Consider the following 44448-nt stretch of genomic DNA (forward strand, 5'->3'; position numbering starts at 1 on the left):
CACCCAAAACTACAAACAAACAGACCTCGTCGAACACAATTTCGCCCGCAGCATCCGATTCCGGGATGTCGACAACGGCGAGCAGCGCCCAGCCGTGATCACCCTCCGGATCCTCGAGCACCTGCCGCACCCGCCAGAACTCGCCTTCTTCAGTGACCTGGAAGAGCGCCGGCCCGCGCGCTGACGGCCCGGTTCCGATAGTTGCGTACTCCTCGAAGTACGGAAGTAGTTGCTCTTCCCACTCGGCGGCGTCGATACCGTCTTCGAGGTTTTCCAGCTCGTTCCACTGCCGACGCGACGCGAGGTCGATGCGTCGGAACATCGCATTGCGCACCATGACGCGAAATGCGCGTGGGTTCGCCGAGATGGGACGGGGAATGTCGGCGCCGAACGCAACCTCTTCCGTGTCTGCCTCGGCTCCGGGGTCGGTGAGTGACTCCCATTCGTCGAGCAGGCTCGAGTCGACCTGGCGGATCAGCTCGCCCAACCACTCGATGATGTCTTCGAGTTCCTCGGTGCGCGCTTCCGTCGGGACGGTCTGTCGCAGCGCGCGGTAAGCGTCGGCGAGGTAGCGCAGGACGAGACCCTCGGACCGGGTGAGTCCGTAATGGCTGATCAACTCGGCAAACGTCATGGCGCGTTCGATCATGTCGCGTACCACGGACTTGGGCGAGAGGGCGAACTCGGTGATCCACGGATGGCCACCGCGGTACATCTCGAAAGCCGGGAACAGCAAGTCCGACAACGGTTTCGGCCAGGTCACCTCTTCGAGGAGTTCCATGCGCTCCTCGTACTCGATGCCGTCGGCCTTCATCTGTGCCACCGCTTCACCGCGGGCGAAATGCTGCTGCGCCATCAGAACCTGACGCGGATCGTCGAGCGTCGATTCGATGATCGAGACGACATCGAGTGCGTAACTGTCGGATTCGACGTCGAGAAGCTCGAATGCCGCCAATGCGAATGGTGAGAGCGGCTGGTTGAGCGCGAAGTCGCGCTGCAAGTCCATCGTCAGCCGAGCCATCCGGCCGTACTGGTCCGGTTCGTCGAGGCGTTCCACGATACCGGCGCTGAGCAATCCGCGATACAGCGAGATCGCTTTGAGGATGTGCTTTCGTTGCGCCGGACGCGATTCGTGGTTGTCCTCCAACAGATGTCGCATCGCGTCGAAGCAGTTGCCCGGTCGGGCAATGACATTGAGCAGCATCGAGTTGCTGACCGAGAATCGCGACACCAACGGCTCGGGCGATGCAGCGACCAAACGGTCGAACGTCGCCTCGCTCCAGGACACAAACCCCTCGGGAGCCTTCTTGCGTTGAATCTTCTTGATCTTCTTCGGATCGTCGCCGGCTTTGGCGACGGCTCGCAGATTCTCCACCTCGTGTTCGGGTGCCTGGACGACGACGGTGCCCATGGTGTCGTAGCCCGCACGACCCGCACGGCCGGCGATCTGATGGAATTCGCGGGCTTTCAGATGGCGGGTGCGGACGCCGTCGTATTTGGCCAGACCGGTGAGCAGGACCGTGCGGATCGGGACGTTGATGCCGACGCCGAGGGTGTCGGTACCGCAGATGACCTTGAGAAGTCCGTCCTGCGCGAGGACTTCGATGAGCCGTCGATACTTGGGCAACATGCCGGCATGGTGAACGCCGATGCCGTGCCGGACCAGGCGGGAGAGTGTCTTTCCGAAACCGGTGGTGAAGCGGAAACCGCCCAGCGCCTCGGCGATCGCTTCCTTCTCTTCCTTTGAACAGAAGTTGACGCTCGTCAGTGCCTGGGCGCGTTCGAGCGCGGCGGCCTGCGTGAAATGCACGATGTAGACGGGGGACTGGTTGGTGGTGACCAGATCTTCGATGGTTTCGCCGACCGGTGTGGTCGCGTACGAGAACATCAGGGGCACGGGGCGTTCCGTACCGGAGACGACCGTGGTGGGCTTGCCGGTACGGCGCGTCAGATCCTCGGAGAAGAAGTCGACCTCGCCGAGAGTTGCCGACATTAACAGGAACTGCGCATGCGGCAACTCGATGAGCGGAACCTGCCACGCCCAACCGCGATCGGGTTCGGAGTAAAAGTGGAACTCGTCCATCACGACCTGGCCGATATCGGAGTTCGGGCCCTCGCGTAGAGCAAGATTCGCGACGATCTCGGCCGTCGCACAAATGATCGGCGCCGACGAGTTCACGGCGGCGTCGCCGGTCATCATGCCGACGTTCTCGGCACCGAAGACCTCACAGAGCGCAAAGAACTTCTCGCTCACCAGCGCCTTGATCGGCGCCGTGTAATACGTACGCTTGCCGAGCGACATCGCGTAGAAATGCGCGCCGATCGCCACCATCGACTTGCCGGACCCGGTCGGCGTCGCGAGGATCACGTTTGCACCCGAGACCAACTCCATGACGGCCTCTTCCTGGGCAGGATAGAGCGTCAAACCTCGTTCGAGGGTCCACGAGGAGAAAGCGTCGAAAACGGAATCAGGATCCGCGTTGTCGGGGAGAAGTTCCGTCAGCAGCACTCGTACAGGCTAGCCGCAACCGCGGATCAGGTTGCGCTTCGCTCGTCCGAGCCCATGGCGTCGAGCACTGCCATGCGGGTGGACGACGTTCCGGTGATGGTGTTCTCGCCGACGCCGGAGATCAGCATGTGACGCCAGCGCGCCTCGTCGAAGACGAGCGGCGCTGTGCTGGAAAGGAAATCTTCGACGATCTGCAGGAAACGCATCGGATCGTCGCGGAACGGGAAGTGTCCCGAGCCGCGGAAGATTTCGAGACGTGAGTTCGGCATCGCCGCGTGCGCGAGGTGAGCGTGGGAGACGGGAATGACGGAGTCGTCGTCGCCCCAGATCAGTTGAACCGGCAGATTCTCGGTCAGGTAACAGCGGTCGAGCATCGTGACGACCTGGCCGCGCCAGTCCACGACTGCCCGCAGAGTACGAAGATAGGCCTCGTAGGCAGTGGGGTCGGGGAGATCAGCGAGCACTCGAATCAGGTCCGGCGTGTCGTGCAGCATGGTGCCGGGGCGCAGATTCGAACCGTGGACGACTCCGGCAAGGTTTCCGGCCATCCGGACGAGCGGCATCGCGCCGGGAATCCGAAGCAGTTTGACGACCTCGTTGACCACCGGAACGGACATGAGCCGCAGCAGCGGGTGAACATCCTTGGTGACACCACCGGCCGAGACCAGCACGAGGCGATCGACCATGTGCGGAAACTGGTAGGAGAACTGCATCGCTACGCCGCCACCGAGCGAATGCCCGATGACGGTGACGTGCTCGATACCGAGCGTCGACAGAAGATCACGCATGCCGTTGGCGTACGCGGCTACCGAATAGTCGGCGCGCGGCTTGTCGGAGCGGCCGTGACCCAACAGGTCAGGCGCGATGACGGTGTACTTCTTGGCGAGGTGGGGAATGATCTCGGTCCACGTCGACGAGTTGTCGCCGATTCCGTGCAGGAGCAGTACTGCCGGGCCCTCTCCGGCTATCCGAAATGCGCGTCGGTAGCCGTGAATGGTCCGGAACATCATCCGCGGTTCCTCGTCGGGGACCGGTCGGAGCTGACGGTTCCGTGGTCTGCTCATGTCGCCTCCTGGCTCAGCGTGAGACCACGTTGACTGTCTGCTCCAGTTGTTGAGCCGTCAACGAAAATCTCACAGAGTTCGAGGCTATCCGACGGATGTGTCCTGAACAACAGCCCAGGTAACGGAGGGGTTGCGGAATGCGCACAATGTCGAATTATGCGCTCCACCCGTCACGTTTTGGTCAGTTGTCGCCCCGATCGGCGTCTCCAGCTGAGCCGAAATCGTCGTTTCCGGCCTGTTCGGCCAGGAACTTTTCGAACTCTGCGCCGATCTCGTCGCCGCTGGGCAGGTCGGCTTCGCCGGCCAGAAGTGACGACTGTTGTTCCTGAGCGGCGACAAAAGTGTCGTATTGCCGCTCCAAAGCGTGGACTACAGTCTGAACTTCTTCGTTCCCGGCTATGTGCTCGTTAACCTGTTCCCGAACGCGTGCTGCGGCCTCACCCAAAGCCGCCAGGGGAAGTTCCAGATCCGAAACCTCGGAAACGTTTTCGAGCAAAGTCTCTGCTGCGCCCGGGTAGTCGGTCTGCGCGAGGTAGTGGGGCACGTGAACCGAGAAGCCCATCGCCTCGTGGCCGTGCTGAGACATGCGAAGCTCGAGCAGGGACGACGCACTACCGGGAACCTGCAGTTCACCGGACCAGCGCTGATGGTCCTGGATGAGGTCCTTGTTGGTCGAATGTGCTGTCACGCCCAGCGGCCGGGTGTGGGGAATCGCCATCGGAATGGCATTGAGGCCGATGGTTCGACGTACGCCGAGCTGTTCGGACAGCAAGCGAACGGCCGTGGTGAAGCGCTCCCACTTGAGATCCGGTTCCATGCCGGCGAGCAGCAGAAACGGCGTGCCGGTCGTATCGCGCAATGCGTACAGATTGAGGGCCGGTGCGTCGTAGTCGGAGAAATGATCGGCCTTGAAAGTCATCGTCGGTCGACGCGAGCGGTAGTCGATCAGCTCGTCGACAGCAAACGACGCGACAAGTTCGGTTTCCAGGCTTTCCCGCAGATGAGTTGTTGCCAGTTTCACGGCATGGCCTGCGTCGGAGTAACCCTCGAGTCCGTGAATCAGGATCGGTCCCTGGCCGTCGGCAGCCGCCAGTTGGGGCGCCGGGAATTCCAGCTCGTACATCCTCGACTGTTCGTCCATCGCAGTCCCCTTCGCTCTTCGGTCTTGATCTCAAGTGTCCACTATCGGCGCACGCTCGACAGCATCGGAGTCAGGTGCCCGACAGCACTGGATCAGACGTTCATCGGTAAGAACACCGAGTCGGTGACCGATCATTCCCGATCGGGCGAGACGGGCGTTCGCCGAGAGCGAAGCTGAGCGGTATCTTTCGACACTTGGCCTGGGCCTTCGGCAGATGTCCGGCGCGCGGCTTCGGGCATGGCAGAGTGGAACACAAGGTCGGCGCGGCCGATTTGTCCGAAATGGACCGGTCGATTGTCCGGATCGGTCGAGGTCGAGTGCGGAGGCTTACATGCGAGTGTGTCCACGATCGTTCAGGCGAGTGGCAGCATGTTCGTTTGCGGCCGTGGCCGCCGCCGCACTGCTCGCGGGCTGCTCCGGATCGGTTCAAGGTGCACCCGTCCCGGACTCCGCGCCCGCAACAGCCGGTGCGACCGACAGCGGCTCCGAGGGGCCGAGTACGACGGCCGCGCCCAAGACATCGGCCCCCAAATCTTCTACTCCGAAAACAGCGGCATCGTTGTCGGAATTGCTTCTCACTCCGGCCGAATTTCCCACACCGTTCGATGCCGTCGTGCTGCCGCCGCAGGCTGTTCCGATGGCAGCGCCGGATCTTGTCGGCGTCCCGCGCGGTGCCACCGTCGATCCATCCGAATGTGAGCCACCGGAACAGGACTACGGCCCGAACGGGACCGTGATGGCGGTCGGGACCGACAACGCGACGAGGGCGACCATTTCGGTCGAACTCACGAAGGTCGACGCACCACTGGGCGAGTTGGAAGCGCAAACTCGGCAGTGCCCGTCCATGACGGTTACCGCGAACGGTGTCACCACAACTGTGACTACGGAAATTCTTCCGCCCTCGCCGATCGATGCCGACAAGACGATGTCACTTCGCCGCACAGTCGTTTCCCCCAAGGCCGCAGCCGGCGATCAGACGATGCTGACCTTGATCGCGCAGGTCGGCGACGTACGGGTAACGACAACACTGATGACGTTCGGTTCTGCGACACCGTCGACGGCACCGTTGGATCAAGCGTTCACGGCAGCGGTACAGAAGGTCAAAGCAGGTAAGTGATTTCGCAGCACACAGGTCCGACAAGGAGCGGAACTGCTCGGTGCGGCGCGGTACTTGGTCCCCAACAAATGCGGTAATCCACAGATAACTTCGACGCAGCTGTTTCCCCTGGTCGAGTAGACGGCCGGGTCGGGGTGATCAGCGACGGTCTGTGCATGACAACATCACCTCTTCCGGGAGAATTCGAATTCTCCGACGACGATCTTGCCGCCATTCTCGGATGCGTCGAACGCGTCTCCGATCCAGGGGAATTGATCGCGGCAATACCCGCACTCCTGGGATTTCATCCGTCCAACTCTGTTGTTGCGCTGTCGCTGACGGGCAGCTCCGCGTCGACGCTCGGCCCGGTGATGCGTCACGACTACTTTCCCAGCGCCGGGGGGAAGCCTGCGCGGCAGATGAGGGCGGCGCTGCGCCAGTTCGCCGCCGTGTGCGACGGGGAGGGAGCGCGTGCAGTCGTCCTCGTGGTGATCACCGATTGCTCGATCGGTGAAACTCTTCTCGACGAAACCATCGAGCTGGCCGAGGTATTCGAAGACATGCTCGCCGGAACCTGTGTCGAGCTGGCCGACGTATTATGCACGGCCGCAATAGAATCCGGTCGACCATGGGCGAGCGTCATGCGTTCGATTCACCGTGGCACCGTGCCTGACCCGGCATCCTCGCCGGTCGCGGCGGCACAGGTGTTGGGAGGGAGGGTCATTCGCAGTTCGCGTGAGGAACTGGTCCACTGGGTACACGGTGCCGGCCGCAATCACGAGACGATTGCGCGACTGATCACGAGCGGAAGAGAATCGAGTGCGTATGGCGGGGGATCAGGCGGTGATGCCGCAGTCCAGCGCCGGGTCGACCTGGTGTTGGAACATGTCCGCCGTGCGGAGGCAGGCTCTTACCCGGACCCGCAGGAATGCGCAGATCTGATGGTGGCTTTGACGGATGTTCACGTGCGTGACGTGGTGTTGGGTCTGGCGATCACGTCAGTTGCGGCAGCCGCCGAGCAATTGTGGCTCGTACTCACTCATGAAGTACCGTCTCCCGAACGAGCCTGGCCGGCAACACTTCTCGGGTTCTTCGCATACGTGCGCGGAGACGGTCCACTGGCAGGTGTTGCACTGTCGGCCGCACTGTCGGCCGATTCGGAACACACCTTGGCCGGATTGCTGGATTTATCCCTTCAATCCGGCGTGCGCCCCGACGGGATCCGAGACCTCGCGGCCGTCGGATTGTCCATCGGGGAATCGCTCGGAATCGGCGACTTACCGCCGGCACTGCCGAGTGGAGGCTAGCGAGCTGCGTGCGAGCGGTCGCCCAGATCCTGGAGGAACTGCCATGCATCGGCGACGATGACATCGAGATCGGTACGCGTGGGCGTCCAACCCAACTCGGCAATCGCCTTGTCGCTCGACGCGATCAGTACGGCCGGATCACCCAGGCGTCGTGACGCGTCTTCGACGTTGATCGGCAGGCCGGTGACCCGCGCACAGGCAGCGATCACCTCGCGCACGCTGAAGCCCGCACCACTTCCGAGGTTGTAGATGCGGTGCTCGCCGGGAATCGAGGATTCGAGAGCCAGGAGATGCGCTTCGGCGAGGTCCAGCACGTGGATGTAGTCGCGTACTGCGGTTCCGTCCGGCGTGGGCCAGTCGGTTCCGAAGACCGAGATCTTGTCTCGCTGCTCGAGCGCGACCTGCAGGACGAGCGGAATCAGGTGGGTTTCGATCACCCGGTTCTCGCCGGCGGACTTGTATGCGCCCGCGACGTTGAAGTAGCGCAAGCTGGTCGCGCCGAGGCCGTGAGCGATCGAGTACGAGGTGATCGCATGATCGATCGCGAGCTTTGTCGCGCCGTACGGATTGGTAGGGCGGGTCGGAGCGGTCTCCACGATCGGGGACTGCTCCGGTTCCCCGTACGTTGCGGCGGTGGAGGAGAACACGAGGCGGGGAGTACCGGAGATACGGATCGCCTCGAGCAACTCGATGGTCGTGACGACGTTTCCGCGCCAGTACTTTTCGGGGTGCAGCACCGATTCGCCGACCAGCGACTGCGCCGCGAAGTGAAGTACGCCGTCGAAAACCGGTGAACCCGCACTACCGAGGATCTCGGCAGCCAGAGCCCCCACGTCCCCTTCGATGAACTCGGCACCGGCAGGCACCGCGTCGGCATTTCCGGTGGAGAGGTCGTCGATGACGACGACTTCGTGCCCACGCTCGAGCAACACGGTGCTGCACACACTGCCGACGTAACCGGCGCCGCCGGTGACCAGGAGTTTCATCTACTACTTCCTCAGACCTGCTTGACCTGAACGGCGTGAGCCATTTCCTCGGACAGGTCGAATCCGCTGTGACCCGGCACGATGATGGTCACCGAGCCCGGACGGGTTTCGACCGTCACCCTGGCGTCGGGAACGACGCCGGCGTCACGCAGCTGCGCGATCACCTCGGGATCGGACTGCACGTGCTCGGCGAGTCGCCGAACGACCACAGCTGTCTGTGCGCCGTGCGGAATATCGGTCAGGCGCACCAATGTTTCGGTGGTGGCAACCGGGCCGTCGAGTCCCAACTGGTCCAACCCCGGAATCGGGTTGCCGTAGGGCGACGTCGTGGGGTTGTTCAGAACGACGACGAGCCGACGCTCGACCTCCTCGCTCATCACGTGCTCCCAACGGCATGCCTCGGCATGTACGTCTTCCCATTTGAGACCGATGACGTCCACCAGCAGGCGCTCTGCCAACCGGTGCTTACGCATGACAGAGATCGCGAGATCGCGACCCTTGTCGGTGAGTTCCAGATGTCGATCGCCGGCGACCATCAGCAAGCCGTCGCGCTCCATACGCGCAACTGTCTGGCTGACGGTGGGTCCGCTCTGTTCGAGCCGTTCGGCGATCCGCGCCCGGAGTGGGACTACGCCCTCTTCTTCCAAGTCGTAGATCGTCCGGAGATACATCTCCGTGGTGTCGACTAGATCCTTCACACTCAACCCCTTCGTCAGTTGATCATTCTACCGTTCAGTTCGTGGTTCCGGTGCCGCCTCCACTGCGGCGAGTCCAGCGCATGCCCGAAATGGATTCGTGTCACTCGATCTCGGTCTCCGTAGCGGGCCACGAGTGTGGTGTGCGGCACGAAACGAGAAGGAAGTAGCGTGATCCCATGACCGCGTCGATCAGATCTGACGGGGACCCCGCGGCGTCTCGAGCGAATCGAGTCGTGGTGTGGAGTCCGGAGTACCTGAGCTATCGGTGGAGCGCCGATCACCCGATGAATCCCACCCGTCTGGATCTCACGATGGCGCTCTCGCGAAGCCTCGGACTTCTCGAGGGCATCGAGTTTCTCGAACCGAGCGCCGCGTCCGATGCCGACCTCCTCCGAATCCACACACCGGCATATCTTGCAGCGGTCAAAGACGCGGGTAACTCTGCGAACAACGGTGTGAGCGGCCAGGATGTTCCCCACGGGTTGGGTACCGAGGACAACCCCGTGTTCCCGCACATGCACGAAGCAAGTGCGATCCTTGCCGGCGGCTCGTTGGCCGCAGCGCAGGAAATCGCTTCGGGACGTACCCGCCGCGCGGTCAGCATCGGCGGCGGCATGCACCATGCGATGGCGGATTGGGCTTCGGGATTCTGCGTCTACAACGATGCGGCTGTGGCGATTTCGTGGCTGCTCGACAACGGTTACGACCGCATCGCCTACATCGACGTCGACGCTCACCACGGCGACGGTGTGCAACATGCGTTCCTCGGGGACCCCCGAGTACTCACGGTCTCGCTGCACCAGCATCCGGCAACGTTGTGGCCCAACACCGGGTGGTCGAGCGAAGTCGGCGACGGCGCGGCCGAAGGTACAGCGGTGAACATCCCGATGCTGCCCGGGACCGTCGACGCGTTGTGGCTGCGCGCTTTTCACGCCGTCGTCCCGGGTGCCATTGCAGCCTTCCGCCCGCAGATCATCATCAGCCAGTGCGGGGTGGATTCGCATCGCGAGGACCCGCTCGCGGACCTCGCCCTCACCGTCGACGGTCAGCGTGCCGCGTTCCTGGCGATGCGCGACCTCGCCGACCGCTACTCCGAGGGACGGTGGCTGGCGGTCGGCGGCGGGGGATACGGACTGGTTCGCGTCGTGCCGAGAGCCTGGACCCACCTGATCGCGGCCGCGCTCGATCGCGAGATCGACGTCGACACAGCTGTCCCCGAAGACTGGAAGGACTCGACGAAACTTCGTGCGCCGAGCGTCGACCTCCCGCCGACCATGGGTGACGGCGGCAATGTCGCTTACACGCCGTGGGACGGCCCGGGTGGTACACCGGAGACAGGTGTCGCCTCGGTGGACCGTGCGCTCACCCGCATCGACTCGGCGATCATCGCGACGCGCCGCGCTTCGTTCCCGCTACTCGGACTCGACCCGGAGGATCCCCGTGACTGAACAGTCCGATACCGAAGAAGCCGGAGCCGGAACGAGCGGTGAGGCTCCCGCGACCGATCCCGCCCACACCTATCCGCATTCGTGGGTAGTCGACGTCCTCGCTTCCGACGGAGGTGCTGTGGCGCTGCGACCCATCGTTCCCGAGGACGCGGACAAGCTCGTCGAATTCCACGGCAAACTCTCCGAGCGCACGCGATACCTGCGGTACTTCGGCCCGTACCCCACGATGTCGGCGCGCGACGTCAAGAATTTCACGACCGTCGACCACCACAATCGCGTCGCGTTCGTGATGATGCTCGGCGACGAGATCATCGCGGTGGGACGATACGAGCGACTCCTCGACGTAGGGGACGGCAAGTCTGCCGAGGTCGCCTTTGTCGTCGCCGACGCACACCAGGGGCGCGGCCTCGGACCGATCCTGCTCGAATACCTGGCAGCAGCAGCGGCCGAGAACGGTCTGACGATGTTCGTCGCCGAAGTCCTCTCCGAGAACCGCAACATGGTGACGGTCTTCCGTGAGGCCGGGTACCAGGTGAGTCGCTCGTTCGACGGCGGCGTACTGCGACTCGAATTTGCGATCGACCCGACGGAAGCGCTTGTTTCGGTACGTAATTCGCGGGAGCGGGCAGCCGAAGCACGCAGCATGGGTAACGTACTCAGCCCACGATCGGTGGCCGTGATCGGCGCATCGGCGGACCCTGCCAAGGTGGGCAACGCGGTGTTGACCAACCTGCTGCGCGGCGGATTCACCGGACCTGTTTACCCCGTCAATGCCGAGCATCGGTCGGTGCACGGGGTGCGGGCGTACCCGACGGTTCGTGACATCCCCGACGACGTCGACCTGGCTGTCGTGGCGGTTCCTGCGGAATCGATCAATTCGGTACTCGACGACTGCCTCGACAAGGGCGTCAAAGCGCTGGTGGTCGTCTCGTCCGGCTTCAGTGAGAGTGGTCCGGACGGGCGCTCGTCCGAACGCAAACTGGTCCACGCGGCCCGCGCCCACGGAATGCGGCTCATCGGCCCGAATGCGCTGGGCGTCGCGAACAACGACCCGGCGATTTCGTTGAATGCTACGCTCGCGCCGGTTTTGCCGGTGGCAGGCAACGTGGGCTTCTTCTGTCAGTCCGGCGCGCTCGGCATCGCCATTCTCGACGAAGCCGCGCGCAGCCGAATCGGATTGTCCGCCTTCGTTTCCGCCGGTAACCGTGCGGATGTCTCGGGCAACGACCTTCTGCAGTACTGGGATTCCGACCAGTCCACCGAAGTGGTACTTCTCTACCTGGAGAGCTTCGGCAACCCCCGAAAGTTCTCCCGCATCGCCCGTCGAGTTGCGCGGAAGAAGCCGATCGTCGCGGTCAAGAGCGGTCGGCACGCGGTTCCGCCAGTGCTTGCGGCCACCGGAGTCGAGATCGACGATTCGATCGTCCGCGCCCTCTTCGAACAGGCCGGCGTCATCCAGGTCGGCTCCATCTCACAGTTGTTCGACTGTGCGCTGCTCTTCGGATATCAGCCGTTGCCGGCCGGTCCACGGCTTGCCGTCATCGGCAACTCGACCGCGCTCGGTGTCCTTGCTGCGGACGCCGCCCGCAGTGAAGGTTTGCAAGTCAGCGACCCCGTCGACCTCGGCGCACAGGCGAGCCCGGAACTGTTCGCCACGGCCGTGCGCGACGCGTTGGCGTCGTTCGACGTCGATGCCGTCATCGCCGTCTTCGTTCCCCCCGTTGCCATACCGGTCGAGCCGTTCGCGAAAGCGCTCAAAGACGCGGTGGCCGGGTCGGACAAGCCGATTCTCACGACGTTCCTCGCAGCGGAGGGTGTGCCGGACGTCCTGGCGGTCCGTGACGAAGTCGGTAACCCGACCCGCGGTTCGGTGCCTTCCTACCCGGGGCCGGAGCGTGCCGCACTGGCGTTGGCGAGGGCTTGGCGTTACGCGGAGTGGCGCAGCAAGCCTGCGTCGAAGGTTGTTCGCCCCGTGGGAATCGACTCCGAACGAGCCCAGAAGATGGTGGCCGATTGGCTCGAAAACTCGCCTGGGCGTTGGCTTTCGGACGTGGAAGCGGCGGCTCTCCTCGAGTGCTACGGCGTCGCCGTCGTCGAATTCCGTTCGGTCCTGAGCGAAGACGAAGCTGTAGAGGCAGCGGATGCGGTCGGCTATCCGGTCGCGGTCAAGGCAACCGGCGAAATGTGGCGTCACCGACCGGATCTGGGCGGCGTCAGGCTGGATCTGAGTGGACCGGAATCGGTGCGCCTCGCATACCGCGACCTTGCGGCCGCGTCCGGTGAACCGCTGCTGCACGTGCAGAAAATGGCGACCAAGGGCATCGGATGTGTGGTCGGTGTCCAGGACGACCCGTCCTTCGGCTCGCTGATCTCGTTCGGGCTCGCCGGTGTGATCTCGGACCTCCTCGGCGACCGTGCCTATCGCGTGCTGCCACTCACCGAGGACGCGGCAACCGAATTGATCGACGCACCCAAGGCGGCACCGCTTCTGTCCGGATATCGCAACGCCGTTCCGGTCAACAAGGGTGCGTTGGTGGATCTGGTTCAGCGCATCTCGGCGCTGGCCGACGACCTTCCCGAAGTCCGCGAACTGGCCTGCGAGCCGGTACTCGCTTCGGCCACGGGAGCAGAGATCACCGATTCACGCGTCCGAATCGGACCTGAACCGAGCGCAATCGACCTTGGGCCCAGGCGGTTGCGGTAGATACAGCGGTTGGGGTGGATACAGCGAACAACACCGGCCACCGCACATTTCCCGAGGGGGAGGGAAATAGCGGTGGCCGGTGCTCTGTGCGGTGCGTCAGCGCGAGTGGTGTGGCGCGCCGACGCACGTGCTGTGTTCGATCAGCTGGCGTATGACCGCAGTTTCTCGGCGCGATCACCGACACGGAGCTTGCCCATGACCTCACGCTCGATCTGACGAACCCGCTCGCGCGAGAGACCGAAGAGCTTGCCGATCTGATCGAGGGTGCGGGGCTGGCCGTCGTCGAGACCGTAGCGGAGCCGGATGACCTGCTGCTCACGCTCGTCGAGTGTCCCGAGCACGCTGCGCACGTCGCTGTGAAGCAGACCGGCGATGACGGCGTTCTCAGCCGAGGTCGCCTCGGAATCTTCGATGAAATCGCCCAAGGGCGCTTCTTCGTCGTTGCCGACCGGCATGTCCAGGCTTACCGGGTCGCGGCTGTGGTCGAGCAGATCGGCGATCTTGTGCGCCGGGATGCCCGACTCTTCGGCCAACTCGTCGTCCGTCGCTTCGCGCCCGAGCTGCTGGTGCAGTTCGCGCTTGATGCGGGCGAGCTTGTTGACCTGCTCCACGAGGTGCACTGGGAGCCGGATGGTGCGGCTCTGATCAGCCATTCCGCGGGTGATCGCCTGACGGATCCACCAGGTGGCGTACGTCGAGAACTTGAAGCCCTTGGCGTAGTCGAACTTCTCCATGGCACGGATGAGTCCGAGGTTGCCTTCTTGAATGAGATCGAGGAGCGGCATACCGCGACCGGTGTAGCGCTTGGCCAGCGAGACGACGAGTCGCAGGTTCGCTTCCAGGAGGTGGCTACGCGCCGACTGTCCCTCGCGAACGATCGTTGCGAGATCCCTCTTCTTGGCGACTGTCAGGCGCTTTCCCGTGGCAAGAACGTGGCTGGCGTACAGCCCCGCTTCGATTCGCTTCGCCAGTTCGACCTCGTCTGCGGCTGTCAGCAGTGCGGTACGACCGATCCCGTTCAGGTAGACACGGACCAGGTCTGCGGCCGGGCTCTGGGCGTCCAGATCTGCGGCGCTCGGACGAATGCGAGTAGTGGTGCTGGGGCTTGTCATGACTTGCCTCCCTATCGGCGGTCTCTCACACAGTTCAACGTGTGAGAGTTCCGGGAAAGTTCCCGCGCCGATTTCCGCTAAATCGCCGTGACCTGCAGTTATTTCCCAGTCGTCCTGAGAAGTTGCTGAGAACACAAAAATCTGCAACTCGCCGGGAACTCAATTCGTGACGGGAAGCACCAACCCGTGACGGACCAGCGAGACCAGCAGTGTGACGACGGCCTCACGTAGTTGGTCAGGGTCTTCGCCGTTCGCAGCGGCGAGAAGTTCCACCAGTTCGTCGACCACCAATCCGTCCGCTCTGAGCCCGGCGAGCAGCGCAGCACCGAGCTCGTCGATCTCGTGCTGCCAGTGCGGTCCGTTGCCACGGTGCACACGCGTGACCACTTGCTGCCATCCCTCGTCACCGGGGAGGTAGACGCGTTCGAGAGCCGTGTCCGGATCGAGGACGAAGCGTTCCTCGAGGACGTCGTGTTCACGCAACCAGGCAAGACGATCGAAGTACGCCGACGACTCGGCCCCGAGTGGGTCCGAGAAGCCGTGCATGAGATCCTCGGCCATCAGATCGGTGGGGAAGTCGGTGCGGCGGAGGAAGACGAACCCGAATCCGACGCCTTCGACGTCGGCTTCTTCGAGGTGGTCAAGCCAGGCGTTCGCCCTGGACGCCGTTTCCGGGTCCCGTGGATCCTGCCCGCCGTCCTTGAGCCACGTTCCGACGTACAGAGCCGGATCCGCCACGTCGCGCTGCACGACCCAGGCATCGACGCCGTGCGCCGGCAGCCACGACGCGATCCGCGAACGCCAGTCCTGCCCTTCGATGTGCACCCACGACGCCAACAGTGCTGCCGTGCCGCCGGGGTTCAGGTAGTCGATCGAGCGCGAGATCATCAATTCGCTCGCACCGTCGAGATCGAGGCCGGAATCGCGGTACGTGTGATGTACGCGTGCCTCGCCGACGACAAACGGGGGATTGGCGACCACCTGGTCGAAGGTTCGACCCTCGACCGGTTCGAACCAGGACCCTTGAAGCAGTTCGACGTCGAGTCCGTTGAGCGCCATGGTCGCGGCCGTCAGATCGACCGCGCGTTGATTGATGTCTGTTGCCGTCACCGAATCGGCATAGGTGTTCGCGTGCAGGGCTTGGATGCCGCAACCCGTGCCGAGGTCGAGCACGCTGCCGACCCTTGCGGTGGGCGTCGCCTGCAACAAGGACAGCGATGCATGGCCGACACCGAGCACGTGATCGGCCGTGGCCTTCTTCGGGCGGATTCCGCCGTCGAGATCCGAGATCACCCAACGATCGCCGTCGCCGACGTCGATGGGGCGAAGATCGACCGCGGCCCGCACCAGCGGGTTCTCACTGTCGAAGTTCTCACCTTCGAGCAGACCGGCATCGACGCACTGTGCCATTGTCAACGGAGCCAGCGCTGCAGCGACATCGGCCGCCGGGCAGTCATCGGCGAGAAGGAACAGTCTGATGAGAACGCCCAGATCCCCGTGGTCGAGGCTGGCGCGGCGGACAGGGACCGGCTCACTACGGCCGAGAGCGGCGTGAACTTCGGGCCCCAGTGCGTCGAGCATGGTTCCGGTGTCGAATCGATTGCGAAGCAGAGCCTCACGCAGCGCAGGGGTGATGGACAGGAGCGTTTCGCTTCTCACCCGGTCATTCTCGCAGGCGGAACTTGTCAGCCTTCGATGGTGTGGTGCGTCGCGGATTCGATCTCGCCTGCGGTCTTCTTTCGCCCGTCGTATCGACTCGGCTCGTCCTTGGTGCGCGGTGGTCGGTCGTTGGCGATCAGGACGGCGATCCAGGGAAGCGGAATGGATGCACCGATGATGAGCATCGAGATCCAGGCGTTGGCCCAGATGCCGTACGCGATCGCCGCGAGGATCAACGCCGGGAACCGGAAGGACATGATGATCATGTACTTGCGCACTCGGGCTTTGTGCTGTTCTTCGACGGACTTCTGCGCTTCGGTGATCAGTACGGGATTGTCGGGAGTCCCGGCCTCGTCGGACCTGCCGAACGCGCCATTTCGTGCCATGACTCCACTGTTCCACTCTCGGCCGACAATTGCACACGACCCGTAGGTCGCACCGCTGTGACGGAGACGGCATTATTGGAGGGGTGAGCACTCAAACCAAGGAACGTCCCGACGTCTCCACTGACGAAACGACCGACGACGACACCCCGAAGTTCTTCCACTACGTGAAGAAGAACAAGATCGCCGAGAGCGCCGTCATGGGCACCCATGTCGTCGCGCTGTGCGGCGAGGTGTTTCCCGTGACGAAGTCCGCCAAGCCCGGATCACCGGTGTGCCCGGACTGCAAGAAGATTTACGAAGGACTCCGTAAGGGCGACTGACCTCGGGTCACGCGAGCGGCGGTACTTCCAGAGCTCGGCGGATCGACAGCCTCGACGCAGTCGGACGCCGGGCTTTGCGCGTCTGTGTCCGGCTTACCGACAGGATCTTGGTCGTTGCAGGAGTTCCGGCGCGACTCCGTTTGGTTGCTCGCCGTTTGTCTGCTGCGCGGCCGTCCGTACGAGGGAACCGCGGCTGGATCCGCTTTGTCGCCCGAGATGCGGATCGGGCTGGTGGCAAGGTGCCAGGTCAGGTTGGTGACCGGGCCCGTGGCGTCGTCGGTGTTCTGAGAAGCGAGCCACTCTCGCATCTGCTCCATCCGGGTGGCACGAGCCGGCCAGAATTCCTGCACCGTCGCGTTGAACTCGGCGCCGAGCACGACGGCAAAACCGAGGAAGAAGGTGAAGAGCAGAAATGCGATCGGCGTTGCCAGCGCGCCGTACGTGTAGCCGGTGCTGGTGACAAATCCCAGGTACCAGCGTAATCCGGTGCTGGCGGCCATGAAGAACACACCGGCGACCAGAGCGCCGGCGAGGAGTCGATGCCACGGCAGCGACTTCGGCAGAGCGACCTTGTAGAGCGTCGTGAGGCCGATGATCACCAGTAGGCCGACCGCGGGGTAGTAGAAGGTGTCGACCAGATTCGATCCGACTTCGTACCAGGAGGCGGGCAGTGCTCGCCCGACGAGCGTCGGTCCGAGAGCCACCAACGGCAGGATGAACACCGCCATCACCAGGAACATCACGTAGAGCAGCAGGGCGAAGATGCGCTGCCAGATGGGATTGCGTGCGTCTTGCTGACCGTGTGCTTCCACGATCGAGTCGACGAACGTACTGATCGCCGACGATCCCGCCCACAGGGAGAGCAGGAAGCCGACCGAGATGATCTCCGGCCGTCCGCGCTGCAAAACGTCCGTGACGGTCGGACGGATGATCTGGTCGACGACGCTTTCGCTGAAGATCGTTCCGCTGAACGTGACGATCTTGGATTCGATGATCTCGACGGTGTTGGGTCCGAACCATCCACCGATGTAGCCGATCATCCCGAGAAGGCCGAGCAGCAGGGGAGCGAGTGACAGCGTTTGCCAGAACGCGGCCGTAGCCGCCTTTCCGAAGATGGAATCGTCCCAGGCCTTGCTCAGCGTTCGACCGATCAACTGCCCGGTGCGGCGTAGCGGATGCCATCTGCGGTGGTGCAGATCACTTCCGCTCGACTTCTCGCCTCGCGCTTCACTCATGATGTCTCCAGCATCCCTGACGACACACCCGGTTGCCCAACCATGGCGCCGACGTGTCGCACATTTCTGAGACAATTCGCGTGCAGGTCGGCAGGATGCGAGGGCAGCGAAAGCTCGCCGGCCGGAGTGAGAACGGCCATGAGTACGCGCTTCGAGTGCGGCTTTCGTCGGTGGCGGCGGCTAGGCTCGTCGCCGGACATTGATGAAAATTCGAGGAGCGCGAGACAACAGTGCGATTCCAGTGGAGGCGCGGCCTATGACGTCTGAGACCGTGGCAGCCGAACTCGGCAATTCGACCGAACCCGCCGGAGCCCAATCCGCGGGAACCCAGCCTGGCGCCCCTACCGGTTCCCTTCGTGCATGGCAGCGCCGTGCACTGACCAAATACCTTTCCAGCAGCCCCCGTGACTTCCTGGCGGTCGCAACGCCAGGAGCAGGTAAGACCACCTTCGCTCTGCGAGTAGCTTCGGAATTGCTCCGCGACCGGACGGTCGACCAGATCACCGTCGTCGCTCCGACCGAGCACCTCAAGCACCAGTGGGCCGAGTCCGCTCAGCGCTCCGGCCTGGCATTGGACTCGCGGTTCTCCAACTCGACCGGCCAGACCTCGAGTGACTATCACGGAGTCGTGCTGACCTACGCCCAGGTTGCTTCGCACCCGTCGAAGCACCGTGTGCGCACCGAAGGCCGCAAGACGCTGGTCATCCTCGACGAGATCCACCACGGCGGCGACGCGAAAAGCTGGGGCGACGCCATTCGTGAGGCTTTCGGCGACGCGACCAGGCGGCTCGCGCTGACCGGAACTCCGTTCCGCAGTGACGACAGCGCCATTCCTTTTGTCGAGTACGAGCCGGACAAGGAAGGTCTGCTCCGCTCGAAAGCCGATCACTCCTACGGATATTCGGATGCGCTCAAGGACGGCGTGGTGCGACCCGTCGTGTTTCTCGCCTACTCGGGCGAAGCGCGGTGGCGCAACAACGCCGGCGAGGAATTCACCGCCAGGCTCGGCGAGCCGCTGAGCGCCGAGCAGACGACTCGGGCCTGGCGGACGGCCTTGGACCCTGCCGGGGACTGGATTCCTGCCGTGCTGCACGCAGCAGACACCCGTTTGGCGCAGCTGCGCAGTACCGGTATGCCCGATGCGGGTGGACTTGTCATCGCGACCGACCAGACAGTGGCCCGCGAGTATGCGAAGGCGCTCGCCGCGATCACCGGCGAACAGCCGGCCGTCGTGCTGTCCGACGACCCCACCGCTTCCAAGCGAATCGCCGAATTCGGTGCAAGCGACCAGAAATGGATGGTCGCGGTCCGGATGGTGTCCGAGGGCGTCGACGTTCCCCGTCTGGCTGTCGGTGTGTACGCGACCAGCGCGTCGACCCCGCTGTACTTCGCTCAGGCGATCGGGCGCTTCGTGCGTTCGCGTCGCAAGGGTGAGACTGCCAGTGTCTTCCTGCCTTCGGTACCGGTGCTCCTGGACCTTGCCGCGCAGCTCGAGGCTCAGCGTGACCACGTCCTCGGGAAGCCGCATCGTGAGAAGGACGGCCTCGAAGACGACCTGCTCGCCGATGCGAACAAGCAGAAGGACGAACTGGGCGAGGAGGAGAAGGCGTTCACGTCCCTGGGCGCCGACGCCGAGCTCGACCAGGTGATCTACGACGGATCATCCTTCGGTACCGCGACGTTCGCCGGAAGCGACGAGGAAGCCGACTACCTCGGACTCCCCGGCCTACTCGACGCCGATCAGATGCGGGCGCTGCTGCGTCAACGTCAGCAAACGCAGGTCGAGGCCAACTCGGCCAAGGCCGCCGCCCCGCAACCCACTGCGGCAGTGGTATCCGATCGAGCGGCGACGGCAGATCAACTCGGTGCGCTCCGCAAGGAGCTCAACGGGTTGGTGGCGATGAACGTTCACCGCACCGGTAAGCCCCACGGCATCATTCACGCGGAACTGCGCCGGGTGTGCGGCGGCCCGCCGACGGCCATCGCGACCGTCGATCAGCTGACCGAGCGCATCGCGATCCTACGCAGCTGGTAGCAGCTGATACCGGCCCCGGAACGGCAGAACGGGCGATCACAGTGATTGTGATCGCCCGTTCTGGCGTTCATGGCGCGCCTCGTGAAGAGGCCACCCCCGGCTGACAGGTCAGAGTGCGGGTTCGCTTTCGGAGACGACGGCATTCATCTCGCGAAGTCGATCCGCGTGTTCGGTTGCGTGGTGTCCGCAGAAGAGAAGCTCGCCGCCGGTGGGAAGCACGGCGCGTACGCGTGCTCCGGCACCGCACCGGTCGCACCGGTCGGCAGCGGTCAACTGTGGGCTGGTCAGTGTTCCGGGCATGACTCCTCCGTACTGGCTTTGCGGCTTTCGGGCCGCGTGCCTGGGGCCTGGTCCGCCGCGTCGGAATGGCGCGGTAGATCCACTCTTACAGACGTTTGGGGTTTACGGGTTGTTCCCGAACCCGTTTCTTAGTGTTGTGTCTCACTGGAAATGCGCTGGGCAGGCATTCTTCGGTGAAGATTGTTCGCTGACAGCTGATTCGAATCGTCGACGTCAGCCCGATATTCTGGGCTGATGAACCCGGGACGCGAACCACGTATCGACGAGAGCGTCGAGTTGCTCCACATGTGCACGCGCGAGGAATGGGCGCGGGCACAACAGCTCGGTGAACGCATCCCCGACGGATTCGAGGCCGAGGGATTTGTTCACATGTCGACTCCGGCGCAGGTTCATCTCCCGGCGAATCGGATCTTCGCCGGCCGCGACGACATTGTTCTTCTCGCGATCGATCCGGCCTTGCTCGATGGTCAGGTGAAGTACGAACCCGGTGTTCCCTCGGACCCGGAATCGATGCGTTTCCCGCATCTGTACGCCCCGATTCCGGTCGCTGCCGTCACCGCTGTCGTCGAGTATTTTCCGGACGAGAACGGCGTATTTCCACCGGTTCGGTAGGTCGCCGGTACGCCCACTGCGAACGGCGCCAAGCGGATTACGGCCCTCACGCGATGCAGGTCGCCGATCGGCGCTACCGTTGGTATATGAACGTAGAAGTCACCCCACTACCGGGGATCGGGACGCGCAAGGATTTTGTTCTGTCTTCCGGTCGTCGCGTGGGTGTCGTCACCCATCGGGACGGTCATACCGATCTCATCGTGTCCAAGGCAGATGACCCTGACGCGTGTGCTGCCTCGCTTCCTCTGACCACCGAGGAAGCGGCAGCGCTCAGCAATCTCCTGGGTGCCCCACAGCTCGTTGCCCAGCTCGAAGAAGAGCACCGCGACCTTCCGGGAATTCGAACCAAACAGCTCTACATCAAGGACGGCTCGCGCTACGACGGCCAGACCCTCGGGGACACCGGCATGCGCACGCGTACCGGCGTCTCCATCGTCGCTGTCATGCGCGCAGGCCAGGTGAGCCCGTCCCCGAACCCCGACTTCACCTTCACCGGGGGAGATCTACTCGTAGCAGTCGGAACGCCGGACGGTTTGGCCGCAGCGGCAAAAATCTTGGCCAACGGCTGACTGGCGCGTGGACACAACCACCCTTGCACTGATAGAACTCGGCGCGGTCTTCTTCGCGCTCGGACTGCTCGGACGGCTGGCTGCTCGCGTCGGGATGTCGCCGATCCCGTTCTATCTGATCGGCGGCCTGTGCTTCGGGCAGGGCGGTTTCATCCAGCTCGGGGACATCGGCGAGTTCTCTCATCTGGCCAGTGAGATCGGGATCGTCCTGCTCTTGTTGCTGTTGGGGCTCGAATACACCGCGGCCGAGCTCGTGACCGGTCTCAAACGCTCGCGAGTAGCGGGCATCGTCGACATCGTTCTCAACGCGACTCCCGGCGCGGTCGTCGGCTTGATTCTCGGCTGGGGCATTGTGGGGGCGACGGTCATGGCCGGCGTCACCTACATCTCGTCGTCGGGCATCATCGCCAAGGTGCTCAGCGACCTGGGGCGCCTCGGTAACCGCGAAACGCCGGTCGTCCTGTCGATTCTGGTGTTCGAAGATCTGGCAATGGCGCTGTACTTGCCGATTCTGACCGCAATGCTCGCGGGCGTCAGCTTCCTGGGTGGACTCGAAGCGGTCGGCATCTCGTTGTTGGTCATCACCGTGGTTCTGGTTGTGGCACTGCGATACGGACGGTACGTTTCGGCGCTCCTCGACAGTCCGGACAGTGAGACGCTGCTGCTCAAACTGCTCGGTGCTGCGCTGTTGGTTGCCGGCATCAGCTCGGCGATGCAGGTGTCGGCCGCTGTGGGTGCGTTCCTCCTAGGAATCGCGATCTCCGGTTCGACCGCACACAACGCCAGTCGCGTGCTCGAGCCACTGCGGGATCTGTTCGCCGCGATGTTCTTCGTGGTGTTCGGTCTCAACACCGATCCCAGTTCCATTCCGCCGGTCCTCGGGTGGGCCGCGATCCTGGCCGTCGTCACCGCGATCACGAAGCTGATCACCGGGGCATGGGCAGCCAGACGTCAGGGTGTCGCGCGAATGGGCCAGGCGCGCGCCGGTGCTGCTCTGATCGCCCGCGGTGAGTTCTCCATCATCATCGCCGGGCTCGCAGTGTCTGCCGGTGCGGTCGACGCCGAATTGGCGGCATTGGCAACGGCTTACGTACTCCTGATGGCGGTGATCGGTCCGGTGGCGGCAAGAGTTATCGAACCGGTTGCCTCGTTGTACATCAAGGTTCGTACGAAGTCCTGATTGCGGTCCTATCCTGTCCGGATGTCGAACAGAATCTCCCGCCCGGCCGCGACACTCCTGTGTGCGGCGATCCTCGCGTGTGCTCCGGTCCCGGCGCTCGCCGGTGGAATTTCCGCACTCGAACAGGCCGGACCCGCAGCTGCGCAGGCTACCGCGGACCGATCACTGCACCTCGAGGGAGCGTCGAACGCGCGGGACATCGGCGGCTACGTCACCGAGGACGGGCACACGGTTCGGTGGGGGAAAGTGTTTCGCTCGAACGCCCTCGACAAGCTGACACCGTCGGATCTGTCGTCGTTGAGCGAACGCGGAGTGGAATCGGTGGACGACTTCCGCACCGTCGTCGAACGTACGCTCTCGCAGGACCGCATTCCGGAGGGGGCACGAAGCAACTGGTTCGACGTCATCGGAACCAATCCGGCCAACCTCCCGGCTCTGGTGGACATGCCCACGATGTACGCGTTGATGGTGACCGATCCGGGGGCGACCCGCGCATTCCACGACGCTCTCGCGAACGTCGCGAACACCGACGGTGCAGTCCTCTACCACTGCTCGGCGGGCAAGGACCGGACCGGCTGGATGACCGCGGTACTCCTGACACTCCTCGGTGTGAGCCGCACGGACGTGAACGCCGACTACATGCTCAGCAACCAGTACCTCACCGGACCTCGAACGGGGAGCGCGTTCATCGACGGCGTCGAACAGTCTTGGCTGGACACGTCTTTCGCCACGGTGGATCGGGTGTACGGCAACTTCGACAACTACGTCCGGGACGGCTTGCACTTGAGTGAGGGCGATATCGCGCAACTCAGGGGCACACTCTTGGCCTGAGGCGGGGCGCGCAAAAGAGCCGTTCTCCGGAAACCCGGAGAACGGCTCTTTTCTCTTGACCGGTGTGACTAGTCGAGGTAGTCGCGCAGAACCTGCGAACGCGACGGGTGGCGCAGCTTCGACATCGTCTTCGATTCGATCTGGCGGATACGCTCACGCGTGACGCCGTAGACCTGTCCGATTTCGTCTAAAGTCCTCGGCTGACCGTCGGTGAGGCCGAAGCGCAGGCGAACCACGCCTGCTTCACGCTCGGACAGTGTCTCGAGGACCGACTGCAGCTGATCCTGCAGCAAGGTGAACGAGACGGCGTCGACTGCGACAACAGCTTCGGAGTCTTCGATGAAGTCACCGAGCTGGCTGTCGCCCTCGTCGCCGATGGTCTGGTCGAGCGAGATGGGCTCACGCGCGTACTGCTGGATTTCCAGCACCTTCTCCGGCGTGATGTCCATTTCCTTGGCGAGTTCCTCGGGCGTGGGCTCGCGGCCCAGGTCCTGGAGCAGCTCACGCTGGATACGGCCGAGCTTGTTGATGACCTCGACCATGTGCACCGGGATACGGATGGTGCGGGCCTGGTCGGCCATGGCGCGGGTAATGGCCTGACGGATCCACCACGTGGCGTAGGTCGAGAACTTGTAGCCCTTGGTGTAGTCGAACTTCTCGACTGCACGGATCAGGCCCAAATTGCCTTCCTGGATGAGGTCGAGGAAGGCCATGCCGCGGCCCGTGTATCGCTTTGCGAGCGAGACGACGAGTCGGAGGTTGGCTTCGAGGAGGTGGTTCTTGGCGCGGTTTCCGTCGCGGCAGATCCAGCTCATGTCGCGTCGCTGAGCCGCAGGCAGCTTCTCACCCTTGTCGGCAAGATCCTGCATGATCTGGACGGCGTAGAGGCCGGCCTCGATGCGCTTGGCCAGTTCGACTTCCTCTTCGGCGTTGAGGAGTGCGACCTTGCCGATCTGCTTGAGGTAGGCGCGAACCGAGTCGGCGGACGCCGTCAGTTCGGCGTCCTTGCGTGCCTGACGGAGGGCCTCGGACTCTTCTTCGTCCCAGACGAAGTCGCCGGAAGCCTTGTCCTTCTCGGACGGTTCCGCAGCGGTTTCTTCGTCTTCGCCGACTGCTACGACCTCGACGACATCGGACTCGACCTCAGCGAGGTCGCCGTCCGTGATGTCGATGTCTTCCAACTCGACATCGCCGTCTTCGGCGTCAGGATCGCCGGCCTTCTTGGGGCTGGCCTTCTTTGCTGCTGCCTTCTTGGCGGGAGCTTTCTTGGCCGGAGCCTTCTTTGCTGCTGCCTTCTTGGCGGGGGCCTTTTTCGCCGGAGCCTTCTTGGCTGCCGGAGCGGTGACGGTGGCCGCCTCCACGGCTGGAGATTGTGGCTCTGACTCTGATGGAGAATCAGCAGTCTGACGTGTATCGGTGGCTGCCACGTACGCCCTTTCGTGACGGTGTCGTGCGGCGTCACGCCAGAGTGGTGATCCGGCGGAGAGGTCAATGGTTGTTGGCCGGCGCGCAGCCGGACTTCACCATTGTAACGACTCTCAGGAAACTCTTACGTCACGGCGGGCCGTAACAGGTAGATTTTCACCTTTTCACGTGCGGGTTTTCTCATCCGGCGACGGGCGCCGGCCTGGTCAGTCCGACCGACGCGAGCGCAGCTCCGGCAATTCCCGCAGTGTTGAGAAGGGTGGCAGGAACGACCTTCGTGCGGTTGGTCAGATGCGGAATCCACTTCTCGTGCTTGCGGCTGATTCCGCCGCCGGCGATGAAGAGGTCGGGCCAGAGCAGGTTCTCGAAGGTGGTCAGAACTCGCGAGACCTCGACGGCCCACTCCTTGTAGCTCCAGTCCTTCTTTTCCTTCACCGACGACGCCGCTCGGTGCTCGGCTTCCTTGCCGTCGACTTCGAGGTGACCGAACTCCGTGTTGGGCAACAGAACTCCGTTGTGCAGCACGGCCGATCCGATCCCGGTGCCGAAGGTCAACAAGATCACGACGCCGGAGGTATCCTTGCCCGCTCCGAACGAGTCCTCGGCGATTCCGGCAGCGTCGGCGTCGTTGAGGACGGTGACCTCGCGCCCACCCAGTGCCTTGCCGAAGAGCGCTGCCGCGTCTGTGTCGATCCACGACTTGTCGATGTTCGCAGCGCTGCGCGCGACGCCGGCGGTCACAACGGCGGGCAAGGTGATGCCGACCGGACCGGTCCACTTGGCCTGCTCGACGATTTCGGCGACAGTGCCCGCGATCGCGTCGGGCGTCGAAGGCTGCGGGGTCAGGATCTTGATGCGGTCACCGATCATTTCCCCGGTGCTCAGGTCGATCGTGCCGCCCTTGACGCCGCTGCCGCCGACATCGATCCCGAAACCTGTGGTTGTCATCGTCCTGCGCTCCTGAGTGTCGAATTCGAGGTCACGATCTACCGCTGCAAACACTAACCCGAACGAGCACCCGGGCGCGTGCTCTCGAACCTGTCCGACTCGAGGCGTTCGAGTGGTGCCCCTCGGTGCAGATGTGTTGCGATGGTCCGGTGCGCCCTTCAGAAAGAACGTTGCCCGACTTTTCCGCCGATTCGCTGGACCCCGCACAATTGCGGGCAGTTGCCGTAGCCGTCGCCGAACGCGCGGCCGAACATGTCCGCTTGCGTCGGCCCGAGGTATTCGGCCTGGTGGGTTCCGGTGCCGCCGAAGGTGGTTCGGTTGCTGCGAAGAGCACGCCCACCGATCCCGTCACGGTGGTAGATACCGAAACCGAACAGGTGATTCGCGACCTTCTGGCGCAATTGCGGCCTGCAGATTCGATCTTGGGTGAGGAAGGTGGGGGAGACACCGACGATGCCGCGGGAGTTCGATGGGTTGTCGACCCCATCGACGGCACCGTGAATTTTCTCTACGGAATCCCCGCGTTCGCAATCTCGGTGGCCGTACAGATCGACGGGGTCTCGGTAGCCGGCGCTGTCGTCGACGTGTCGTTGGAAACCACGTACGCCGCGCATCGTGGCGGCGGCGCAACCATGACCACGGCCGACGGCGTCGTCAGCGACCTGCAGGCCAATGCGGTGACCGAACTGTCAATGGCGCTGTTGGCCACCGGCTTCGGATACGGAGCGGATCGCCGGAAGGTGCAGGGCACGTTGATCGGGCAGATCTTGCCGCAGGTCCGCGACATCCGACGTATCGGTTCGGCTGCGTTGGATCTGTGCATGGTTGCCACCGGCCGGGTGGACGCTCACTTCGAACACGGACTGAGTCCGTGGGACTGGGCAGCGGGCTCCCTGATCGCTTCCGAAGCGGGCGCCGTGATCAACGTCCCGTCGCCCAATTCCACTTCGGCTGACGGCGAGGTCGTCTACGCCGTCGCTCCGGCAATCGCGGATCAGTTCGCGCAGATGCTCAGCGTGAGTGGCGCGGATCAGCCGATTCCGAGCTGAGGTCGAACCAGGATTTGTCAGCAGCGCGCGGTGCGGGCTGCTTTGAGCAGTGCGATGTCCATCGGGGCGACTTCGGCGTTCGCGGGTTGCTCGGCCAGAGCGTGCAGGATCGCGGTGGCGTCGGTGTTGGGCGTCAGGGCGCCCTTGTTGTAGGTGCCCAGAGCCAAGTCGACGGTGTCGTCGCCGCGGCCGTCCTGGACCAGTTCGGCACAGGGGGCGACCAGCCACACGGAACTGGCGGCGGCGAGGCCGTTCGCTCCGAAGCGGATCTGACCCTGGCACTCCATGTTCTGGTCGACGTAGACAGGGTCGTTTCCGACCTGGACGTCCGGCGCGCTGGCGAAGCCGAACTCGCTCAGTTGCGCTGCCACCTGGGCGGCCTGCCCGTGCTCACCGTTGGCGTTGAACACGCGAACCTTGGTGGCGGCCAGGGGAGCGGGATCGACGTCGAGCAGCTTCGACCGGTCCACGACGGTTCCCAGCGGTAGCGGCGCCGCTGCCGAAGGATCGGAGGAAGGCTGCGGAAGATTGCACGCCACGGTGTCACTGACTTCGGCCTCGGCGCTCAGGATTCGGACCCACAAGACACTGCCGATCAATGCGAGTACCGCGAACACGGCGATCACCGGCCACGCGCGCCGACGGCGGAACGGACGTCCCTGGTCGTCGGTAGAGCTGCCTTCGGTGATCAGAGAAACCACGGTATCCCTCGACTTTCTTGACGAAACTTGTACTTCGCCATCGGGCCGAGCGGTGCCGGCATGACGTTCGGTGCCTACCTTAGAGGGCCTGTGTGACGAGACAGCCGAAGCGAGGCTCGACGCGTCGAGTCCTTGTCGATTGCGAAACGGCAGTTGGTCGATTACCGGCCTGTTTCTACCCGGATTCGGCCCGAAAACATCGCCGAAAGGTCACAGCTTGCTCTTGCCTTGGTGACAATTCGTAGTCATTTTTCGGAAATTTCCGATTCGGTTACTACTTTCGTGCTCGCGTCGGCTACTGTCTGGCGGCCCAGGTCGTTCAACTGGGCATCGGCAGGACGCCGAAATGACAACCAAATGAGGCGCAGATCACGTTCTCGGAAGGAACTTCCGGGCACTAATTCCAGTCCTGCAGCGTTATGCAGCGACAGGGAATGATCTGGATGCCACGGCGGTTTCCATGCGCATCAAGGATCTACCGGATTCTCGGCGCACACGGGACCGGGATACACGAAGAGGATGGGGTAGACGAGATGGCAACTGACTACGACGCACCGAGGCGTACAGAGTCCGACGAGGTTTCGGAGGACTCGCTCGAAGAGCTGAAGGCGCGACGCAACGAAGCGCAGTCAGCCGTCGTCGACATCGACGAGACGGACACGGCGGAGTCCTTCGAGCTGCCGGGTGCCGACCTTTCCGGCGAGGAACTCTCGGTTCGAGTGGTTCCGAAGCAGGCAGACGAGTTCACATGTTCGAGCTGCTTCCTGGTCCATCACCGCAGCCGCCTGGCCAGTGATGCCAACGGACAGCTCGTATGCATGGACTGCGCTGCCTGATCTCCCTTCCCGGTGGTCGACCCGTCATCTCGAGGGTCGACCAAGGGTCGGGGAGTACTGCTTTGCTGTGACCGCGCTGGTCAGCGATCCAGCGCAGCCAGCAGATCAGCGGGACGACGTGTGCTCACCAACCAGTACGGTGTGGGATCCTCCGGATCGTCGAGCACGATCAACACCATTGTCTTGACCCATGGGCGATGTTGGACGAACGCCGACGGATCGAGTTGGCGCCCCATCGCCGCGCTCTTCGCGGATGCCGGCACTGCTGCCGCCCGTGAAATCAGTTCGACCGGCAGGTGGGCTCTACCCACGTGCAGTTCTTTCACCCCTGCTGTCTCCACCACCTCGACGCGCATCCGGCTGAGCCAGAACGCGGCCCAGATCGGGATGGGGAGCAGTACGACGTACGCCAGGTACGAGAGAAGCCCTGGGCGGCCCATGTGGACCTCGGCCGCGAGGAGTCCGGCTACGGCCAGTCCGGCGATCCACCACCAGATCGGCACCCACAGGCGCTCGGAGTACAGCGTCGTGGACGGGGGCGTTGTGGTGGCGACGTCAGGTCGAGATGTTTCGGGCACCTGTCAAGGATAGTCCGTCGCTACGAGTAGTCTTGGCCCACGTGAGCGACCATCTCTCCATCGCCTTGAAGCGACTGGATCCAGACCTGCCCGTTCCACAGCGTGCGCATCCCGGAGATGCGGGTGTGGATCTGTGCTCCACCAGCGACGTCACCATCGAACCCGGCCACCGAACACTGGTCGGAACGGGGATCGCGATCGCTTTGCCGGTGGGCACCGTCGGGTTGATCCATCCGCGTTCCGGACTCGCCGCCAAATCGGGACTGTCGATCGTGAATGCGCCCGGAACCGTGGACGCGGGATACCGGGGCGAACTCAAGGTCTGCTTGATCAATCTCGATCCGGCCACAGCCATCGACATCCGCCGCGGTGACCGAATCGCTCAGCTCGTGGTTCAACGAGTCGAACTTCCGGTTTTCGAGGAAGTCGAATCGCTGGACGACACGACCAGAGGAACCGGAGGCTACGGTTCCAGCGGCGGGCACGCGATACTCGATACCGATGCGCCTGGCGCGGTAGTCGGAGAGGGAGTCTGAATCATGTTCGGACGCAAGAAGAAGACAGACGTCGACGAGGAAGCCCCCAGCTTCTTCGGTGACGAGAACGACGAGTCGGTGGAGATCGACGAGGCCGAAGACGATCTCGAAGTCACCGGTGACGAATTCGGCGACGAGTCCGAGGGCCCCTACGACATCACGGAGATCGATTCCGACGATCCGACGGCAGGCCGCGACGGTCAGCGTCTTGATCTCGGATCCGTTCTGGTGCCGATGCCGACCGGCGGACAGTTGCAGGTCGAGATGGCGCCCAACGGTTCGCCGCAGGCCGTACACCTGGTCACCGAGCACGGCCGCATCACCGTTGCCGCCTACGCCGCCCCGAAATCGCCTGGTCAGTGGCGTGAGGTCGTTGCCGAGCTCGCGCAGTCGCTTCGCGATGACAATTCCGCGGTGAGCGTGGAGAACGGTCCGTGGGGCCGTGAACTGGCTGCCGTGACGGCCAACATGGACCTGCGGTTCATCGGCGTCGACGGTCCGCGGTGGATGGTGCGTTGCGTGGTCGCGGGTCCGAGTGGATCCACCGCCGCGAACGCCCCTTTGGTGGCAATCGCACGGGACATCTTGCGCGACACCGTCGTCAACCGAGGATCAGAGCCGCATCCAGTGCGGACACCGCTGCCCGTCGTGCTCCCGCAGGTACTTGCCGAGCAGTTGGCGGCCGCGCACGAGCAGCAGTTGGCGGCAGCGCAGCAGCAACAGGTCGCCGCCCAACAGCAGCGGTCAGCTCCGCCGGCACCTCCGGCGCGGCCGACCCCGCCGCCGCGTAGCGGCGAATCCGGTTCTGCCATGCAGCAATTGGGTCAGTAACAGAGTTCTTCAGGGTTTCTGTCAAGCGCTCGCGGTGGTATCGGAATCGATCGCCGCGAGCGCTTTGATGCAGGTGGACCCGAGAACGGCGGGGTCGCGCCCGATCATGTCGAGCGTCGTCGTGGCGACTGCGCCGCGGGGGAGTGCATCCGCCCAGGCCTGCGCGACCGCCGCCGGATGAACCGGGTCGTCAACTGCCGAAGCGATGCCGACCGGAACGCTCACCGCCCGTAACGCGCTCTCGCTGAGCGAGTGGTACGACGCCGCCTCGTCGAGCGCGGCCGGGAGATCGGGCCACTGCGAGCGCCAGGAGCGCTCGAGTTCGGCTCCGAGCCACGCCGGACTCGACGCGAGCATCGCCGCGATCACCGCCTCCAGACCTTCGGAGCGCAGTTGCCCTGCGGTGAACTTCGCGCTCGCCGCTGCGGGTGCGTCGTCCGCCGACCCGATCCAGGCCGGAAGCGCTGCCAACACACTCACTGTTCGATCGAGGTTGGCGGCGGCCCACTGGAGCGCCACGGCTGCCCCGATCGAGACCCCTCCGACGATGATTCGGCCGTACCTGTCCGCGGCTCTGTCCATCGCGTCCAGATAGCCGTCCACGACACGCCGAGGGTCCGGTTCAATTGCGACGATGCGCACACCCAGAGCCGCTAGCGGCGCCCGGAATGCGAGGTCTGCGAAGTGGGCGTCAGAGCCTGTACCTGGGAGAACGACGGCCACGGTCGCCGATTCTGAGATCTGCATCTTTTGATCTTGCCCGGTGCCCCCGAGACGCGGACTGACCGGTGTGGTTACACGCTCGTAATGGGTCTACAGTGGCGATCACACAGCCCTTCACGTGACGCGAAACCCTTGCGTCACACATGTTCGCAGGAGCGCGCAATGGCACCCGCCGCCGCAGGATATTTTCGTCGACTGACCCAGCGTCTGACCGAGGACGTCGACCAGTTGGACGCCCAGGAAATGGCCGAGTCCAACAAGGCTTCCGGAGGTCAGAAGGCCTGCGATTGTCGTCGCGGTGAAGAGGTCACGATGGTGGGCCGACTCCGTAGCGTCGACGCGTGTCCCAAGTCCGGAAATGCAAGCATCGAGGCCGAATTCTTCGACGGCACCGAGGTGATCAATCTCGTCTGGATCGGGCGTCGCCGGATCCCGGGAATCGAGACCGGTAAGACCCTGCTGATCCGCGGTCGTGTGGGCGAGCGGGACGGTCGCAAGGCGATCTTCAACCCTTACTACGAACTGCGCGGCGAATAGGCGCGTTTCCCGCATTTACCGTGCAACTCGGTGACTGTGGCACCCTCGACAGGTGACTGAAACAGAACAGCGATCGGTAATCGACCAACTCGGCGGGCTGAGTGGTCTGATCTATTCGTCTTTACCGATTCTGATTTTTGTCCCGGTCAACAGCATCTGGAACCTCACCGCGGCAATCTGGGCCGCGTTGGGCGTCGCAGTCGCGATCGCGGCCTGGCGACTCTTCCACAAGGATTCCCTCCAACCCGCCATTTCCGGGTTTCTCGGAGTCGGAGTATCCGCGTTCATTGCCTACCGCACCGGCGACGCCAAAGGATATTTCCTCTTCGGTATCTACACGAGCCTCGCTTACGGCGCTGTCTTCCTGATTTCCATCCTCGTCCGCTGGCCTCTCGTCGGTATCATCTGGGGCTACCTCAACGGGCACGGCAATCTTTGGCGCAAGCACCGCTCTGCCGTCCGCCTCTACGACATCGCGACGGCTGCATGGGCTCTGGTCTTCGGTGCGCGCTACCTCGTTCAGTCACAGCTCTACGACACCGACCACACCGGATGGCTCGCAGTCGCCCGCATCGGCATGGGGTGGCCGCTGACGGGTCTGGTCCTGCTGGTGACCATCTGGGCCGTGCGCAGGGCCGATCGGATCGTCGAGCCTGAACCGGTTGTGGGGCCTGAAAGCAGCGAGCCCACCGCAACGGACACGGGGTCCGAAGAGGTGGGCTCGGTGAATCTGACGAAGCCGCGCGAAGACCGCGATCTCAGCTGATCAGGTCCTGGTACTCAGGGTGCTTGTCGAGGAACTTCACGACGTACGGGCACACCGGGTGAACCTTGAGGCCGCGTGCTCGTAGGTCGTCCAGAGCCTGGCGAACGAGAACCCCGGCCAGCCCGAAACCTTCGAAGGCAGGGTAGATCTCGGTGTGGTTGAACGAGACGACGTCACCGGAGGTGGTGTAGTCCTCGATCCCGGCAAGGTCGCCGTCGGCATGGATCTCGTAGCGGCTCTGGCCTGGATTGTCGGTGACTACGGTGTTTTCGGGTGCCTGTGCCATGAGTTTCCCTTTCGTGTCAGTTTGCTCGTGTCAGTTTTCTAGACGGAGTGCTACGCGCAACTGATCCTCGGCGTCGACGGCCGCGACGAAGAGCAGTTCGTCCCCGCCTTCGATGGGATCGTCCATCTGCGGAACGATCACGCGGCCGCCACGCAAGATGGTGACCAGTGCGCAGTCTCGCGGTAATTCGAGTTTCTTGACGGCCTTACCGGCGAGCGGTGTGTTGTCGGGCAACGTGATCTCGACGAGGTTGGCCTGTCCCTGCCGCAGTGTCATCAGTTTGACCAGGTCACCGACGGAGACGGCCTCTTCGACGAGCGAAGCGAGCATCCGCGGTGTCGAGACGGCGACGTCGACGCCCCACGACTCGTCGAAGAGCCATTCGTTGCGGGGATCGTTGACGCGGGCGACAACTCGGCGGACTCCGAATTCGGTTTTCGCGAGCAGACTGAGGACCAGGTTTGCCTTGTCGTCTCCGGTCGCGGCAATCACGACCTCGTACGACTCCATCGACGCGTCCTCGAGTCGGCTGAGTTCGCAGGCGTCCGCGTGTACCCACTTCGCCTCGGGTACCGACTCCGGTTCGATGTGATCGAGTTTGCGTTCGATCAGCATGACGTCATGTGAGCTTCGAATCAGCTCTCGCGCAATGGAGCGGCCTACGGCGCCGGCTCCGGCGATGGCGACCTTCATCGAGAACTTCCAATCACGGTGTAGTGCAACACAGTCGCAGGTTTGTTGTGAGGGACGGCGTTCGGATCAGTCATCTGCAGCCTTCCTCAGTCGTCACTCGGCGGCGGGTTGCCGGCCAGTGCGATCGCCTCGGCGACGGTTCCCGACACGGCGGCGATGTAGACCTGATCGTCGGCCTGGATGACGGTCTTGCGGTCGGGGAGGATGCCGGTCCCGAAGCGGATGATGAAGGCGACTCTCGAACTGGTCGCGCCCTCGAGGAGTGCGATCGGCTTGCCCGCCCAATCCTCGTGTAGGGCAAGTTCGGTGATGGCAACAGTGCCCGAAGGATCGCGCCACTTCGCTGTCTGACTTTCCTTGGTCAGCGTGTGCAGGAAACGATCGGTCGACCACGGCACGGTGGCGACGGTGGGAATGCCGAGCCGCTCGTAGACGGCGGCACGCTTGGCATCGTAAATACGTGCGACGACGCGTTCGACGCCGAAAGTCTCGCGTGCGACGCGTGCTGCGATGATGTTGGAATTGTCTCCCGAGGACACCGCGGCAAAGGCGTCGGCGCGCTCGATGCCGGCCCGGACCAGCACGTCACGGTCGAACCCCATTCCCAGAACCTTGGTTCCCGGGAAGTCGAGATCGAGACGCAGAAACGCACTCTGATCGCGGTCGATGACGGCGACCTCGTGTCCGATCCTGGTCAGAGACGCGGCGAGGGACGAACCCACCCGACCGCACCCCATGATGACGACATACACGCCCTACTCCGTTCATGGACCCTCGTGGCGCGATTGCACGCCGAATCGAACGGTACAGCCCCTCACGGGAAGAGCAAGTACAACGGTCGCCTGCGTGCCGGTTGTCACGACAAAAGGTGAAGTTGGGGCGCTGATGACTCCGAATCGGGTGCGACGGCTTACGCTTTGCACGTGTCTAAGCTCTCGACCGCTACCAAGCGGCTCCTGCTCGGTCGGCCGTTCCGAAGCGACAAACTCGGGCACACGCTGCTACCCAAGCGAATTGCACTACCGGTCTTCGCGTCCGACGCGATGTCGTCCGTCGCGTATGCCCCCGAAGAAATCTTCCTGGTCCTCTCCGTCGCCGGAATTTCCGCGTACGCGTACACGCCCTGGATCGGTTTGTCCGTGGCCATCGTCATGGCTGTGGTGGTGGCGAGTTACCGCCAGAACGTGCACGCTTACCCGTCCGGTGGCGGCGACTACGAGGTAGCAACGGTCAACTTGGGCCCGACCGCCGGTCTGACCGTCGGTAGCGCGCTGATGGTCGACTACGTGCTGACCGTCGCGGTGTCGATTTCGTCGGCGGCGTCGAACATCGGCTCGGCTCTGCCGTTCGTCGCGCAGCACAAGGTGTTGTTCGCGGTCGCGGCGATCGTGTTGCTGACGGCGGTCAACCTTCGCGGTATCCGTGAATCCGGCACCGCGTTCGCAATTCCGACGTACGCATTCATCGTCGGTATGTTCCTGATGCTCGGTTGGGGATTCTTCCGGATCTACGTCCTCGGTGAGGATGTGCACGCGGAATCGTCGTCGTTCACGCTGAACGCCGAGGATTCGCATCTGTACGGAATCGCCTTCGCGTTCCTGATCGCCCGCGCATTTTCCTCGGGCTGTGCGGCACTGACCGGCGTCGAGGCCATCAGCAACGGCGTACCGGCGTTCCAGAAGCCGAAGTCGCGCAACGCTGCCACTACCTTGCTGCTGCTCGGATCGATCGCCATCGTCTTGCTGATGGGCATCATCATCCTGGCTCAGAAGATCGGCATCGTCTACGCGCACAATCCGCAGGAACAGCTGGTCGGAGCGCCGGAGGGGTACCACCAGAAGACCCTGATCGCGCAGATCGCCGAAGCCGTGTTCAGTGGTTTCCCGATCGGATTCTTCTTCATGGCGATCGTCACGGCACTGATCTTGGTTCTGGCCGCGAACACCGCCTTCAACGGATTCCCGGTGCTCGGGTCGATCCTGGCGCAGGACCGGTACCTACCGCGTCAGCTGCACACGCGCGGCGACCGACTGGCTTTCAGCAACGGAATCCTCTTCCTGTCCGGTGCTGCCATCGCCTTCGTGGTGGTGTTCGGCGCCGAGGTCACCAAGCTCATCCAGCTGTACATCGTCGGCGTCTTCGTCTCGTTCGTGCTCAGTCAGACGGGCATGATCAAGCACTGGACTCGGCATTTGAAGTCCGAGACCGACAAGGCACAGCGGGCCCGCATGCAGCGCTCGCGAGTGATCAATTCGATCGGTCTGGCCATGACCGCCACCGTCTTGATCATCGTTCTGATCACCAAGTTCGCCGCCGGCGCGTGGATCGCCATCGTCGCGATGGTCGCGATCTTCATCGTGATGAAGATGATCCGCAAGCACTACGACAGCGTGGCGGCCGAGCTCGAAGAGCAGGAGTGGGACGGCGTGCTGCCCAGTCGCACGCACTCGATCGTGCTCGTCTCGAAGCTGCACATGCCGACCATGCGGGCTCTCGCCTACGCGCGAGCCACGCGACCGGACACTCTTGAAGCCATCACGGTCAACGTGGACGAGCCCGACACGCGTGCACTCGTGCGTGAGTGGGAGAAGAGCGACGTGACGGTTCCGCTCAAGGTGATCGAGTCGCCGTACCGCGAAATCACCAAGCCGGTTCTCGACTACGTCAAGCGTGTACGACGCGACGCTCCGCGTGACGTCGTCACCGTGTTCATCCCCGAGTACGTCGTCGGACACTGGTGGGAGCAGATCCTGCACAACCAAAGCGCACTTCGCCTCAAGAGTCGCCTGCTCTTCCAGCCAGGGGTGATGGTGACGAGCGTTCCGTGGCAGTTGAGTTCGTCGGCAAAGGCGAAGCCGCTCGACATCGAGAAGGCCGCAGGTGCGATACGTCGTGGGTACGACACCGGCGAGAAATGACCAGCGGCGAGAAGTGATCAGCGGCGAAAAATGATCGGCAACATCGAAATGGCAGGCGTAGTTCGTTGAGTGAGAATTGGACCGGGCAGAGCTTCGAGGTCGATCTGGGCAACCCCGGCCACGGCGGGTTCGTCGTCGCCCGGCACGAGGGGCGCGTCGTCTTCGTCCGTCACGGTTTGCCGGGGGAGCGGGTGCTCGTCCGGGTGACCGAGGACAAAGGTGGGTCCTTCTGCCGCGCCGACACGATCTCCGTTCTCGACGCATCTCCGCATCGCATCGATCCGACGTGCCCTATCTCCGGGCCGGGCGGGGCAGGTTGCTGCGACTACTCGCATGCGGACCTGAGCGTCCAACGTGAGATGAAGACCTCGGTCGTGCGGGAACAGCTTCTACGACTCGCTCGCGTCGAATCGGATGTCGAGGTGGAGGAGCTGCCCGGAACCGGAGACGGAACGGGCTGGCGCACGCGAGTTCGGCTGGCAGTGGACGGGCACGGCGTCGCGGGATATCACGCCTACCGCAGCAACCGGATTGTCACCGATCTGCGGTGCACCCAGATCGATCAGAGCGCATACGACGGCCTGGGGGGCCCGCAATGGCAGCCTGGCAGTGAGCTGCAAATCGTTCTCGACGCTGCCGGTGAGCGGCACGTCGTGGAAATCGCCGCACCCGCGGTGTCCAAGACTGGTCGACGGACTCCAGGCCGTCGCGGCGCGATGGCACGCCGAGCGGCAAGCGGCGGTCCACGAAAGACCCGCGTCGCCATCGGATCGGAGACGGTGATCGAGCGCGTCGGCAATCGCGAATGGGCGTTGTCCGCGACCGGTTTCTGGCAGGCTCATCGCGGCGCTGCGGCCGCGTACTCACAGGTGGTCGGTGACTGGGCCGGAGCCGCTGCCGACGACACGGCCTGGGATCTCTACGGCGGCGTCGGCGTCTTCGCAGCTGTGCTCGCCGACCTTGTCGGTCCGTCCGGGGTCGTGGAGTCCGTGGAATCGTCGGCGCGCGCGGTTGCTGACGGGCGGGCAGCGCTCTCGGATCTCGGTCAGGTCCGCTTCCACAGTGCCCGGGTCGAGAACGTTCTCGCGGATCTGGAGCGTTCGCCTGCCGTCATCGTGCTGGATCCACCACGGGCGGGGGCGGGCCGTCCAGTCGTGGAAGCGCTCGCCGCAACGGGCGCCCAACGCATCGTCCACATCGGGTGCGACCCGGCGTCTTTCGGTCGCGATATCGGTCTCTACCTGGAGCAGGGCTTCGCAGTCGGTGGACTTCGGGCGTTCGACGCCTTCCCGCAGACTCACCACATGGAGTGCATCGCCCTGCTCGAACGCTGACGCGTCCCTGAATCTTTCCCTGAACCGGTGTGACGCTTCTCGCGTTCCCAACAGTTGCTTGCAGTACGCAACTAATCGTATAGTTTCGTTCTGCAAGTAGTTTTCCGTTTTCAAGTCACGGCTCATCGGGCCACTCGAATTCAGGGGTAGGCAATGTCGGTACAGCCGGAGACGGCCCAGGCGCTCGTCGACACGATCTTCATGTTCGGCAGATCGCTGCGAGCCGCGGTCACCACCGGCGCAGACAGTCTGCTGCCGCCCGCGCTGGTCAGCGTGTTGTTCATGCTGGCAGTGCGGGGGGAGTGCCGACAGAACGAATTGGCCGTCGATCTATGTGTCAGTCAGTCGTCGCTGAGCCGGCAAATGTCGGATCTGGTCGACGCGGGGTATGTCGAGAGAAATCCCGATCCGGCTGACAAACGGGCGTTCCGCATCCGAGTATCGGAAGAGGGGCACGAAGTTTTACGGAAAACCACGCAACGGCGTGCGGCGCGTTTGCGCAACATGCTCGAAGACTGGAGCCAGGAAGAGGCCATGGCCGCAGTGACATCGCTGCAACGTCTCAACGAGACGTTCGGCGCAACGAATCGCCAGGCCTCACCGGCAGTTCCGCACACGGGCGTAGAAAGTATTGGGAGACAAGGCACATGGCAGCAACAGTAGGAGAAACCCGGGCAAGTACCGGAGGTGACGGATCGGCTCGCGAAGCGGGCGCGATGACTCACCGCGAAATTCTCGAAGCACTCACCGGACTCATCGCAGCGCTGTTCACCGCGTTGCTCAGCAGCACCATCGTTTCGACCGCGCTTCCCACCATCATCGGTGAACTGCACGGAACGCAGACGCAGTACGCCTGGATCATCACCACGGCACTGCTCGCCACTGCGGCATCGACGCCGATCTGGGGCAAGCTGGCCGACCTTTACAACAAGAAGGTCCTGGTCCAGACCGCGATCGTCATCTTCGTGATCGGCTCGGTCATCGCCGGCGCCGCACACAACGTTCCTTTGCTGCTCGGTGCTCGCGTCATCCAGGGCATCGGTATGGGCGGCCTGACCGCTCTCGTCGTAGCCATCATCGGCACGATCATCCCGCCGCGTGATCGCGGTCGTTACTCCGGATACATGGGTGCGGCCATGGCCGTCTCGATGTCCGGCGGACCGATCCTCGGCGGCGTCCTAGTGGACACTGCCGGCTGGCGCTGGTGCTTCTACGTGTGCGTTCCGTTGGCAGTCATCGCACTGTTCCTGCTTCAGCGCACCCTGCACGTCGAGACCGTGAAGAAGGACAACGTCTCCATCGACTGGATGGGCGCCACCCTGCTCACCGCCGGTGTCAGCGTCCTGCTGATCTGGGTTTCGTTTGCCGGCCAGGACGACTACTACGCCTGGTTCTCGAAAGAGTCGGCCTACTTCGTCATCGGTGGTCTGGCCCTGCTTGGCCTGACGATGTTCGTCGAATCCAAGGTCAAGGACCCCATTCTGCCGATCAAGATCATCACCGAGCGCACCACTGCTCTCGCGATCATCGCCTCGATTGCCGTTGGTGTCGGCCTCTTCGGTGCAACGACCTTCCTGACGCAGTACTTCCAGACCGCCCGTGGATTCGATCCCACCGAAGCCGGATTGCTCACCATCCCGATGGTGGCAGGCATGCTCGTCGCGTCCGTCGGCTCGGGACAGCTGATCACCAAGTTCGGTCAGTGGAAGCCCTTCATCGTCGCCGGCGCTGTTCTCCTGCTGGTCGGTTTCGGTCTTCTGTCGACGATCGACCACGCCACCAGCCTCTGGACCATCGGAATCTTCATCGCCATCGTCGGTCTGGGTACCGGCATGTTGATGCAGAACATCGTGCTTGCGGTGCAGAACACGGTCAGTGTCGAGAACATCGGCGCGGCCAGCAGTATCGTGGCGTTCTTCCGCACCTTCGGCGGCGCGATCGGTGTTTCGGTGCTCGGTTCGATTCTCGCGACCCGGGTCAAGACACTGACAGTCGATTCGGTTTCCACCTTGCCGCCCGAGCAGCAGGCGGTAGCCGGAAAGAGCCTGCAGGACGGACTCGACCTCAGCAACATGCCTGACTTCGTCTCGCAGATCGTCCGGTTCGCTTACGGCGACGCAACAGGACGGATCTTCCTGGTCGCAGCTGTCGTCGCGGTGGTCACGCTCGTATCGGTCATCTTCATCCCGAACCGTCCGCTGCGTACCACGATCGACATCGCGACTCCCGATGCAGAGCAGAAGTTCGAGGAAGAGCGAGAAGAGAAGAACGAGGAGAAGAACCTCACTCGCTGATCCTCACGCCCGGCTGATCTATCTTCAGGCCCCGTCTTCTGAAAGTTCGCTCACGCCATAGCCCATCGAACGCGGACCGAGATCGATTCCTCGATCTCTCCGCGTTCGACGGGTATCGGGGCCGAATCCGCTTTCATTGCCGCGACACGTCCGCGCGTCGGCACGACCTGGTCGAAGTCCTCGAGCACCTCGAGGACTTCGACCAGATCTTTGTCTGCCAGGTCCGCGAACTGCCTCGCCTTCGATTCGGCTGCCGTCCATGCCAACTCGCGTGCCTTTGTCGCCAGATCGCTGCGGTCGTCGAGATCGAACTCCAGTCCGTCGAGTCGGATGGCATCGCCGCCCACGGATACACACGCTGCGATGACGGCTGAGGGCGAGTTGGCCGCGTCCGGCTCCAACTCACGCAGTACGACTCGAAAAGTTGTCGATGCGGTGAAACCTGTTGTCTCCTGCCGACCTCCGTCGCTCCAATGGATTTGTGGATGCACGCTCAGTCCGGCGGTGGTGAGGTCCGCTCCGTGTACACCGCGCGCGTGCAGGGTTTCGGTCAGAGCAGTGGACAGGCGGGCGACGGCATCGAATGCGTCGGAAACGGCTGTCTGCGTCACCGATACTCCGATCGTCAACCGAACGATGTCGGGAACAGCTGTTGCAGTGGCGGTTCCGGTCACCGTGACAGTGGACGACTCCGAGGTGAGGGCGGTGGTCGGCATGTGTACGTCCTATCCGATTCGTCCGGCGGAGATGACACTCCGCAACATCAGGTCCAATTGCTCGTAGGCTCCCGCTGCAAGACGTTCGAGAAGCGCAAGTTTCAACTCGGGCGCCTGCGCGGTCAGTTCTGTATATCGCTCCGGTGTCAGGACGGCCACGGTGACCGTCGAATCGGCGCGAATGTCGTTGAGGAACGGGGTGTCGAGGAACATCGTCATCTCGCCGAACGTCATTCCGGCGGAAAGCGTAGTGATGCGATGCTCGACCCCGTGTGCGTCGGTGAACATGGTGCTGACCTGGCCGCTGAGAATCAGATAGAACCCCGAGGCCGCTTCACCTCGGCGGGCGATCTTCTCGCCGCGGGCATACGTTCGCGTCTCCAATTCCGCCGAGAATCCCTCGATCTGTGCCGCGGAGAGAGCATCGAGAACGGGATGATCCTCGATCGAGATCGTGGATGCCTGTCGATCTGCCTCACAGTGCACCGCAAGCAACGTGTCCTCGCACCACTGCATCGCGGAATCGAGGTCTGCAAAAACTCGACCACTTCTTCTGGCGGGGTCGACGCTCGAACTTCGTTGTCCCAGTAGTCCTTGCGGATCGACGACCGCCACTGCGCAGGCTTGTTCGGCCAGTTGCACTTGAAGTGCAGTGATCATGCGGACCGCGACGTCACTGGCGTCGTCGACGCGGCGCACGTCGATGACGACAACTTCGAGGCCCTCGTCCACCGAGCCGATTTCGCGCACCGCCGATTCGGCGCCGGTGAAGAGGAGATCCCCGTGCAGTTCGTAGACCCGGCTGCGTTTGCCGACGTCGTCGAGCACAGCTTGTTCGGTTGGGGTGCGTCGCACTCGCGACGGCGCTTCGATGACGCTGTATCGGGCGCGGATCGAGGAGCGTGACGCCCGCGTCACGTGGAGGAAGTGCAGTTCGAGTTCCTTCGACAGAGCCCGGGCAGCAGCAACTCCACGAACGCTGTTTCCGTGAACGTCGAGTCTGGGGGAGTACACCGCGATTCCGATCTGGCCGGGCAGAACGGCCAGGACCCCGCCGCCGACGCCGCTCTTGGCCGGCAATCCGACCTCTACCAGCCACTTGCCGGCGCCGTCGTACATCCCGCAGGTGGCCATGACGCTGAGGACCTGCTCGACGCCCGCGGGAGCCAGCGCACGCTCGCGCGTGACGGGATTCAGGCCGTTGTTCGCGAGCGTCGCGGCCATCAGACTCAGATCACGGCAGGTCACGTCGATCGAGCATTGACGGAAGTACAGGTCGACGGCCTCGTCGGGATTGCCGGTGATGACGTCGAAGGATCGCAGCATGTGGCCGATCGCGCGGTTGCGGTGACCGGTACGGCCTTCCGAGGTGTAGACCGACTCGTTGAAGCTCAGCTCCCGGCCCGCATATCGCGAGTACGCCGAGCGAATCCGCTCGAAGCGGACTTCGGCATTGACGCCGGCGACCAGGGATGCAGCCGTGATCGCGCCGGCATTGATCATAGGGTTTCGCGGACGTTCGGTGAGCGGGTCGAGGCTGATTTCGTTGAACGGCTCGCCGGACGGTTCCACATCGATTTTCGCGGCAACCGCCTCACTTCCCCGATCGGCGAGAGCCAACGCATAGGTGAAGGGTTTCGAGATCGACTGAATGGTGAACGGGACTCGTGAGTCACCGATCTCGTATACGTAACCGTCGACTGTAGCGATGCAGATCCCGAACGAATCGGGAGCGACCGCCGCGAGTTCGGGGATGTAGTCGGCCAACTCGCCGTCGTCGAGTGATCGGACTTCGTCGAATACTCGCGCTATCAGGTCGTCGACCACAGTTCCCATACGTCGACCTTAAGCTGACACGGCGGTCGTTTTGTGGAACAAGAGTCGCCGAGTCGATTGGGGCCGATCCCATTTGTCTGTGATTGCGATCACGAGCGATCCGCGGGATTTCGCTGTTACTCGAAGTCACACCGGAATCGGGCCGAGTCCGCGTGTCGGTTCGCCGGAACGCTCCGTAGACTGGCAGCACTGTCGCGAAGACAGCCGCGGCGCGCACCGGTGCAGCTGTGAAGCACGGAGGGAGCGATCTCGTTGGGTGTTCTTGCCCGCATTCAGGGTCCTGACGATCTACGTCAGTTGAGCCACGCCGAGATGACGGAGTTGGCCGACGAGATTCGTGAGTTCCTCGTGCTGAAGGTCGCTGCGTCTGGTGGTCACCTCGGGCCCAACTTGGGCGTCGTGGAGTTGACCCTCGCACTGCACCGAATTTTCGACTCGCCGCAGGACGCGATCATCTTCGACACGGGCCATCAGGCCTATGTACACAAGATCCTCACCGGTCGTCAGGATCAGTTCGACACTCTGCGTAAGCAGGGCGGACTGTCCGGGTATCCGTGCCGCGCCGAGAGCGAACACGACTGGGTCGAGTCCTCTCATGCTTCCGCCGCGTTGTCCTACGCCGACGGCCTCGCGAAGGCCTTCGCGCTGACGGGTCAGAATCGCCACGTTGTTGCCGTTGTCGGCGACGGCGCCCTGACCGGCGGAATGTGTTGGGAAGCGCTCAACAACATCGCAGCCGGCAAAGATCGTTCGGTGGTGATCGTGGTCAACGACAACGGTCGCTCGTACGCACCGACCATCGGCGGCCTTGCCGATCATCTCTCGGCGCTGCGCACCGCACCGAGTTACGAGCGCGCCCTCGACAGCGGCCGACGCATGGTCAAGAGACTGCCCTGGGTCGGGCGCACTGCTTACTCCGTCCTGCATGGGATGAAGGCCGGTCTCAAGGACGCGGTCAGTCCTCAGGTGATGTTCACCGATCTCGGTATCAAGTACCTCGGACCGGTCGACGGTCACGACGAAGCTGCCATGGAATCGGCGTTGCGCCGGGCGAAGGCCTACGGCGGACCAGTCATCGTTCACGCCGTCACCCGCAAGGGCAACGGTTACGCGCACGCGGAAAACGACGTGGCCGATCAGATGCATGCCACCGGCGTCATCGATCCCGTCACCGGTCGCGGCACCAAGTCGTCAGCGCCGGACTGGACGTCGGTCTTCTCGGCCGCACTGATCGAGCAGGCTTCGCGTCGTGAGGACATCGTCGCCATCACCGCGGCCATGGCCGGCCCCACCGGGCTCGCAGCATTCGGTGAGAAGTTCCCCGACCGCATGTTCGACGTCGGTATCGCCGAGCAGCACGCGATGACCTCGGCCGCCGGCCTTGCATTGGGCGGACTGCACCCCGTGGTCGCTATCTACTCGACCTTCCTCAACCGAGCGTTCGACCAGTTGTTGATGGACGTCGCACTGCTCAAGCAACCGGTGACAATCGTGCTCGACCGCGCCGGCGTCACTGGAGTGGACGGCGCCAGCCACAACGGCGTCTGGGATCTTTCGCTGCTCGGAATCATCCCCGGGATTCGCGTTGCGGCACCGCGTGACGCCGACACACTGCGTGAAGAACTGGACGAGGCACTCCTCGTCGACGACGGACCAACTGTCGTACGCTTCCCGAAGGGCGCTGTACCCGAAGCGATTCCGGCGGTGAAGCGACTCGACGGAATGGTCGACGTTCTCAAGGTCAGCGAGGGCGAGCGCGGAGACGTGCTGCTCGTCGCGGTGGGTCCGTTTGCCTCCTTGGCGCTCGAGATCGCCGATCGACTCGACAAGCAGGGCATCTCGGTTGCCGTCGTTGATCCGCGTTGGGTTCTGCCGGTAGCGGATTCGCTGGTGAAGATGGCGGACAAGTACGCGCTCGTTGTCACCATCGAGGACGGCGGCCTACACGGCGGTATCGGTTCGACGGTCTCCGCTGCGATGCGCGCCGCCGGAGTTCACACCTCGTGCCGCGACATGGGCGTTCCCCAGCAGTTCCTCGATCACGCCAGTCGCGAGGCCATCCACAAGGAGCTTGGCCTGACGGCTCAGGACCTCTCCCGCAAGATCACCGGCTGGGTGGCAGGAATGGGTAGCGTCGGAGTCCGCGTCCAGGAGGACGCGTCTTCGGCCTCGGCTCAGGGTGAAGTCGCACAAGGCTGACAGGTCGTCTACCGACAAATCTCGAAAAGCGGTGGCCCTCGGATCAATCC

The 44448-nt window shown here is 63.5% G+C and carries 41 protein-coding genes; 21 read left to right on the plus strand and 20 right to left on the minus strand.

The window, feature by feature from the left end:
• The 3 genes from ACFQ6H_RS26290 to ACFQ6H_RS26300 form a co-directional block, all read right to left on the minus strand.
• On the minus strand, nt 1-2509 hold a 2509-nt coding region (locus tag ACFQ6H_RS26290; protein ID WP_378649539.1), incomplete at its 3' end, for a DEAD/DEAH box helicase.
• Between the two features lie 26 nt (nt 2510-2535).
• Nucleotides 2536-3573 (minus strand): alpha/beta fold hydrolase, encoded by a 1038-nt coding sequence (locus tag ACFQ6H_RS26295; RefSeq protein WP_019748230.1) that lies wholly within the window; start codon nt 3571-3573, stop codon nt 2536-2538.
• A gap of 181 nt (nt 3574-3754) precedes the next feature.
• Nucleotides 3755-4714 (minus strand): proteasome assembly chaperone family protein, encoded by a 960-nt coding sequence (locus tag ACFQ6H_RS26300; protein ID WP_378445810.1) that lies wholly within the window; start codon nt 4712-4714, stop codon nt 3755-3757.
• A 361-nt stretch (nt 4715-5075) separates the two neighbouring features.
• Here ACFQ6H_RS26300 and ACFQ6H_RS26305 point away from each other — a divergent pair, with 361 nt between their 5' ends.
• Both ACFQ6H_RS26305 and ACFQ6H_RS26310 read left to right on the plus strand, forming a co-directional pair.
• The gene (locus tag ACFQ6H_RS26305) at nt 5076-5831 is read left to right on the plus strand and encodes a sensor domain-containing protein (protein ID WP_378649541.1); all 756 of its coding nucleotides are present in this window, start codon (nt 5076-5078) and stop codon (nt 5829-5831) included.
• A 155-nt stretch (nt 5832-5986) separates the two neighbouring features.
• On the plus strand, nt 5987-7117 hold the full coding sequence (locus ACFQ6H_RS26310) for a DUF4192 domain-containing protein (RefSeq protein ID WP_378649543.1): 1131 nt from the start codon (nt 5987-5989) through the stop codon (nt 7115-7117).
• Here the strand turns inward: ACFQ6H_RS26310 and galE are convergent.
• Entirely contained in the window at nt 7114-8103 is a 990-nt protein-coding gene (gene galE / locus ACFQ6H_RS26315) for a UDP-glucose 4-epimerase GalE (protein ID WP_378649545.1), read from the minus strand. The genes ACFQ6H_RS26310 and galE overlap by 4 nt on opposite strands.
• An 11-nt stretch (nt 8104-8114) precedes the next feature.
• A complete protein-coding gene (locus ACFQ6H_RS26320; RefSeq protein ID WP_003942150.1) occupies nt 8115-8801 on the minus strand; it encodes a metal-dependent transcriptional regulator in 687 nt (228 codons plus the stop codon).
• A gap of 176 nt (nt 8802-8977) precedes the next feature.
• Here ACFQ6H_RS26320 and ACFQ6H_RS26325 point away from each other — a divergent pair, with 176 nt between their 5' ends.
• Complete coding sequence (locus ACFQ6H_RS26325) at nt 8978-10249, plus strand: acetoin utilization protein AcuC (protein WP_378649547.1); 1272 nt, start codon at nt 8978-8980, stop codon at nt 10247-10249.
• Entirely contained in the window at nt 10242-12953 is a 2712-nt protein-coding gene (locus ACFQ6H_RS26330) for a GNAT family N-acetyltransferase (RefSeq protein WP_378649549.1), read from the plus strand. Before ACFQ6H_RS26325 ends, ACFQ6H_RS26330 begins: the two co-directional genes overlap by 8 nt.
• A gap of 140 nt (nt 12954-13093) precedes the next feature.
• Here the strand turns inward: ACFQ6H_RS26330 and ACFQ6H_RS26335 are convergent, their stop codons facing one another.
• The 3 genes from ACFQ6H_RS26335 to ACFQ6H_RS26345 all read right to left on the minus strand — a co-directional run bounded on the left by ACFQ6H_RS26335 (nt 13094) and on the right by ACFQ6H_RS26345 (nt 16110).
• Nucleotides 13094-14065, minus strand: a complete 972-nt coding sequence (locus ACFQ6H_RS26335) for a sigma-70 family RNA polymerase sigma factor (RefSeq protein ID WP_003942639.1) — start codon at nt 14063-14065, stop codon at nt 13094-13096.
• 159 nt (nt 14066-14224) lie between these two features.
• The gene (locus tag ACFQ6H_RS26340) at nt 14225-15724 is read right to left on the minus strand and encodes a methyltransferase (RefSeq protein WP_378649551.1); all 1500 of its coding nucleotides are present in this window, start codon (nt 15722-15724) and stop codon (nt 14225-14227) included.
• A 26-nt stretch (nt 15725-15750) separates the two neighbouring features.
• Entirely contained in the window at nt 15751-16110 is a 360-nt protein-coding gene (locus tag ACFQ6H_RS26345; protein WP_019748237.1) for a DUF3099 domain-containing protein, read from the minus strand.
• Between the two features lie 83 nt (nt 16111-16193).
• On the opposite strand from ACFQ6H_RS26345, the gene ACFQ6H_RS26350 reads away from it, so the two are divergent.
• On the plus strand, nt 16194-16430 hold the full coding sequence (locus ACFQ6H_RS26350; protein WP_003942602.1) for a DUF3039 domain-containing protein: 237 nt from the start codon (nt 16194-16196) through the stop codon (nt 16428-16430).
• Here the strand turns inward: ACFQ6H_RS26350 and ACFQ6H_RS26355 are convergent.
• Nucleotides 16403-17665 (minus strand): YihY/virulence factor BrkB family protein, encoded by a 1263-nt coding sequence (locus ACFQ6H_RS26355; RefSeq protein WP_378649553.1) that lies wholly within the window; start codon nt 17663-17665, stop codon nt 16403-16405. The genes ACFQ6H_RS26350 and ACFQ6H_RS26355 overlap by 28 nt on opposite strands.
• A 256-nt stretch (nt 17666-17921) precedes the next feature.
• Here ACFQ6H_RS26355 and ACFQ6H_RS26360 point away from each other — a divergent pair, with 256 nt between their 5' ends.
• Complete coding sequence (locus tag ACFQ6H_RS26360; protein ID WP_378533375.1) at nt 17922-19700, plus strand: DEAD/DEAH box helicase; 1779 nt, start codon at nt 17922-17924, stop codon at nt 19698-19700.
• 108 nt (nt 19701-19808) lie between these two features.
• Here ACFQ6H_RS26360 and ACFQ6H_RS26365 read toward each other — a convergent pair whose 3' ends face one another.
• Nucleotides 19809-20000, minus strand: coding sequence for a hypothetical protein (locus ACFQ6H_RS26365; RefSeq protein ID WP_378533373.1), 192 nt, complete (start codon nt 19998-20000; stop codon nt 19809-19811).
• 234 nt (nt 20001-20234) lie between these two features.
• On the opposite strand from ACFQ6H_RS26365, the gene ACFQ6H_RS26370 reads away from it, so the two are divergent.
• The 4 genes from ACFQ6H_RS26370 (at nt 20235) to ACFQ6H_RS26385 (ending at nt 23192) form a co-directional block, all read left to right on the plus strand.
• Nucleotides 20235-20612 (plus strand): DUF952 domain-containing protein, encoded by a 378-nt coding sequence (locus ACFQ6H_RS26370; protein WP_378649554.1) that lies wholly within the window; start codon nt 20235-20237, stop codon nt 20610-20612.
• A gap of 86 nt (nt 20613-20698) precedes the next feature.
• Entirely contained in the window at nt 20699-21181 is a 483-nt protein-coding gene (locus ACFQ6H_RS26375) for a cation:proton antiporter regulatory subunit (RefSeq protein WP_021344116.1), read from the plus strand.
• A 7-nt stretch (nt 21182-21188) separates the two neighbouring features.
• Nucleotides 21189-22361 (plus strand): cation:proton antiporter, encoded by a 1173-nt coding sequence (locus ACFQ6H_RS26380; RefSeq protein ID WP_378445818.1) that lies wholly within the window; start codon nt 21189-21191, stop codon nt 22359-22361.
• Between the two features lie 21 nt (nt 22362-22382).
• Nucleotides 22383-23192 (plus strand): tyrosine-protein phosphatase, encoded by an 810-nt coding sequence (locus tag ACFQ6H_RS26385; protein ID WP_378533368.1) that lies wholly within the window; start codon nt 22383-22385, stop codon nt 23190-23192.
• 68 nt (nt 23193-23260) lie between these two features.
• Here ACFQ6H_RS26385 and ACFQ6H_RS26390 read toward each other — a convergent pair whose 3' ends face one another.
• Nucleotides 23261-24685, minus strand: a complete 1425-nt coding sequence (locus tag ACFQ6H_RS26390) for an RNA polymerase sigma factor (RefSeq protein WP_370333980.1) — start codon at nt 24683-24685, stop codon at nt 23261-23263.
• Nucleotides 24686-24797: 112 nt separating this feature from the next.
• A complete protein-coding gene (gene ppgK / locus ACFQ6H_RS26395; RefSeq protein WP_378445820.1) occupies nt 24798-25565 on the minus strand; it encodes a polyphosphate--glucose phosphotransferase in 768 nt (255 codons plus the stop codon).
• Nucleotides 25566-25735: 170 nt separating this feature from the next.
• Between ppgK and ACFQ6H_RS26400 the strand changes: the two genes are divergently transcribed.
• The gene (locus ACFQ6H_RS26400; protein WP_378649556.1) at nt 25736-26614 is read left to right on the plus strand and encodes an inositol monophosphatase family protein; all 879 of its coding nucleotides are present in this window, start codon (nt 25736-25738) and stop codon (nt 26612-26614) included.
• Nucleotides 26615-26631: 17 nt separating this feature from the next.
• Here the strand turns inward: ACFQ6H_RS26400 and cei are convergent, their stop codons facing one another.
• A complete protein-coding gene (gene cei, locus ACFQ6H_RS26405) occupies nt 26632-27315 on the minus strand; it encodes an envelope integrity protein Cei (protein ID WP_378445822.1) in 684 nt (227 codons plus the stop codon).
• Nucleotides 27316-27848: 533 nt separating this feature from the next.
• Here cei and ACFQ6H_RS26410 point away from each other — a divergent pair.
• A complete protein-coding gene (locus tag ACFQ6H_RS26410; protein WP_003942593.1) occupies nt 27849-28151 on the plus strand; it encodes a DUF4193 domain-containing protein in 303 nt (100 codons plus the stop codon).
• An 80-nt stretch (nt 28152-28231) separates the two neighbouring features.
• Here the strand turns inward: ACFQ6H_RS26410 and ACFQ6H_RS26415 are convergent, their stop codons facing one another.
• Nucleotides 28232-28729 carry a DUF3093 domain-containing protein gene (locus tag ACFQ6H_RS26415; RefSeq protein ID WP_075833062.1) on the minus strand — a complete coding sequence of 166 codons (498 nt, stop codon included), beginning with the start codon at nt 28727-28729 and terminating at the stop codon, nt 28232-28234.
• Nucleotides 28730-28770: 41 nt separating this feature from the next.
• Here ACFQ6H_RS26415 and dut point away from each other — a divergent pair, with 41 nt between their 5' ends.
• Together dut and ACFQ6H_RS26425 are read left to right on the plus strand one after the other, a co-directional pair.
• Nucleotides 28771-29265: a dUTP diphosphatase gene (gene dut / locus ACFQ6H_RS26420; RefSeq protein ID WP_003942635.1), complete on the plus strand. Its 495-nt coding sequence runs from the start codon at nt 28771-28773 to the stop codon at nt 29263-29265.
• Between the two features lie 3 nt (nt 29266-29268).
• On the plus strand, nt 29269-30096 hold the full coding sequence (locus ACFQ6H_RS26425) for a DUF3710 domain-containing protein (protein WP_378649558.1): 828 nt from the start codon (nt 29269-29271) through the stop codon (nt 30094-30096).
• Nucleotides 30097-30117: 21 nt separating this feature from the next.
• Here ACFQ6H_RS26425 and ACFQ6H_RS26430 read toward each other — a convergent pair whose 3' ends face one another.
• A complete protein-coding gene (locus ACFQ6H_RS26430) occupies nt 30118-30843 on the minus strand; it encodes an alpha/beta hydrolase (protein WP_378630586.1) in 726 nt (241 codons plus the stop codon).
• Between the two features lie 138 nt (nt 30844-30981).
• Here ACFQ6H_RS26430 and ACFQ6H_RS26435 point away from each other — a divergent pair, with 138 nt between their 5' ends.
• Entirely contained in the window at nt 30982-31356 is a 375-nt protein-coding gene (locus ACFQ6H_RS26435; protein WP_003942613.1) for an OB-fold nucleic acid binding domain-containing protein, read from the plus strand.
• Nucleotides 31357-31408: 52 nt separating this feature from the next.
• Nucleotides 31409-32122 (plus strand): DUF3159 domain-containing protein, encoded by a 714-nt coding sequence (locus tag ACFQ6H_RS26440; protein WP_378649560.1) that lies wholly within the window; start codon nt 31409-31411, stop codon nt 32120-32122.
• Here the strand turns inward: ACFQ6H_RS26440 and ACFQ6H_RS26445 are convergent.
• The 3 genes from ACFQ6H_RS26445 to ACFQ6H_RS26455 all read right to left on the minus strand — a co-directional run bounded on the left by ACFQ6H_RS26445 (nt 32115) and on the right by ACFQ6H_RS26455 (nt 33853).
• A complete protein-coding gene (locus tag ACFQ6H_RS26445) occupies nt 32115-32408 on the minus strand; it encodes a GNAT family N-acetyltransferase (RefSeq protein ID WP_378533356.1) in 294 nt (97 codons plus the stop codon). The genes ACFQ6H_RS26440 and ACFQ6H_RS26445 overlap by 8 nt on opposite strands.
• A gap of 30 nt (nt 32409-32438) precedes the next feature.
• Nucleotides 32439-33101 carry a TrkA family potassium uptake protein gene (locus ACFQ6H_RS26450; RefSeq protein WP_003942632.1) on the minus strand — a complete coding sequence of 221 codons (663 nt, stop codon included), beginning with the start codon at nt 33099-33101 and terminating at the stop codon, nt 32439-32441.
• A gap of 86 nt (nt 33102-33187) precedes the next feature.
• Nucleotides 33188-33853, minus strand: a complete 666-nt coding sequence (locus tag ACFQ6H_RS26455; RefSeq protein WP_283304515.1) for a TrkA family potassium uptake protein — start codon at nt 33851-33853, stop codon at nt 33188-33190.
• A gap of 171 nt (nt 33854-34024) precedes the next feature.
• Between ACFQ6H_RS26455 and ACFQ6H_RS26460 the strand changes: the two genes are divergently transcribed.
• From ACFQ6H_RS26460 to ACFQ6H_RS26475, 4 genes are all read left to right on the plus strand, one after another.
• Nucleotides 34025-36019 (plus strand): APC family permease, encoded by a 1995-nt coding sequence (locus tag ACFQ6H_RS26460; protein ID WP_378533354.1) that lies wholly within the window; start codon nt 34025-34027, stop codon nt 36017-36019.
• A 65-nt stretch (nt 36020-36084) separates the two neighbouring features.
• The gene (locus tag ACFQ6H_RS26465) at nt 36085-37353 is read left to right on the plus strand and encodes a class I SAM-dependent RNA methyltransferase (protein ID WP_378649562.1); all 1269 of its coding nucleotides are present in this window, start codon (nt 36085-36087) and stop codon (nt 37351-37353) included.
• 153 nt (nt 37354-37506) lie between these two features.
• Nucleotides 37507-38016 carry a MarR family winged helix-turn-helix transcriptional regulator gene (locus ACFQ6H_RS26470; RefSeq protein ID WP_378649564.1) on the plus strand — a complete coding sequence of 170 codons (510 nt, stop codon included), beginning with the start codon at nt 37507-37509 and terminating at the stop codon, nt 38014-38016.
• Nucleotides 38001-39647: an MDR family MFS transporter gene (locus ACFQ6H_RS26475; protein ID WP_378649566.1), complete on the plus strand. Its 1647-nt coding sequence runs from the start codon at nt 38001-38003 to the stop codon at nt 39645-39647. The genes ACFQ6H_RS26470 and ACFQ6H_RS26475 overlap by 16 nt, the downstream gene beginning before the upstream one ends.
• A gap of 50 nt (nt 39648-39697) precedes the next feature.
• On the opposite strand, the gene ACFQ6H_RS26480 is transcribed toward ACFQ6H_RS26475, so the two are convergent.
• Nucleotides 39698-40363, minus strand: coding sequence for an SIMPL domain-containing protein (locus ACFQ6H_RS26480; RefSeq protein ID WP_378630573.1), 666 nt, complete (start codon nt 40361-40363; stop codon nt 39698-39700).
• A gap of 9 nt (nt 40364-40372) precedes the next feature.
• Complete coding sequence (gene glsA, locus ACFQ6H_RS26485; protein WP_378649568.1) at nt 40373-42199, minus strand: glutaminase A; 1827 nt, start codon at nt 42197-42199, stop codon at nt 40373-40375.
• Nucleotides 42200-42451: 252 nt separating this feature from the next.
• Here glsA and dxs point away from each other — a divergent pair, with 252 nt between their 5' ends.
• Complete coding sequence (gene dxs / locus ACFQ6H_RS26490) at nt 42452-44398, plus strand: 1-deoxy-D-xylulose-5-phosphate synthase (protein ID WP_378649570.1); 1947 nt, start codon at nt 42452-42454, stop codon at nt 44396-44398.
• Nucleotides 44399-44448 lie beyond the last annotated feature (50 nt).

Origin of the sequence: Rhodococcus sp. NPDC056506, from assembly GCF_042794945.1 — a bacterium.
Taxonomy (GTDB): Bacteria; Actinomycetota; Actinomycetes; order Mycobacteriales; family Mycobacteriaceae; genus Rhodococcus_F.

Excerpts from the sequence above, each read along its gene's own strand:
- ACFQ6H_RS26470 (WP_378649564.1), top strand. The coding sequence starts at position 37,507 with ATGTCGGTACAGCCGGAGACGGCCCAGGCGCTCGTCGACACGATCTTC.
- ACFQ6H_RS26310 (WP_378649543.1), top strand. The coding sequence starts at position 5,987 with ATGACAACATCACCTCTTCCGGGAGAATTCGAATTCTCCGACGACGAT.
- ACFQ6H_RS26430 (WP_378630586.1), bottom strand. The coding sequence starts at position 30,843 with ATGCAGATCTCAGAATCGGCGACCGTGGCCGTCGTTCTCCCAGGTACA.
- galE (WP_378649545.1), bottom strand. The coding sequence starts at position 8,103 with ATGAAACTCCTGGTCACCGGCGGCGCCGGTTACGTCGGCAGTGTGTGC.
- ACFQ6H_RS26295 (WP_019748230.1), bottom strand. The coding sequence starts at position 3,573 with ATGAGCAGACCACGGAACCGTCAGCTCCGACCGGTCCCCGACGAGGAA.
- ACFQ6H_RS26300 (WP_378445810.1), bottom strand. The coding sequence starts at position 4,714 with ATGGACGAACAGTCGAGGATGTACGAGCTGGAATTCCCGGCGCCCCAA.
- ACFQ6H_RS26360 (WP_378533375.1), top strand. The coding sequence starts at position 17,922 with ATGACGTCTGAGACCGTGGCAGCCGAACTCGGCAATTCGACCGAACCC.
- ACFQ6H_RS26345 (WP_019748237.1), bottom strand. The coding sequence starts at position 16,110 with ATGGCACGAAATGGCGCGTTCGGCAGGTCCGACGAGGCCGGGACTCCC.
- ACFQ6H_RS26410 (WP_003942593.1), top strand. The coding sequence starts at position 27,849 with ATGGCAACTGACTACGACGCACCGAGGCGTACAGAGTCCGACGAGGTT.
- ACFQ6H_RS26375 (WP_021344116.1), top strand. The coding sequence starts at position 20,699 with ATGAACGTAGAAGTCACCCCACTACCGGGGATCGGGACGCGCAAGGAT.
- ACFQ6H_RS26385 (WP_378533368.1), top strand. The coding sequence starts at position 22,383 with ATGTCGAACAGAATCTCCCGCCCGGCCGCGACACTCCTGTGTGCGGCG.
- ACFQ6H_RS26445 (WP_378533356.1), bottom strand. The coding sequence starts at position 32,408 with ATGGCACAGGCACCCGAAAACACCGTAGTCACCGACAATCCAGGCCAG.
- ACFQ6H_RS26370 (WP_378649554.1), top strand. The coding sequence starts at position 20,235 with ATGAACCCGGGACGCGAACCACGTATCGACGAGAGCGTCGAGTTGCTC.
- ACFQ6H_RS26475 (WP_378649566.1), top strand. The coding sequence starts at position 38,001 with ATGGCAGCAACAGTAGGAGAAACCCGGGCAAGTACCGGAGGTGACGGA.
- ACFQ6H_RS26335 (WP_003942639.1), bottom strand. The coding sequence starts at position 14,065 with ATGACAAGCCCCAGCACCACTACTCGCATTCGTCCGAGCGCCGCAGAT.
- ACFQ6H_RS26480 (WP_378630573.1), bottom strand. The coding sequence starts at position 40,363 with ATGCCGACCACCGCCCTCACCTCGGAGTCGTCCACTGTCACGGTGACC.
- ACFQ6H_RS26365 (WP_378533373.1), bottom strand. The coding sequence starts at position 20,000 with ATGCCCGGAACACTGACCAGCCCACAGTTGACCGCTGCCGACCGGTGC.
- ACFQ6H_RS26450 (WP_003942632.1), bottom strand. The coding sequence starts at position 33,101 with ATGAAGGTCGCCATCGCCGGAGCCGGCGCCGTAGGCCGCTCCATTGCG.
- ACFQ6H_RS26425 (WP_378649558.1), top strand. The coding sequence starts at position 29,269 with ATGTTCGGACGCAAGAAGAAGACAGACGTCGACGAGGAAGCCCCCAGC.
- ACFQ6H_RS26355 (WP_378649553.1), bottom strand. The coding sequence starts at position 17,665 with ATGAGTGAAGCGCGAGGCGAGAAGTCGAGCGGAAGTGATCTGCACCAC.
- ACFQ6H_RS26435 (WP_003942613.1), top strand. The coding sequence starts at position 30,982 with ATGGCACCCGCCGCCGCAGGATATTTTCGTCGACTGACCCAGCGTCTG.
- glsA (WP_378649568.1), bottom strand. The coding sequence starts at position 42,199 with ATGGGAACTGTGGTCGACGACCTGATAGCGCGAGTATTCGACGAAGTC.
- ACFQ6H_RS26325 (WP_378649547.1), top strand. The coding sequence starts at position 8,978 with ATGACCGCGTCGATCAGATCTGACGGGGACCCCGCGGCGTCTCGAGCG.
- ppgK (WP_378445820.1), bottom strand. The coding sequence starts at position 25,565 with ATGACAACCACAGGTTTCGGGATCGATGTCGGCGGCAGCGGCGTCAAG.